General features: G+C 53.3%; 50 protein-coding genes and 1 pseudogene (2 of these 51 cut by a window edge). 32 read left to right on the forward strand and 19 right to left on the reverse strand.

The window, feature by feature from the left end; all coding sequences use genetic code 11:
* The 4 genes in view from M2374_RS09025 to M2374_RS09040 are tightly spaced (at most 22 nt apart) and all read left to right on the forward strand, a layout consistent with a single transcriptional unit that may run on beyond the window.
* A protein-coding gene (locus M2374_RS09025; protein ID WP_117342700.1) for a heme-binding protein crosses the window boundary here: on the forward strand, positions 1–126 show its 3' end. 303 nt of this gene lie to the left of the window's left edge; 126 of the gene's 429 nt are visible here — the last part of the coding sequence; its start codon lies beyond the left edge, outside the window; it ends in the stop codon at positions 124–126.
* 22 nt (positions 127–148) lie between these two features.
* Positions 149–1,312: a 1,3-propanediol dehydrogenase gene (dhaT, locus tag M2374_RS09030; RefSeq protein WP_096755608.1), complete on the forward strand. Its 1,164-nt coding sequence runs from the start codon at positions 149–151 to the stop codon at positions 1,310–1,312.
* Between the two features lie 16 nt (positions 1,313–1,328).
* Positions 1,329–1,682: a glycerol dehydratase reactivase beta/small subunit family protein gene (locus M2374_RS09035; protein ID WP_181596214.1), complete on the forward strand. Its 354-nt coding sequence runs from the start codon at positions 1,329–1,331 to the stop codon at positions 1,680–1,682.
* The gene (locus M2374_RS09040) at positions 1,683–2,213 is read left to right on the forward strand and encodes a cob(I)yrinic acid a,c-diamide adenosyltransferase (protein WP_181688722.1); all 531 of its coding nucleotides are present in this window, start codon (positions 1,683–1,685) and stop codon (positions 2,211–2,213) included.
* Here the strand turns inward: M2374_RS09040 and dhaR are convergent.
* Complete coding sequence (dhaR, locus tag M2374_RS09045) at positions 2,191–4,116, reverse strand: dihydroxyacetone kinase operon transcriptional regulator DhaR (protein WP_117342703.1); 1,926 nt, start codon at positions 4,114–4,116, stop codon at positions 2,191–2,193. The two genes, M2374_RS09040 and dhaR, sit on opposite strands and share 23 nt — an antisense overlap.
* Positions 4,117–4,207: 91 nt before the next feature.
* Complete coding sequence (locus M2374_RS09050) at positions 4,208–5,305, reverse strand: glycerol dehydrogenase (RefSeq protein WP_181688721.1); 1,098 nt, start codon at positions 5,303–5,305, stop codon at positions 4,208–4,210.
* A gap of 564 nt (positions 5,306–5,869) precedes the next feature.
* On the opposite strand from M2374_RS09050, the gene M2374_RS09055 reads away from it, so the two are divergent.
* A complete protein-coding gene (locus M2374_RS09055) occupies positions 5,870–7,528 on the forward strand; it encodes a glycerone kinase (RefSeq protein WP_181688720.1) in 1,659 nt (552 codons plus the stop codon).
* A gap of 111 nt (positions 7,529–7,639) precedes the next feature.
* Here M2374_RS09055 and cfa read toward each other — a convergent pair whose 3' ends face one another.
* A complete protein-coding gene (gene cfa / locus M2374_RS09060; protein ID WP_096755602.1) occupies positions 7,640–8,794 on the reverse strand; it encodes a cyclopropane fatty acyl phospholipid synthase in 1,155 nt (384 codons plus the stop codon).
* Positions 8,795–8,861: 67 nt separating this feature from the next.
* Here cfa and M2374_RS09065 point away from each other — a divergent pair.
* Positions 8,862–9,709 (forward strand): annotated as a pseudogene (locus M2374_RS09065) (helix-turn-helix domain-containing protein).
* Here the strand turns inward: M2374_RS09065 and M2374_RS09070 are convergent.
* Positions 9,706–10,488, reverse strand: a complete 783-nt coding sequence (locus M2374_RS09070) for a siderophore-interacting protein (RefSeq protein ID WP_117342705.1) — start codon at positions 10,486–10,488, stop codon at positions 9,706–9,708. The pseudogene M2374_RS09065 and the gene M2374_RS09070 overlap by 4 nt on opposite strands.
* A gap of 238 nt (positions 10,489–10,726) precedes the next feature.
* On the opposite strand from M2374_RS09070, the gene M2374_RS09075 reads away from it, so the two are divergent.
* Entirely contained in the window at positions 10,727–11,350 is a 624-nt protein-coding gene (locus M2374_RS09075) for a PadR family transcriptional regulator (RefSeq protein ID WP_181630161.1), read from the forward strand.
* Between the two features lie 44 nt (positions 11,351–11,394).
* Here the strand turns inward: M2374_RS09075 and M2374_RS09080 are convergent, their stop codons facing one another.
* On the reverse strand, positions 11,395–12,915 hold the full coding sequence (locus M2374_RS09080; RefSeq protein ID WP_096755599.1) for a PAS domain-containing methyl-accepting chemotaxis protein: 1,521 nt from the start codon (positions 12,913–12,915) through the stop codon (positions 11,395–11,397).
* Between the two features lie 430 nt (positions 12,916–13,345).
* Between M2374_RS09080 and ygjG the strand changes: the two genes are divergently transcribed.
* A complete protein-coding gene (gene ygjG, locus M2374_RS09085; protein WP_167456048.1) occupies positions 13,346–14,725 on the forward strand; it encodes a putrescine aminotransferase in 1,380 nt (459 codons plus the stop codon).
* Between the two features lie 89 nt (positions 14,726–14,814).
* Here the strand turns inward: ygjG and M2374_RS09090 are convergent, their stop codons facing one another.
* Positions 14,815–15,147, reverse strand: a complete 333-nt coding sequence (locus M2374_RS09090; RefSeq protein WP_115257439.1) for a tRNA-binding protein — start codon at positions 15,145–15,147, stop codon at positions 14,815–14,817.
* A 209-nt stretch (positions 15,148–15,356) separates the two neighbouring features.
* On the opposite strand from M2374_RS09090, the gene ebgR reads away from it, so the two are divergent.
* The 7 genes from ebgR to M2374_RS09125 all read left to right on the forward strand — a co-directional run bounded on the left by ebgR (position 15,357) and on the right by M2374_RS09125 (position 27,292).
* Complete coding sequence (gene ebgR, locus M2374_RS09095) at positions 15,357–16,340, forward strand: transcriptional regulator EbgR (RefSeq protein ID WP_096755596.1); 984 nt, start codon at positions 15,357–15,359, stop codon at positions 16,338–16,340.
* 208 nt (positions 16,341–16,548) lie between these two features.
* Positions 16,549–19,641, forward strand: coding sequence for a beta-galactosidase subunit alpha (gene ebgA / locus M2374_RS09100; RefSeq protein WP_181688719.1), 3,093 nt, complete (start codon positions 16,549–16,551; stop codon positions 19,639–19,641).
* Positions 19,638–20,087, forward strand: coding sequence for a beta-galactosidase subunit beta (locus tag M2374_RS09105; RefSeq protein ID WP_115257437.1), 450 nt, complete (start codon positions 19,638–19,640; stop codon positions 20,085–20,087). The genes ebgA and M2374_RS09105 overlap by 4 nt, the downstream gene beginning before the upstream one ends.
* 65 nt (positions 20,088–20,152) lie before the next feature.
* Positions 20,153–21,586, forward strand: a complete 1,434-nt coding sequence (locus M2374_RS09110; protein WP_096755593.1) for an amino acid permease — start codon at positions 20,153–20,155, stop codon at positions 21,584–21,586.
* Between the two features lie 76 nt (positions 21,587–21,662).
* Positions 21,663–22,724 carry a protein YgjJ gene (gene ygjJ / locus M2374_RS09115; protein ID WP_115257434.1) on the forward strand — a complete coding sequence of 354 codons (1,062 nt, stop codon included), beginning with the start codon at positions 21,663–21,665 and terminating at the stop codon, positions 22,722–22,724.
* 16 nt (positions 22,725–22,740) lie between these two features.
* Positions 22,741–25,092 carry an alpha-glucosidase gene (gene ygjK / locus M2374_RS09120; RefSeq protein ID WP_181688718.1) on the forward strand — a complete coding sequence of 784 codons (2,352 nt, stop codon included), beginning with the start codon at positions 22,741–22,743 and terminating at the stop codon, positions 25,090–25,092.
* A 181-nt stretch (positions 25,093–25,273) separates the two neighbouring features.
* The gene (locus M2374_RS09125) at positions 25,274–27,292 is read left to right on the forward strand and encodes an NADPH-dependent 2,4-dienoyl-CoA reductase (protein WP_181688717.1); all 2,019 of its coding nucleotides are present in this window, start codon (positions 25,274–25,276) and stop codon (positions 27,290–27,292) included.
* A 129-nt stretch (positions 27,293–27,421) separates the two neighbouring features.
* Here the strand turns inward: M2374_RS09125 and rlmG are convergent, their stop codons facing one another.
* Entirely contained in the window at positions 27,422–28,558 is a 1,137-nt protein-coding gene (rlmG, locus tag M2374_RS09130; protein WP_115257432.1) for a 23S rRNA (guanine(1835)-N(2))-methyltransferase RlmG, read from the reverse strand.
* Between the two features lie 84 nt (positions 28,559–28,642).
* Here rlmG and M2374_RS09135 point away from each other — a divergent pair, with 84 nt between their 5' ends.
* The 4 genes from M2374_RS09135 to sstT all read left to right on the forward strand — a co-directional run bounded on the left by M2374_RS09135 (position 28,643) and on the right by sstT (position 32,942).
* Positions 28,643–29,146 carry a M48 family metallopeptidase gene (locus tag M2374_RS09135; protein WP_117342711.1) on the forward strand — a complete coding sequence of 168 codons (504 nt, stop codon included), beginning with the start codon at positions 28,643–28,645 and terminating at the stop codon, positions 29,144–29,146.
* 69 nt (positions 29,147–29,215) lie between these two features.
* Positions 29,216–30,214, forward strand: a complete 999-nt coding sequence (locus M2374_RS09140) for a Gfo/Idh/MocA family protein (protein ID WP_096755587.1) — start codon at positions 29,216–29,218, stop codon at positions 30,212–30,214.
* A 270-nt stretch (positions 30,215–30,484) separates the two neighbouring features.
* Positions 30,485–31,453: a TerC family protein gene (locus M2374_RS09145; RefSeq protein WP_137400186.1), complete on the forward strand. Its 969-nt coding sequence runs from the start codon at positions 30,485–30,487 to the stop codon at positions 31,451–31,453.
* Between the two features lie 244 nt (positions 31,454–31,697).
* Positions 31,698–32,942 carry a serine/threonine transporter SstT gene (gene sstT, locus M2374_RS09150; RefSeq protein WP_096755585.1) on the forward strand — a complete coding sequence of 415 codons (1,245 nt, stop codon included), beginning with the start codon at positions 31,698–31,700 and terminating at the stop codon, positions 32,940–32,942.
* Between the two features lie 16 nt (positions 32,943–32,958).
* On the opposite strand, the gene M2374_RS09155 is transcribed toward sstT, so the two are convergent.
* The 3 genes from M2374_RS09155 to uxaC all read right to left on the reverse strand — a co-directional run bounded on the left by M2374_RS09155 (position 32,959) and on the right by uxaC (position 36,647).
* Positions 32,959–33,513: a YgjV family protein gene (locus tag M2374_RS09155; RefSeq protein WP_115257430.1), complete on the reverse strand. Its 555-nt coding sequence runs from the start codon at positions 33,511–33,513 to the stop codon at positions 32,959–32,961.
* Positions 33,514–33,733: 220 nt separating this feature from the next.
* Complete coding sequence (locus M2374_RS09160; protein WP_174361199.1) at positions 33,734–35,221, reverse strand: UxaA family hydrolase; 1,488 nt, start codon at positions 35,219–35,221, stop codon at positions 33,734–33,736.
* Between the two features lie 13 nt (positions 35,222–35,234).
* A complete protein-coding gene (uxaC, locus tag M2374_RS09165; protein ID WP_096755582.1) occupies positions 35,235–36,647 on the reverse strand; it encodes a glucuronate isomerase in 1,413 nt (470 codons plus the stop codon).
* 473 nt (positions 36,648–37,120) lie between these two features.
* Here uxaC and M2374_RS09170 point away from each other — a divergent pair, with 473 nt between their 5' ends.
* From M2374_RS09170 to M2374_RS09220, 11 genes are all read left to right on the forward strand, one after another.
* On the forward strand, positions 37,121–38,422 hold the full coding sequence (locus M2374_RS09170; protein WP_096759328.1) for an MFS transporter: 1,302 nt from the start codon (positions 37,121–37,123) through the stop codon (positions 38,420–38,422).
* Positions 38,423–38,554: 132 nt separating this feature from the next.
* The gene (gene exuR, locus M2374_RS09175) at positions 38,555–39,331 is read left to right on the forward strand and encodes a transcriptional regulator ExuR (protein ID WP_096755581.1); all 777 of its coding nucleotides are present in this window, start codon (positions 38,555–38,557) and stop codon (positions 39,329–39,331) included.
* Positions 39,332–39,681: 350 nt separating this feature from the next.
* Positions 39,682–40,344, forward strand: a complete 663-nt coding sequence (gene yqjA, locus M2374_RS09180; RefSeq protein WP_045447871.1) for a DedA family general envelope maintenance protein YqjA — start codon at positions 39,682–39,684, stop codon at positions 40,342–40,344.
* Positions 40,345–40,347: 3 nt separating this feature from the next.
* Positions 40,348–40,731, forward strand: coding sequence for an EnvZ/OmpR regulon moderator MzrA (gene mzrA / locus M2374_RS09185; RefSeq protein WP_096755580.1), 384 nt, complete (start codon positions 40,348–40,350; stop codon positions 40,729–40,731).
* Between the two features lie 147 nt (positions 40,732–40,878).
* Positions 40,879–41,247, forward strand: coding sequence for a DUF1090 domain-containing protein (locus M2374_RS09190; RefSeq protein WP_096759327.1), 369 nt, complete (start codon positions 40,879–40,881; stop codon positions 41,245–41,247).
* A 33-nt stretch (positions 41,248–41,280) separates the two neighbouring features.
* Complete coding sequence (locus M2374_RS09195) at positions 41,281–41,586, forward strand: YqjD family protein (RefSeq protein WP_096755579.1); 306 nt, start codon at positions 41,281–41,283, stop codon at positions 41,584–41,586.
* A gap of 2 nt (positions 41,587–41,588) precedes the next feature.
* Positions 41,589–41,984: a phage holin family protein gene (locus M2374_RS09200; protein ID WP_096755578.1), complete on the forward strand. Its 396-nt coding sequence runs from the start codon at positions 41,589–41,591 to the stop codon at positions 41,982–41,984.
* Positions 41,984–42,283 (forward strand): YqjK-like family protein, encoded by a 300-nt coding sequence (locus tag M2374_RS09205; RefSeq protein WP_096755577.1) that lies wholly within the window; start codon positions 41,984–41,986, stop codon positions 42,281–42,283. Before M2374_RS09200 ends, M2374_RS09205 begins: the two co-directional genes overlap by 1 nt.
* Before the next feature lie 218 nt (positions 42,284–42,501).
* On the forward strand, positions 42,502–42,894 hold the full coding sequence (locus M2374_RS09210) for a DoxX family protein (RefSeq protein ID WP_135324236.1): 393 nt from the start codon (positions 42,502–42,504) through the stop codon (positions 42,892–42,894).
* Between the two features lie 71 nt (positions 42,895–42,965).
* On the forward strand, positions 42,966–43,952 hold the full coding sequence (yqjG, locus tag M2374_RS09215; RefSeq protein ID WP_096755575.1) for a glutathionyl-hydroquinone reductase YqjG: 987 nt from the start codon (positions 42,966–42,968) through the stop codon (positions 43,950–43,952).
* Between the two features lie 863 nt (positions 43,953–44,815).
* Positions 44,816–45,181 (forward strand): DUF805 domain-containing protein, encoded by a 366-nt coding sequence (locus tag M2374_RS09220; protein WP_115257427.1) that lies wholly within the window; start codon positions 44,816–44,818, stop codon positions 45,179–45,181.
* Between the two features lie 106 nt (positions 45,182–45,287).
* Here M2374_RS09220 and yhaJ read toward each other — a convergent pair whose 3' ends face one another.
* Positions 45,288–46,184: a DNA-binding transcriptional regulator YhaJ gene (gene yhaJ / locus M2374_RS09225; protein WP_181688716.1), complete on the reverse strand. Its 897-nt coding sequence runs from the start codon at positions 46,182–46,184 to the stop codon at positions 45,288–45,290.
* A gap of 104 nt (positions 46,185–46,288) precedes the next feature.
* Here yhaJ and M2374_RS09230 point away from each other — a divergent pair, with 104 nt between their 5' ends.
* The gene (locus M2374_RS09230; protein WP_137363373.1) at positions 46,289–46,990 is read left to right on the forward strand and encodes a pirin family protein; all 702 of its coding nucleotides are present in this window, start codon (positions 46,289–46,291) and stop codon (positions 46,988–46,990) included.
* A gap of 25 nt (positions 46,991–47,015) precedes the next feature.
* Complete coding sequence (locus tag M2374_RS09235) at positions 47,016–47,177, forward strand: hypothetical protein (protein ID WP_096755571.1); 162 nt, start codon at positions 47,016–47,018, stop codon at positions 47,175–47,177.
* Between the two features lie 54 nt (positions 47,178–47,231).
* On the opposite strand, the gene M2374_RS09240 is transcribed toward M2374_RS09235, so the two are convergent.
* The 8 genes from M2374_RS09240 to tdcB form a co-directional block, all read right to left on the reverse strand.
* Positions 47,232–48,542, reverse strand: coding sequence for a serine dehydratase subunit alpha family protein (locus M2374_RS09240; protein WP_117342714.1), 1,311 nt, complete (start codon positions 48,540–48,542; stop codon positions 47,232–47,234).
* Between the two features lie 24 nt (positions 48,543–48,566).
* Positions 48,567–49,898: an amino acid permease gene (locus tag M2374_RS09245; protein ID WP_096755569.1), complete on the reverse strand. Its 1,332-nt coding sequence runs from the start codon at positions 49,896–49,898 to the stop codon at positions 48,567–48,569.
* A 281-nt stretch (positions 49,899–50,179) separates the two neighbouring features.
* On the reverse strand, positions 50,180–51,544 hold the full coding sequence (gene tdcG / locus M2374_RS09250) for an L-serine ammonia-lyase (RefSeq protein WP_181688715.1): 1,365 nt from the start codon (positions 51,542–51,544) through the stop codon (positions 50,180–50,182).
* Between the two features lie 90 nt (positions 51,545–51,634).
* Positions 51,635–52,030 (reverse strand): enamine/imine deaminase, encoded by a 396-nt coding sequence (locus M2374_RS09255; protein ID WP_096755567.1) that lies wholly within the window; start codon positions 52,028–52,030, stop codon positions 51,635–51,637.
* A gap of 13 nt (positions 52,031–52,043) precedes the next feature.
* A complete protein-coding gene (gene tdcE, locus M2374_RS09260; protein WP_096755566.1) occupies positions 52,044–54,338 on the reverse strand; it encodes a 2-ketobutyrate formate-lyase/pyruvate formate-lyase in 2,295 nt (764 codons plus the stop codon).
* Positions 54,339–54,366: 28 nt separating this feature from the next.
* Positions 54,367–55,575: a propionate kinase gene (tdcD, locus tag M2374_RS09265; protein WP_181688714.1), complete on the reverse strand. Its 1,209-nt coding sequence runs from the start codon at positions 55,573–55,575 to the stop codon at positions 54,367–54,369.
* Positions 55,576–55,606: 31 nt separating this feature from the next.
* On the reverse strand, positions 55,607–56,938 hold the full coding sequence (tdcC, locus tag M2374_RS09270) for a threonine/serine transporter TdcC (RefSeq protein WP_115257422.1): 1,332 nt from the start codon (positions 56,936–56,938) through the stop codon (positions 55,607–55,609).
* A 22-nt stretch (positions 56,939–56,960) separates the two neighbouring features.
* On the reverse strand, positions 56,961–57,671 hold the 3' portion of the coding sequence (tdcB, locus tag M2374_RS09275; protein WP_096755563.1) for a bifunctional threonine ammonia-lyase/L-serine ammonia-lyase TdcB. 279 nt of this gene lie beyond the right edge of the window; 711 of the gene's 990 nt are visible here — the last part of the coding sequence; the start codon falls outside the window, past its right edge; it ends in the stop codon at positions 56,961–56,963.

Genomic DNA, 57,671 nt, shown 5'->3' on the forward strand with positions numbered 1-57,671 from the left:
TTCGGCGGAGGGCTTCCAGTTATATTAAATGGAAAAATAATTGGCGCCGTCGGCGTGAGTGGTGGCACCGTCGAACAGGACCAGCTATTAGCTGAAACCGCACTATATTGCTTCTCTGAATTATAAAATAAACGTAAGAAGGTATATTATGAGCTATCGTATGTTTGATTATCTGGTGCCAAATGTGAACTTTTTTGGCCCCAATGCTGTTTCCGTAGTGGGTGAACGCTGCAAACTACTGGGTGGGAAAAAAGCCCTGCTGGTGACCGATAAAGGCCTGCGGGCAATTAAAGACGGTGCGGTAGATAAAACGCTCGCGCATTTGCGTGAAGCCGGTATTGAAGTAGCAATCTTTGACGGCGTCGAGCCAAACCCCAAAGACACCAACGTACGCGATGGCCTGGCGGTTTTTCGTCAGGAGCAATGCGATATTATTGTCACCGTCGGCGGCGGTAGCCCACATGACTGCGGTAAAGGTATTGGTATCGCGGCCACTCACGAAGGCGATCTCTACAGCTATGCCGGAATTGAAACCCTGACCCACCCGCTACCGCCTATCATTGCGGTCAACACCACCGCCGGTACCGCCAGTGAAGTGACCCGTCACTGCGTACTGACCAACACCAAAACAAAAGTGAAATTTGTCATTGTCAGCTGGCGCAACCTGCCGTCAGTATCGATTAACGATCCGCTGCTGATGCTTGGCAAACCTGCGCCTCTGACCGCGGCCACCGGGATGGATGCCTTGACCCACGCCGTGGAAGCCTACATTTCCAAAGATGCAAATCCGGTCACCGATGCCGCCGCTATTCAGGCAATCCGCCTGATCGCCCGTAACTTACGCCAGGCCGTAGCGCTGGGCAGCAACCTGAAAGCTCGCGAGAACATGGCCTACGCTTCACTGCTGGCGGGGATGGCCTTTAACAACGCCAACCTCGGCTACGTACACGCCATGGCGCACCAGCTTGGCGGCCTGTATGACATGCCGCACGGCGTGGCGAATGCCGTACTGCTACCGCACGTGGCACGTTATAACCTGATCGCTAATCCGGAAAAATTTGCCGACATCGCCGAGTTTATGGGCGAGAACACCGACGGCCTGTCTACCATGGACGCCGCCGAGTTGGCGATTCACGCTATTGCCCGCCTGTCTGCTGATATCGGCATTCCACAGCATCTGCGCGAACTGGGCGTAAAAGAGGCCGATTTCCCGTATATGGCAGAGATGGCCCTGAAGGACGGCAACGCGTTCTCGAACCCACGTAAAGGTAACGAGAAAGAAATTGCCGCGCTCTTCCATCAGGCTTTCTGACAACAAAGGGGACGCGATGCCACTTTCATCACCGAGCGTAAACCTGTTTTATCATCCACGCTGGCAGGATTCCCGCGTGCTTGATGAACTATGCTGGGGGCTGGAAGAGCAAGGCGTCCCGTGCCGGGCCATCAGCTGCGACGACAGCACCAGCGCGCTGGCGCTCAGCAGACGGGCAGCAAAAAGCTCGGCGCTGCGCGTAGGTCTCGGCCTCAGCGTGAGCGGCGAGATTGCCTTAACGCATGCCCAGTTGCCCGAGGATCGGGCGCTGATCTGCGGGCATATCGCCGCCGGGATCGAGCAGATCCGCACGCTCGGCGCCAACGCAGGCCAACTGGTCAACGTGCTTCCCTTCAGTGAGATAACATAAATGTATCGCATCTATACCCGAACCGGCGATAAAGGCACCACCGCGCTATTTGGCGGCAACCGCATCGACAAAGACGACATCCGCGTTAACGCCTATGGCACGGTAGATGAACTGATTTCCCAACTGGGCGTGTGCTATGCCACAACCCACCAGACCGAGCTACGCGAGGATTTGCATACCGTCCAGAAGACGCTGTTTGTGCTGGGTGCGGAACTCGCCAGCGACGATAAAGGGATCATTCGCCTGAAGCAGACGATTAGCGATGAAGATATTCAGAGACTGGAGCGGCTGATCGACCGCAATATGGCGCACAGCGGCCCGCTGAAAGAGTTTGTCATTCCGGGGAAAAACCTCGCTTCTGCACAACTACACGTAGCGCGCACGCTGGCACGTCGACTGGAGCGTATTCTCACGGCGATGGACAGAACGCTCGCCGTGCGCGACGAACTAAAGCGGTACATCAATCGCTTGTCCGACGCGCTCTTTTCGATGGCTAGAATCGAAGAAACTACTCCAGATGTTTGCGCTTAAACTGGCTGGCGTCGATGTCGTACTGCTTCATCTTGCGCCACAGCGTGGTGCGCCCAATGTTCAGCAGCTGCGACATCTCCTGCACGCGCCCGCTGGTGACGCGGGCGGCGTGGATAATCGCCTCTTTTTCGATGGCGGTAAACGTCAGGCTGGCAGGCAGCAGCGAAGATGTCGTATCCATACCCGGTCGTTCGGCAAACAGATAATCTGGCAGGTTGCTCAGGCGAATATGGCCATTCTCGCTGCTGATGGCGATGTTCTCGATAATGCTGTTCAGCTCGAAATCATTACCCGGCCACGAATAAGCCACCAGCTGCGCCAGCGCGTCATCATCCACCTTCAGGCTGGATGAAAAGCGTTTTTTCAGGCTGTTCAGGCGAGTATAAATCAGCGCCGGAATGCTGTTGCGCCGCGCGCGCAGCGGCGGAATAACGATTTCAAACGAGTGCAGCGCGTAATACAGCTGACGACTAAAGCGGTTTTGTTCCACCAGATTGGCAAGATCGACCGTGGTGGTGGCGATCACTTTCACATCCACCGGGATCAGGCGTCGAGCGTCGAGACGGGTCAGCACCCCCTGCTTGATCACCTGCAATAATGCAGACTGTAACTCCGGTGCCAAATATTCGATTTTTTCCAGAAACAGCGTGCCGCCGTTCGCCAGTTCAAGGCGGCTCAGTCGGCCGTTTTCATCATCGGTTGGCGCGCTGCCCATAAAATCCTGTCCCAGCACGCTGTTGGCATACAGCTGACAGTTTACGGCGATATACGGGCCGCTGGCCCGTTCACTTTCATTGTGGATCGCCTGACTGAGCAGCTCTTTACCGACGCCCTCTTCGCCGCACAGCAGGATCGGAAAACTTCCCCTCGCCGCCTGGCGACCAAAATGGATCAGCCGTCGGGTTTCCGGATCGTCCGCCGACATCTGCTCAAAAGTATGGCTTACTTTGCCCAACTGACTGGTCATCAGCTGGCGCATTTGCTCGACCGGATGCAGCAGCAGAATAAAGCTGTTGCCCTGCTCTTCCACAATCGGCTTTAAAGTGATCACCGCATCAACAAACTGGTGCTGGCTCTCAAAGGTGACTTCGACGTGATTGAGGCCACGAGCATGTTTGATTGCCCGGCGCAACAGCATCGGCATATTCACCAGGTCATGAAGATTTTTCCCCTGACTGGCCTGCACGTCCAGATGCAACAGCATGGCGGCACGCGCATTGAGGAACTGCAGCACGCCCTGTTCATTCCATGCCATCACGCCATCATCCATGCTCTCCAGCAGCCCGTACATCTGATTCAGATGGCGATTAGATTCAGCCAACAGGCTGTCGGTCAGCAACGAATTGCCTACCTCTCTGGCAATCGCCAGCGTCAGGGAGAGATCGGAAACGGACTCATGTTCCACCAGGCAGCACAGCGAGATGGAGCCAAACAGTCGCCCGTGGTTATCAAATACCGGCGTTGAGCAGAACGACCACGGATGTAGCGCTTTTTTAAAGTGCTGATCGCCTGAAGTTTTTGTTGGCTGCCCCGGCATAGTCGCCAGCGACAGCGCACAGCTACCAATAATACTCTCCGCACAGTAGCTGCCGTCGAGAAAACCCAGCTCCGCCAGCTGTTCCACCGTCTGTGGATCGCCGCAGCGGCTGAGAATACAGGCGGACTCATCGAGGATAAACAGCGCACAGGGACGACCATCCATAAACTCCCAGGCGTCTTCCAGTGCGGCCTGAGCAATCGTCACCAGCGCAGTCTTGCGGCGGCAAATCGAGGCAAACGTCAGCCCTTGCGCCTGATGCGGCGCCTGCCAGGTTTCCCGCTGCATAAACTTACTGCAACGGTGCCATGACTGGGCAATAACCGAAGAGACGTCCTTTCCAATGTTCTGAGTGTGCGCCGTCATATCCCTTTCCGCTGTTTTACCCTGGACACCCCCTCCGACAGAGACGGTCAGAGGGGAGAAAATGCCGGCGCAGAGCGTTACTGATGACTGATTAACGCGCCAGCCACTGCTGTCCCAACAGATCTGCCGTCAGAATAGCGGCATGCACGCTTTCAGGCGTCACCGGGAACGGCATGTTGTGAATGGTTTCACCTTCTGCGCAGGTGGCTTTGGCAACAGCATGAATTTTGTCGTCAATGCCATCTTTCACGCCCATTTGCGCCAGGGTGACCGGCAGACCGACTTTCTGACAGAATGCCAGCACGGTTTCGATCTCTTCCATCGGGCTGTTCTGCAACACCAGCTGCGCCAGCGTACCAAACGCGACTTTTTCGCCATGGTACAAATGGTGGCACTCTTCCAGAATCGTGAAGCCGTTATGAATCGCATGCGCCCCCGCGAGGCCGCTGCTTTCAAAACCAATACCGCTAAGATAGGTGTTCGCTTCCACAATGCGCTCCAGCGCATCAGTTACGACGCCTGCCTGCGCCGCGCAGCGGGCTTTTTCACCTTCTGCCAACAACGTATCATAACACAGGCGCGCCAGGCTCAATGCTGCCACGGTGGACTGTCCACCCGCCATGCTGGTCGCGCGGGCGTCATAACAGGCCTTCGCTTCAAACCAGGTAGAGAGCGCATCGCCCATCCCGGCAACCAACAAACGCACCGGCGCTTTAGCGATAATCGCGGTATCCATCACCACCATATCCGGGTTTTTCGGGTAGACCAGATACTCTTCAAACTCACCGGCTTCGGTATAAATGACCGACAGCGCGCTGGTTGGCGCATCGGTCGAGGCGATGGTCGGGATCACCACCACCGGCAGCTTCTGGTAATAGCCAATCGCTTTGGCGGTATCCAGCGTTTTGCCGCCGCCGATCCCGACCACGCCACGGCAACCGTGTTGCTTCAGAATGGCAATCAAACGATTAATTTCCACATGGCTGCATTCGCCGTTAAAGCGTTCCGCATGGCAGCTAATATCGTGATTATGCAGGCCATTGAGCACTTTCTCTCCCGCCAGGTTCATCACGAAATCATCCGCAATCACAAAAAAGCTGTCCGCCAGATTTTTAGCATATTGACCAAATAAGATAGATGCATCAGGGCCCTGGAGATATTTGGCTGGAGATTGAATAACGTTTAGCATTCCTTTCATCCTCAAATAAGTACATGTTTTGACATGATGAGCCCTGGCATTGACCTGTTTAGCCTGATGCTAACGGCGAAAACAAAGCGCTACCGGAGCGATGCAATCACTGTATGGCGAGGCGGGCACAAAAAAATCATTCGTCTTTTTGTTCTGATATGAAACGGATAAAAGGAACATACGTTCCACATTGAAACAATTAACCCTAAAAAAGATAAGGTTTGCGATCCCGATCCGTTCCTTTAGCCCATATTTCTGTCACGCAAAGAGGCCCGGTTTCGCCTTTTCGTTATCTACCGCCGGAATAACCGGCAAAAAAAAGCGCACTGTCCCGAACACCCTGCCCTGACGGCCGGTGAAAAAAGCCGCGTGGGTTCGCATTTAGCCATTTCCACTCGTCATTACGTTCCATTTAGGAACAAAAAATAGTTTTTACGTTCCGAAATGAAACTTATTTTACTTGAATTTTTTTCCGCGCTGACTCGGCCAGAATCTCTCCATCGCCTCCGCTACCATGACCATGCATTCGGGGGTTTGTTTAATACTCAACCTGCCGGAGCCGTTATGTCTCAATTCTTTTTTAACCAGCGTACCCATCTCGTTAACGATGTCATCGACGGTACGATTATCGCCAGTCCGTGGAATAACCTGGCACGCCTGGAGAGCGATCCGGCCATCCGCATCGTGGTGCGTCGCGATCTCAACAAAGAGAACGTCGCGGTGATCTCCGGCGGTGGCTCAGGTCACGAACCCGCCCACGTTGGATTTATCGGTAAAGGCATGTTAACCGCCGCGGTTTGCGGTGACGTGTTTGCCTCCCCGAGCGTCGATGCGGTACTGACCGCCATTCAGGCGGTGACCGGTGAGGCAGGCTGCCTGCTGATCGTGAAGAACTACACCGGCGATCGCCTAAATTTTGGTCTGGCCGCCGAGAAAGCGCGTCGGCTCGGTTATAACGTCGAAATGCTGATCGTCGGCGACGACATTTCGCTACCGGATAACAAGCACCCACGCGGGATCGCTGGCACCATCCTGGTGCACAAAGTTGCCGGCTATTTCGCCGAACGTGGCTACAACCTCGCTACCGTGCTGCGTGAAGCGCAGTATGCGGCGAACAACACCTTCAGCCTGGGTGTCGCACTCTCCAGCTGTCATTTGCCACAGGAGACCGACGAGGCTCCGCGTCACCATCTGGGCCATGCAGAGCTGGGCATGGGCATTCACGGCGAGCCGGGTGCGTCGGTGATTGACACGCAAAACAGCGCGCAGGTGGTTAATCTGATGGTAGAGAAGCTGATGGCCGCCCTGCCGGAAACCGGCCGTCTGGCAGTGATGATCAATAACCTCGGCAGCGTCTCCGTTGCCGAAATGGCCATCATTACCCGCGAACTGGCCAACAGCCCGCTACACGCACGTATCGACTGGCTGATTGGCCCGGCCTCGCTGGTCACCGCGCTGGATATGAAAGGCTTCTCACTGACCGCCATGGTGCTGGAAGAAAGCATCGAAAAAGCGCTGTTGACCGAAGTGGAAACCAGTAACTGGTCAACGCCCGTGCCGCCACGTGACATCACGACCGTGCCGTCATCTCAGCGCAGTGCACGTGTGGAATTTCAGCCTTCGGCTAACGAACAGGTTGCCGGGATTATTGAGCAAGTCACCGCAACGCTCGCCAATCTTGAAGCACACCTCAATGCGCTGGATGCGAAAGTCGGCGACGGCGATACCGGGTCAACCTTTGCCGCAGGCGCGCGTGAAATTGCCGACCTGCTACATCACCAGCAGCTTCCGCTGGCTAACCTTGCCACGTTGTTTGCACTGATTGGCGAGCGCCTGACCGTGGTCATGGGTGGCTCCAGCGGCGTATTGATGTCAATTTTCTTTACCGCCGCCGGACAAAAGCTGGAGCAGGGTGCCGAGGTCGCCGATGCGCTAAATACGGGGCTCGCCCAGATGAAGTTCTACGGTGGTGCAGATGAAGGCGATCGTACGATGATTGATGCGCTGCAGCCCGCGCTAACATCGCTACTGGCACAACCACATAACCTGCAAGCCGCCTATGACGCTGCGCTGGCAGGCGCAGAACGGACCTGCCTGTCGAGCAAAGCCAACGCCGGGCGCGCGTCGTATCTCAGCAGTGAGAGCCTGCTTGGTAATATGGACCCCGGCGCACACGCGGTAGCAATGGTGTTTAAAGCGCTGGCAGAGAGTGAGTTGGGCTAAGTTCTTCGTTCTACGGGTTATCAATGCCTGATGGCGCTACGCTTATCAGGCCTGCGGTTTGCTCGCTTTTGTAGGCCGGATAAGGCGCTTGCGCTGATATCCGGCAAAACATTAACGATAAACGCGAAGTCCTCCCTCTACGCCCCGGCTAAACAGCACCTGCCAAAGCTCGATATCTCTGGCACGGAATGCCCCAGCACACGCGCATAAATAGTAATTAAACATCCTTTTGAAGGTCGCGGAATAACGCGACGACAGAGTCGGCCATGCCTGGTTAAACCGTTCATGCCAGGCCATCAGCGTTTTATCGTAGTCGCTGCCGAAGTTATGCCAGTCCTCCATCACAAACCGCGATTCGCTGGCCTCGGCAATGTGGGAAATCGCCGGTAAACAGCCGTTTGGGAAGATGTATTTATTGATCCACGGATCCACACTCATCCCTTTTTTATTGCTGCCAATGGTATGCAGCAGGAACAGTCCATCGGGTTTTAAGCAGCGGTCGGCAATACTGAAATAGGTGTCGTAGTTTTTCGGGCCCACGTGTTCAAACATCCCCACGGAGACAATACGATCATAGTGTTTATCGAGGTCGCGATAATCCTGCAGCAGAATAGTGACATCCAGCCCGTCACAGCGCTGCTGCGCCATTTTCTGCTGTTCTTTCGAGATGGTAACCCCGTCTACCGCTACGCCATAATGGCGTGCGGCATATTCAGCCAGCCCGCCCCAGCCACAACCGATATCCAGCAAACGCATGCCCGGTTGCAATTGCAGCTTCTCACAAATCATTTTTAATTTGGCATTCTGCGCGTCGTCTAATGTTGTCGCGTCTTTCCAGTAGCCGCAGGAATATTGCATGTGGGGATCAAGCATCAGGGCGAAAAGATCGTTACCTATATCGTAGTGTTCTTTGCCGACAATCCAGGCACGGCTGCGTGATTGCAGATTAAACAAACGCGCGCTGGCAATGCGTAAAATATCTTTCAGATTGCCCGGCATTTTTTGGTCGAGTTTTGCTTTAAGGATTTTGCAGAACAGAATATCGAGCCGCTCGCAATCCCACCAGCCTTCCATATAGCTTTCACCCAGCCCTAACGAGCCTTGTTGCAGCACCCGTTTAAAGAAACCGGCATGGTGAAGTTGAATGTCCCAGGCGCGCGAACCATTAATCTGGATATCAGCCTGCTGGAGCAGGTCTTTCCCCATTCGGGTCCAGTTATCATTTGTTTCATTGACGATGACAGCATCAGAACACAGCGAATTCATGGTATTTACCAAAGGTGGACGAATAATTCTTACGCAAGATTATTATGGAAAACAGGGTGTATGTATTATGATTTGCGGACAAGATCTATCGAACAGAAGCCACATCACCGGAAGTATCAGGTATTTTTTATGGACACCCTCAGGCAAAAACAGTGGAGTTCTTTCCCGGATGATTCAATGGCGGAACTGCCGCAGGACGTGTACTTTCGTTCTTATGTCCTTGAAGCGAATAACCATGTTCCACCGCATTCACACGCATTTACCCAGTTTCATTTCGCCCGTAAGGGCAGCATGCGCATTGATGTCGCCGGTAAATGCTGGATAATTCCCGCACATTACGGTATCTGGATCCCGAATAATATTGAGCATGCGGTATGGGCGCTGGATGACGTGTATTTAGAGAATCTGGATATTAAGCCAGGCTTTCTTGAGAAGCGCATCGACGAGTGTAAAGTGGTGGCGATCAGTGATTTCGCCAGAGAGTTTATTCATTACGCCACCAACGTCATTTCAGGCCATTATGATAGCCAGTCAAAAGAAGGAAAACTGGTGAGCGTGCTGGTCGATATTATTTTGCAATTACCGGAAGTCGCCTTTGTATTACCCTGGCCGCAGGATGCAGAATTAACAAAAGTGTGTCGGACAATACAGGAATCTCCCGCACGGGAACACTCGGTGGAGTACTGGGCTAATCATCTTGGTATGTCCGCCCGGACTTTCTCGCGTCATTTCAAAAAAGAAACCGGGTTACCGTTCAGCGTCTGGAAGCAAAAGATGCGTATTCTGGAATCGGTGTTAATGCTGAAGAAAAATAAAAGCGTTACCGCCGTGGCGCTCGACGTGGGGTATTCGAGCACCGCGGCGTTTAGCTACGCGTTCCGCCAGGCATTTGGCGTTCCGCCGTCAAATTATTAATCAGCCGCTTTCCGCTGATGCCAGTAGGCTGCCGCACGCACCCGCTGCGGGTCAAACGCCTCGGTTTCAAAGCGGGCGCTCAAATTTTTTACCACTTTCCCTTCGCCGGTTACCCAGATGAAATAATCGTCTGCAGGCACCGTCAGCCGAGCCAGCGCGTCATCCACCGCCTGTTCGTCATGCCCGACAAACCACTGGATAGCAAACCCATCCAGATGGGCAAGGTAGTCCTGATACGCCGCATCCTGCACGCTCACCAGCGCCGTGACGTTCGGGCGTCGCGCTAAACGACTGAGCGCTTCCAGGCGACGGCGCAATGCGGGCATTCCCGATTCATCGCACACATAAACCTGATACGCATACTCTTCCGGTACCACCAGCGAGCCGCGCGGTCCGCCAATCGTCAGTGTATCCCCTGCACGGGCATGCATCGCCCACGTACTCGCCACGCCACCGTCGTGAATATAAAAATCCAGCGCCAGTTCATGACGCGCATCATCGTATAGCGGCGTGTAATCCCGGGACGCGGGTCGCACACCGTCAGCCCAGACGATGCCCTCATCGGTAACCACCGGCGGCACAAAATGGCTGCCTGGCTCAGGAAAGAAAACTTTGGCGTGGTCATCAAAGCCGCGTGAGCTGAAGCCGTCCAGCGCCTCCCCGCCCAGCACGATGCGCTGAAAACCTGCGCTGATACGCTCAACGCGCAGGACGGTAAGTTCACGGAAGCGCAGTTCATTACGAACGCGCTGGGGGTAGCGTGAGGTGTTTTTTGTCATTTTTCGCCTTCGTGAGGATAATACGATATATCTAAATTAACATTCAAATGATAATGATTGCTAATAACAAAGATTGCAAGCATTTTTTTGATACACGCCACGGCGTAAATCCCCTTCTCACTATTGATAATAATTGACATAAAAATCAATCAATTAAAACACCAGCCTATCACGCACTTGCAAAATCATAACTTTTAGATATAAATTAGATATATCGAAATAACATCTGGAGACTACCATGCAAAACCACCATGACGGTTGCTGCAAACATGCAGATCACCCACACGAAGGTTGCTGCAAAGGCGAAGAACATCGCCACGAAGGCTGCAACAGTGAAGGACATCACCACGATCACGGCTGCGGGCATCGCCATGGTCGGGGTGGCGGCGGCGGGCGTCGTCAGCGTTTCTTCGGTCACGGCGAATTACGCCTGGTGATTCTGGATATTTTGACCCGCGATGCCAGCCACGGCTATGAGCTGATCAAAGCCATCGAAACGCTGACCCAGGGCCACTACACGCCGAGTCCAGGGGTGATTTATCCGACGCTGGATTTCTTGCAGGATCAAGAGCTGATTGTCATCAGCGAAGAGGAAGGTGGGCGTAAACAGATCACGATCACGGCGCAAGGCCTGCAGTGGCTGGAGGAAAATCGCGAGCATCTGGCGCTTATTCATGAACGCGTTAAAGCACGCTGCGTTGGCTTTGAATTACGTAAAAATCCGCAGATGAAACGCGCGCTGGAAAACTTTAAAGCCGTGCTGGATCTGCGGGTCAATCACGGTGACACCAGCGATGCGCAGATCAAAAAAATCATCGGTATTATCGATCGCGCAGCGCTGGATATCGCTCAGCTGGATTAATCGGGTCATCGGGCGGAACCCGTTGTTCCGCCCGAATAGCGGTGCTAATGCAGCACCGTCACCGCATCTTCCAGGCGCCCGGCGCGATGTTTCACCCGCACTGAAATTTGCGCGCTCTCTTCAACCAGTTCGGCATTTTTCTGCGTAATGTTGCTCAACTCATTCACCGCGCGAGTCAGGCTGGTCAGCCCGTCTGCCTGTTCCAGCGTCGAATGGCTGATTTGTGCAATCAGTTGGGTGACGTTCTGTACCTGCGCCACAATGTCGTCCATCGTGCGGCCAGCGGCGTGAACCTGGCTGGATCCGGACTGCACCTTGTCGGCACTGGCATCAATCAGCTTGCGGATGTCATTCGCCGCACTGGCGCTCCGGCTGGCAAGATGGCGTACTTCCCCCGCCACGACGGCAAACCCTTTCCCCTGCTCGCCCGCTCGCGCCGCTTCAACCGCCGCATTCAATGCCAGGATATTGGTCTGGAAAGCAATATCGTTAATCAGCGTGGTGATGGTGCCGATACGCTGGGTGCTGCTGGCGATATCGTCCATCGTTTTGATCACCGTCTCCATCGCCTCGCCTCCCTGCGTTGCCGCACTGCTGGCGGCAATCGAGAGTTTGTCAGCCGCAGATGCTGTCGCCGAGTTTTGCTTCACCGACGCCGCCATCTGGTTCATCGTCGTCACCGTTTCCTGCACGTTTTCAACCGTTTGCTGGGTGTGCTTGTTTAAATCATCGCTACCTTTTGCCAGCGTATCGCTGTCGTTACGCACGCAGGAAACCTGGCTTGAAACGTCGTGAATAAGCCAGCGGCACATTAATCCCAGTTGCCCCACCGCCCGCAGCATCAGGCCCAACTCATCGCTGCGGTTCAGGTGCGTCACGCTGTTGCGCTCGCCGGTCGCCACTTTCAGCGCCTGGCGGGCGACATTTTCTATCGGGCGTACAATTTGCCATTCGAAAATCGCCGTACCCGCCAGCATCACCAGCGCACTCACCAGCAGCAGCGGCCACGCCGCGCCCATTTGCTGCAACGCTGCCGCCAGCACGGCAAACATCAGTGTCATCACGCTGCGCACCCGCCAGCGAACCGGCAGCGCCGGCAGCTTTCCCAGCCAACTTTTACGCACCACGAGTCCCTTATGGATGCGTTTGTTGCAACGTCCTTCATTTAGCGCCTGATACAACGGCTCGACCGCCGCAATCTCCTCCTGCGTCGCCCGGGTTCGAATCGACATATACCCGGTCATTCGCCCTTCACGTACCATCGGCACCGCATTAGCTCGCACCCAGTAGTGATCGCCGTTTTTACAGCGATTTTTTACAATGCCGCTCCATGGCTCCCCCTGTTGCAGCGTGTACCACATATCAGCAAATGCCGCCTTGGGCATGTCCGGGTGACGAACCTGATTATGCGGCTTGCCGAGCAGCTCGCTCAGCTGATAGCCGCTAACCTGGACAAACGTGTCATTCGCATGAGTGATGTAGCTTTGTAAATCGGTAGTCGACATGAGGGTAATATCATCATCCAGCGGAGTATGCTGCTGACTAACGTAGGGATCAGAAGACATGGTTGCGTCCTATGCAGGTTATCTGGCTGTTAACTTTTTCGGCATATGTTATTTCGGCGATAATTTTTTTATCTTTAGTTGTTAAATTTGATTTAGATCGCAATTTGCGATTAAACCTCAGAATTTGTATGTTTTCTAATTCATTGATTTAAAATACTTTCATCCTGTAACTATTCAATCAGGCTTCACTCTGCGCACCGTCACAGTGCAACTTCTGCCTGTTTTTGGCGCAGAAGATCGCGTATCTCACCTGTTTTCAGAGAGTCAACCTGGGCAAAATACCGCCAAATGTTAACTTTTGGCATTAAATGTTTCACAAATGAAATGTATCCTGGTGTTTATCCCGATTTTCGTTAAGCGCGCCGGGATGGCGTAATCCCTGCAATACTTAATTCAGTATCATGTGATACGCGAACTCCGGGAGCATATTTTGAACAGGTTACCTTCCAGCGCATCGGCCCTGGCCTGCAGCGCACACGCACTGAACCTCATCGAAAAGCGAACGCTTGATCATGAGGAAATGAAAGCACTTAACCGAGAGGTCATTGAATACTTCAAAGAGCATGTCAATCCGGGGTTCTTAGAGTATCGAAAATCTGTAACTGCCGGCGGGGATTACGGAGCCGTAGAGTGGCAAGCGGGAAGCCTGAATACGCTTGTCGACACCCAGGGACAGGAATTTGTTGACTGCCTGGGCGGTTTTGGAATTTTCAACGTGGGGCACCGTAATCCAGTAGTGGTCTCCGCCGTACAGAATCAACTCGCTAAACAACCTCTGCACAGCCAGGAATTACTTGACCCCTTGCGGGCTATGTTGGCGAAAACGCTCGCCGCACTGGCGCCCGGCAAGCTGAAATACAGCTTCTTTTGCAACAGCGGAACCGAGTCGGTTGAAGCGGCGCTGAAGCTGGCGAAAGCCTATCAATCGCCACGCGGCAAATTTACGTTTATTGCCACCAGCGGCGCGTTCCACGGTAAATCGCTGGGCGCACTGTCCGCGACGGCCAAATCCACGTTCCGTAAACCGTTTATGCCATTGCTGCCGGGCTTCCGTCATGTTCCGTTTGGTGACATTGACGCGATGCGTACCGTGCTCAGCGAGTGTAAAAAGACCGGTGATGATGTCGCTGCCGTGATCCTCGAGCCGATTCAGGGTGAAGGTGGCGTGATCCTGCCACCGCAGGGATACCTGACCGCCGTGCGCAAACTGTGCGACGAGTTTGGCGCGCTGATGATCCTTGATGAAGTGCAAACCGGCATGGGTCGTACTGGCAAGATGTTCGCCTGCGAGCACGAAAACGTGCAGCCCGACATTATGTGTCTGGCGAAAGCGCTAGGCGGCGGCGTAATGCCTATCGGTGCGACCATCGCTACCGAAGAGGTGTTCTCCGTACTGTTCGATAACCCATTCCTGCACACCACCACCTTTGGCGGCAACCCGCTTTCCTGTGCGGCGGCACTCGCAACCATCAATGTCCTGCTGGAGCAGAATTTACCGGCTCAGGCAGAACAAAAAGGCGATATGTTGCTGGATGGCTTCCGACATCTGGCGCGGGAATACCCGGATCTGGTGCAGGACGTACGCGGTAAAGGCATGCTGATGGCGATCGAATTTGTTGATAATGAGATCGGCTACAACTTTGCCAGCGAGATGTTCCGCCAGAGGGTGTTGGTTGCCGGAACGCTGAACAACGCGAAGACGATCCGCATCGAACCGCCGCTCACGTTAACCATCGAACAATGTGAGTTGGTATTACGCTCAACGCGTAAAGCGCTGGCCGCATTACGCGTCAGCGTGGAGCAAGTGTGACAGACGCCGGATGGCGCTGCACTTATCCGGCCTACGGGATCACATGTAGGCCGGATAGGGCGTAGCAGCCATCCGGCAGCATCACACGCTTACACAATCCGCACGCCTGCGGGCATCACGCGCTCTGGCGTCAACAGCACGCTTTCACTGCCATCGTCCGTTTCCGCACACAACAGCATGCATTCTGACGTTTCGCCGCGCATTTTCGCTTTTTGCAGATTACACAGCACCACCACCGTTTTCCCCATCAGCTCATCTTCGCGGTAGTAAGGCACCAGGCTGGTCACGGTTTGCAGCGTTCGTTCGCCGACATCAACCTGAACGATGTAGAGTTTATCGGCATTGTCATGACGCTTTACCTGGGTAATTGTTCCCACGCGAATTTCCATTCGGGCGAAATCCGTAAATGCGATCGTGTCCATTCTTTTCTCCTTTGGTAAAATTTTACTAAATGTTAGCAAAAAACCGTCCTGGCATTGTTCTCAAAAGCCGTAAAATGATGCGCCCATCACACTCTGAAAGCGGGGTTTTACCGTGATTATGTCAATTAGAGGTACTTTTTTTACTGAAAACAGGTGAATAGATAAGCACTTCATTTACAATGCGGGGGTAACTCAGGGAAAAGGTAAACATGGCAACACTTAAAGACATCGCAATCGAAGCTCGTGTATCCCTGGCGACAGTGTCCCGGGTGTTAAATGATGACCCGACGCTAAACGTAAAAGAAGAAACCAAGCGTCGCATTCTGGAGATCGCGGAAAAGCTGGAGTACAAAACCAGCAGCGCGCGTAAACACCAGACCAGTACGGTCGGCCCCCAGCATATTCTGGCGCTCTACAGCTACCAGCAGGATTTGGAAATCAACGATCCTTACTATCTCGCTATACGACACGGGATTGAAACGCAATGTGAAAAGCTGGGGATCGAACTGACCAACTGCTATGAACACAGCGGGTTGCCCGACCATAAAAATATTACCGGCATTCTCATCGTTGGTAAGCCATCTCCTGCCCAGCGCGCTGCAGCAACCGCGCTGACCGACAACATCTGCTTTATCGACTTTCATGAACCCGGCAGCGACTATGATGCCGTCGATATCGATCTGACCCGCATCAGCAAAGAGAGTATCGATTTTTTCATCGCCCAGGGCGTGACCCGCATTGGCTTCATCGGCGGTGAAGACGAGCCGGGCAAAGCGGATATCCGCGAGGCCGCGTTTGTCGAATACGGTCGCCTGCAGCAGGTGGTCTCGGAACACGATATCTATCGTGGCGGATTCTCCAGCTCGTCAGGTTATGAGTTGGCGAAAAAAATGCTGGCCAAAGAAGATTATCCCAGCGCCCTGTTTGTCGCCTCAGACTCAATCGCCATTGGCGTTCTGCGCGCAATTCACGAACGTGGCCTGGCGATTCCACAGGATATTTCGCTGATTAGCGTCAATGACATTCCGACGGCACGATTCACCTTCCCTCCGCTGTCCACCGTGCGCATCCATTCAGAAATGATGGGCAGTCAGGGCGTTAACCTGCTGTTTGAAAAAGCCCGTGACGGACGCGCGCTGCCGCTGCTGGTTTTCGTGCCCAGCAAGCTGAAACTGCGCGGCACCACCCGCTAACCTCCCTTTTTTTCGCGCCCGGTTTCTTCTGATACCGGGCATGCTTTGACATGCCTTGTTTTTCTCTGCACGGGTTATTTTCGTGATCAAGTTAAAGTAAATCATCTTACCCGCTATATTTTAGTAAAACTTTTACTAAAATCACCTGCAATGACACTTACTCACCATCACTTTGAATGGTTCCGATTTCTCTCCACCGGGAGGCCTTATGAATCGCTGGGAAAACATTCAGCTCACCCACGAAAATCGACTGGCGCCACGCGCATACTTTTTCTCTTATGACTCGGTTGCGCAGGCTCGCTCGTTTGCCCGTGAAACCAGCAGCCTTTTTCAACTGCTGAGCGGTCAGTGGAATTTTCAGTTCTTTGAGCATCCGCTGCAGGTGCCAGAAGCCTTTACGTCGCAGTATATGCACGACTGGGGCAGCATCACCGTCCCCGGCATGTGGCAGATGGAAGGACACGGCAAGCTGCAATATACTGACGAAGGTTTCCCGTTCCCGATTGATGTGCCCTACGTCCCCACAGATAACCCGACCGGTGCATATCAGCGGATGTTTACCCTCAGCGAAGGCTGGCAGGGAAAACAAACGCTGATTAAGTTCGACGGCGTTGAAACCTACTTCGAAGTGTACGTCAACGGCCAGTACGTGGGCTTCAGCAAGGGCAGTCGTCTGACGGCCGAATTTGATATCAGCGCAATGGTGCACACCGGTGACAACCTGCTGTGTGTGCGCGTGATGCAGTGGGCAGACTCTACCTACGTTGAAGACCAGGATATGTGGTGGTCTGCGGGGATCTTCCGCGACGTCTATCTGGTGGGCAAGCAGGCGACCCATATTCAGGATTTTACCGTTCGTACCGAGTTCGATGATAACTACCGTGATGCCACTCTCTCCTGCGACATTGTGCTGGAAAACCTTGCCGATTCACCGGCACAGACCTCGCTGGAATACACCTTATTTGACGGCGAGCGGGTGCTGCACAGCGGTGTTATCAGTCATCTGACTCTCGATAAGCTCACCCGTACTGCCTTTGATTTCGAGGTTAGTGCGCCACAGCAGTGGTCGGCTGAGTCGCCGTATCTTTATCATTTAGTGATGACGTTAAAAGATGCCAGCGGCAATATTATTGAGGTGGTTCCGCAGCGCGTCGGATTCCGCGACATTACGATCCGCGACGGGCTGTTTTACATCAACAACCACTACGTAATGCTGCACGGTGTTAACCGCCACGATAACGATCATCTGAAAGGCCGCGCGGTCGGAATGGATCGGGTCGAAAAAGATCTGCTGCTGATGAAGCAGCACAACATTAACTCGGTGCGTACCGCGCATTACCCGAACGATCCGCGCTTCTATGAGCTGTGCGATATCTACGGCCTGTTTGTGATGGCCGAGACCGACGTCGAATCCCACGGCTTCGCCAACGTCGGCGATATCAGTCGCATCACCGACGATCCGACCTGGGAACCGGTATACGTTGAGCGCATCGTGCGCCACATCCACGCACAGAAAAACCATCCGTCGATAGTCATCTGGTCACTGGGCAACGAATCCGGGTACGGCTGTAATATTCGTGCCATGTACCACGCTGCGAAAGCGCTGGATAACACGCGTCTGGTGCATTACGAAGAAGATCGCGACGCCGAAGTGGTGGACATTATTTCCACCATGTATACCCGTGTGCCGCTGATGAATGAGTTTGGTGAATATCCGCATCCGAAACCACGCATCATCTGCGAATACGCCCACGCCATGGGTAATGGCCCCGGCGGGCTGACGGAATATCAAAACGTTTTTTACCAGCACGATTGCATTCAAGGACACTATGTCTGGGAATGGTGCGACCATGGCATTCAGGCAAAAGATGATAACGGCAACGTCTGGTATAAATTTGGCGGTGACTACGGCGACTACCCGAATAACTACAACTTCTGCCTCGACGGCCTGATTTACCCCGATCAAACACCGGGACCGGGTCTGAAAGAGTATAAGCAGGTGATCGCCCCAGTGAAGGTCTACGCGAAGGACCTGACGCACGGTGAACTGCGTGTCGCAAATAAGCTGTGGTTCACCACGCTTGACGACTACACCCTGCAAATTGAAGTGCGGGCCGAAGGAGAAACGCTCTCCACGCAGCGGATTAAACTTCACGACGTGGCCCCCAACAGCGACGCACTGCTGCACTGCATGCTGCCGACGCTGGATGAGAGGGAAGCCTTTCTCAATGTCATCGTCAGCAAAGACTCCCGCACGTCCTACAGCGACGCCGGGCACCATATTGCCACTTACCAGTTCCCGCTAAAGGCCAGAACCGCTACGCCAGTGCCGTTTAGTCAGCAAAACGCCAGCGCCCTGACGCTGGAAGACGATCGCCTGCGCTGCACCGTTCGCGGCTATAACTTCGCGATAACCTTCTCAAAGCTGAACGGGAAGCCGATCAGCTGGAACGTGAATGGCGAAGAGCTCATTACCCGCGAGCCGAAGATTAATTTCTTCAAGCCGACGATTGATAACCACAAACAGGAGTTCGAAGGTCTCTGGCAGCCAAATCATTTACAGATTATGCAGGAGCATCTGCGGGATTTTGCCCTCGAACACACTGACAATGCGGTGGTGATTACCAGCCAGACGATCATCGCCCCGCCGGTATTTGATTTCGGTATGCGTTGCACCTACCGCTGGCGGGTAACGGTCGACGGTCAGCTGAATGTTGAGCTTTCCGGTCAGCCTTACGGCGAGTATCCGCACATTATTCCGTGCATTGGCTTCACCATGGGCATCAACGGTGATTTGGGGCAAGTCGCGTATTACGGACGTGGTCCGGGCGAGAATTACGCCGACAGCCAGCAGGCCAACATTATCGATATCTGGCGTTCGACCGTGGATGCGATGTTCGAGAACTACCCGTTCCCCCAAAACAACGGCAATCGCCAGGATGTGCGCTGGGCAGCGCTGACCAACCGCCATGGCAACGGTCTGCTGGTCGTCCCACAACGTCCTGTCAATTTAAGTGCCTGGCGCTATACGCCCGAAAATCTCTTTGCCGCACAGCACTGTAATGAACTCCAGCGCAGCGATGACATTACTCTGAATCTGGATCATCAGCTACTGGGCCTGGGTTCCAACTCCTGGGGAAGCGAGGTGCTCGACTCCTGGCGCGTCTGGTTCCGCGAGTTCAACTACGGCTTTACGTTGCTGCCCATTTCCGGCACCGAGGCCACCGTTCAGACCACTGCTAATCGCGCCTTTGGCACGGAGTTCTTTTCCACGAATTTGCACAGCGAGAATACAAAATGAGGATCATCGATAACTTAGAGCAGTTCCGACAACTCTACGCTTCAGGTCGGAAGTGGCAGCGCTGCGTTGAGGCGATTGAAAATATCGACAACATTCAGCCCGGCGTCGCCCATTCCATCGGTGATTCGCTCACTTACCGCGTGGAGACCGACTCCGCTACCGATGCGCTGTTTACCGGTCATCGCCGTTACTTTGAGGTGCATTACTACCTGCAAGGGCAGCAAAAAATTGAGTATGCCGCCAAAGAGGATTTACAGGTGGTTGAATACTATCGCGATGAAACCGATCGCGAATACCTGAAGGGATGCGGAAAAACGGTAGAAGTACACGAAGGGCAGCTGGTTATTTGCGACAACCACGAAGCCTACCGCTTTATCTGTAATAGCGCGGTGAAGAAAGTCGTACTCAAAGTCACCATCGAAGATGGTTATTTTCATAATAAATAAAAAGACAGGCGGCACAGAAGTTGTGCCGCCAGTACCCTACAATAATCAGGAATCGGAGATGTGCTATGTCTGATACCAAGCGTAATACCATCGGCAAGTTCGGCTTACTGTCGCTGACCTTTGCCGCCGTTTATAGTTTTAACAACGTAATCAATAATAATATTGAGCTTGGTCTGGCATCTGCACCGATGTTTTTCCTCGCCACGATTTTCTACTTTATTCCGTTCTGCTTAATCATTGCCGAATTTGTTTCACTGAACAAAAACTCCGAAGCCGGTGTTTACGCATGGGTAAAAAGCTCACTGGGCGGGCGCTGGGCATTTATTACCGCCTACACCTACTGGTTCGTTAACCTGTTCTTTTTTACCTCGTTACTTCCGCGCGTAATCGCTTATGCCTCCTATGCATTTTTAGGCTACGAATACATTTTGACGCCGTTCGCTACCACCGTGTTAAGTATGGTGCTGTTTGCCTTCTCAACCTGGGTTTCGACCAACGGCGCAAAAATGCTCGGGCCGATTACCTCCGTCACTTCCACGCTGATGCTGCTGTTGACGCTGTCTTATATTTTACTGGCGGGGACTGCGTTGGTTGGCGGTGTACAGCCTGCCGATCCCATCACCGTGGATGCCATGATCCCGAATTTTAACTGGGCCTTCCTCGGTATTACGACCTGGATTTTTATGGCGGCAGGCGGCGCGGAGTCCGTGGCGGTGTACGTCAACGACGTGAAGGGTGGCTCAAAATCATTTGTGAAAGTGATTATTATCGCCGGGATTTTTATCGGTGTGCTTTACTCAATCTCCTCAGTACTGATCAACGTTTTTGTCAGCAGCAAAGAGCTGAAGTTTACCGGTGGCTCGGTGCAGGTATTCCACGGTCTGGCCGCATACTTCGGCTTACCTGAGTTGGTGGTTAACCGCTTTGTCGGTCTGGTGTCCTTTACCGCAATGTTTGGGTCACTGCTGATGTGGACCGCAACGCCGGTTAAAATTTTCTTCTCCGAAATCCCGGAAGGTATTTTTGGCAAGAAAACCGTCGAACTGAATGAAAACGGCGTTCCCGCTCGCGCAGCCTGGATCCAGTTTTTGATCGTGATCCCGCTGATGATTATCCCCACGCTCGGTTCGAATACCGTGCAGGATTTAATGAATACCATCATTAACATGACCGCTGCGGCATCCATGCTGCCTCCGCTGTTTATTATGCTGGCCTATTTGAATCTGCGCGCCAAGCTGGACCACTTACCGCGCGACTTCCGCATGGGATCGCAAAAAACCGGGATTATCGTGGTATCGATGCTGATTGCCCTGTTCACCATTGGATTTATCGCTTCAACGTTCCCAACTGGCGGCAACATTATCACCATTATTTTCTATAACGTCGGCGGTATTGTTATTTTCCTCGGTTTTGCCTGGTGGAAATACAGTAAATACATCAAAGGACTAACCAAAGAAGAAAAAGCCATTGAAGCCGCACCAGCTTCAGACAGTCATTAATTCATAAAACATAATAACAATATTCGCCAAGGCTATAACAATAAAAACATTATTTTATTTTGCTTAGGATAGAAGCATGAAAATCAATAGCCATTGTTGCAGGGTATTTATTGCCCTGCCCTTTTTCTGTGTCTCCTCTCTGGGTGCAGAAGAAGTGCGACCGGCAGAACACGACGACACAAAAACGCCCGCAATATCCTCTCCCTCATTTCGTTTTTATGGCGAACTGGGAATGGGGGGATATATGGATTTAGAGGGACAGGATAAACATAAATACAGTGACGGAACCTATATCGAAGGGGGCCTGGAAATTAAACACGGCTCGTGGTTTGGTCTGATCTATGGTGAAGGCTGGACCGTACAGGCGGATCACCAGGGAAACGCCTGGGTGCCCGATCATAGCTGGGGCGGGTTTGAAGGTGGAATTAACCGATTTTACGGCGGTTACCGCACCGATGACGGCACGGAGCTAATGCTCAGCCTGCGCCAGGACTCATCGCTTGATGACCTGCAATGGTGGGGAGACTTCACGCCGGATCTGGGCTACGTCATCCCCAACACGCGCGACATCATGACCGCCATTAAGGTGCAAAACCTGACCGGCCCGCTGCGTTATAGCGTGACCGCCACGCCTGCCGGACATCATGATGAAAGCAAGGCCTGGCTGCACTTCGGCAAATACGATCGCTACGACGATAAGTATACCTATCCGGCCATGATGAATGGCTACATCCAGTACGACCTGACCGAAGGCGTAACCTGGATGAACGGTCTGGAGATCACCGACGGCACCGGACAACTGTTCCTGACCGGCCTTCTCTCGCCTAACTTTGCTGCGCGCGCCTGGCATCACACCGGACGCGCCGACGGCCTGGATGAATGGGGTACAGAGACCGGCTATATGGTCAGTGCCATGTATGAAGCGCTCAAAGGCGTCTACCTCTCCACCGCCTACAGCTATGCCAAACATCGGCCAGACAACGCCGAGGATGAAACCACCTCTTTTATGCAGTTCGGTATCTGGTATGAATACGGCAGCGGTCGTTTCGCCACCGCCTTCGACAGCCGGTTCTATATGCAAAATGCATCTGGCGACCCGAGCGACCAGATCTTCCTGATGCAATATTTCTATTGGTAACAAGGACCGGAATACCATGAACATGACACCTATTCTTACGCCGCTGGCGTGTGGGCTGCTGATGAGTTTTTCCGCACTGGCAGCTAACGTAGACAGCGTTAAAAACGTCATCAATCGCACCGGCGCGCCAGGTTATATGCACGACTACGATTATGACGACCATCAGCGTTTTAATCCCTTTTTCGACCTCGGCGCATGGCACGGACACCTGTTGCCGGATGGCCCTGCAACAATGGGCGGCTTCCCTGGCGTGGCGCTACTGACGGAAGAGTACATCAACTTTATGGCCACAAATTTTGACCGGCTGACGGTGTACCAGAACGGTAAAAAGGTCGATTTCACTCTCGAGGCTTACAGCCTGCCCGGCGCACTGGTACAGAAACTGTCATCCACTGCGGTGCAGATCGAGATGACGCTGCGCTTTGCCAGTTCACATACCTCACTACTGGAAACCAAAATCACCAGCAATACGCCGCTGGATCTGGTGTGGGACGGAGAGTTACTGGAAAAGCTGGAAGCGAAAGAGGGAAAACCCCTCTCCGATAAAACCATTGATGGCGAGTATCCGGACTACCAGCGAAAAATCATCGCTACGCGCGACGGCCTGAAGGTCACCTTCGGTAAAGTGCGATCAACCTGGGATCTGCTGACCTCCGGCGAGTCGGAGTATCAGGTACACAAATCACTTGCCATGAACACCACTGTTGATGACCACCGATTTACCAGTAAAGCGCATATCAATGGCTCTACCACGCTTTACACCACCTATTCACATCTGTTGACCGCGCAGGAGGTCAGCAAAGAACAGGCGCAGATCCGCGATATTCTGGCGCGCCCGTCTTCTTACATGCTCGCCTCACAGCAGCGCTGGGAATCCTATCTCAAAAAAGGTTTAAACAACCCGGATGCCACCCCAGAACAAACCCGCGTGGCGGTGAAGGCTATCGAAACGCTGAACGGTAACTGGCGCTCACCGGGCGGCGCAGTTAACTACAATACCGTGACGCCGTCGGTAACGGGCCGCTGGTTCTCTGGCAACCAGACCTGGCCGTGGGACACCTGGAAGCAGGCGTTTGCAATGGCGCACTTTAACCCGGATATCGCGAAAGAAAATATTCGCGCTGTTTTCTCGTGGCAGGTTAAACCCGGCGATCCGGTGCGCCCACAGGATGCGGGATTTATTCCCGATCTGATTGCCTGGAACCTCAGCCCGGAACGCGGTGGTGATGGCGGTAACTGGAACGAGCGCAACACCAAGCCCAGCCTGGCGGCATGGTCGGTGATGGAAGTCTACAACGTCACCAAAGACAAATCCTGGCTCGAAGAAATGTACCCGAAACTGGTGGCATACCACGACTGGTGGCTGCGTAACCGCGATCATAACGGCAACGGCGTTCCAGAGTACGGCGCCACTCGCGATAAAGCGCACAACACCGCCAGCGGCGAGATGCTGTTCACGGTGAAAAAGGGTGACAAAGAAGAAACCCTGTCAGGGCTGCAAAACTATGCCGCTGTTACCCGCAACGGCCAGTATGACAGTCTGGAGATCCCGGCGCAGGTCGCCGCCTCGTGGGAATCCGGACGTGACGACGCCGCGGTGTTTGGTTTCATCGACAAAGAACAACTGGATAAGTACGTCGCTAACGGTGGCAAACGCAGCGACTGGGTGGTGAAATTCGCCGAAAATCGCAGCCACGACGGCAAATTACTGGGCTATTCGCTACTCCAGGAGTCGGTCGATCAGGCCAGCTACATGGTCAGCGATAACCATTACCTGGCGGAAATGGCGACCCTGCTCGGGAAAACGCAGGAGGCGAAACGCTATCAGGCGCTGGCGACGAAACTGACGGATTACATCAATACCTGTATGTTCGATGCGAATACGCAGTATTTCTATGACGTTCGCATTGAAGATAAGCCGCTGGCAAACGGTTGTGCCGGAAAACCGATTGTCGAACGTGGGAAAGGGCCGGAAGGCTGGTCACCTCTGTTTAACGGCGCGGCCACGCAGTCTCATGCTGACGCGGTGGTGAAGGTGATGCTCGACCCGAAAGAGTTCAACACCTTTGTGCCGCTGGGCACCGCGGCGCTCACCAACCCGGCTTTCGGCCCGGATATTTACTGGCGCGGGCGCGTGTGGGTGGATCAGTTCTGGTTTGGCTTAAAAGGCATGGCGCGCTACGGCTACCGCGATGAAGCGCTGAAAATGGCGGATACGTTCTTCAACCATGCCAAAGGACTCACCGCGGACGGCCCAATTCAGGAAAACTATAACCCGCTGACCGGCGCGCAACAGGGTGCCCCCAACTTCTCCTGGAGCGCGGCGCATCTGTACATGTTGTATAATGATTTTCTTAAAAAACAGTAAGCTGTGACCTATTGCCGGATAAAGTGCTTGCACCGACATCCGGCAAATTCTTTCTCTGGCCCCACTCCTTTTTTGAATCCCATCACAATCACGGCATTCCCCTTTTCCCTTTTGCGCCGCGACGGCTAAATTAGTAACTCATCCGACCACATAACAATAATTTTACATACTGGACACCATTATGAGCTATCCGTCGCTGTTCGCCCCGCTCGATCTGGGATTCACCACGCTTAAAAACCGCGTGTTGATGGGTTCAATGCATACCGGTCTGGAAGAGTATCCCGATGGCGCAGAACGGCTGGCCGCGTTCTACGCCGAGCGCGCCCGTCACGGCGTCGCTCTGATTGTGAGCGGCGGTATTGCCCCTGCGCTTTCCGGCGTGGGTATGGAAGGCGGCGCGATGTTAAACGATGCCAGCCAGTTACCACATCACCGCGTAATTACCGACGCGGTGCATGACGAAGGCGGCAAAATCGCGCTGCAAATTCTGCATACCGGACGCTATAGCTATCAGCCGCACCTCGTCGCGCCCTCCGCTATTCAGGCGCCGATCAACCGCTTTACCCCGCATGAGCTGACCCACAATGAAGTCCTGCAACTGATTGAGGATTTTGCCCATTGCGCACAGCTGGCGCGGGAAGCAGGCTACGACGGCGTAGAGGTCATGGGCTCGGAAGGCTATCTGATCAACGAATTTCTCACCCTGCGCACCAACCAGCGGACTGACCAATGGGGCGGCGATTACGCCAACCGCATGCGATTTGCCGTCGAGGTGGTACGGGCCGTTCGTCAACGTGCCGGTAACGACTTTATTATTATCTTTCGTCTGTCGATGCTCGACTTGGTGGAAAATGGCGGCACGTTTGACGAAACTGTCCAACTGGCGAAAGCCATTGAGGCGGCAGGTGCTACGATCATCAACACCGGGATCGGCTGGCACGAAGCACGGATCCCGACCATCGCCACGCCGGTGCCGCGCGGGGCGTTTAGCTGGGTGACGCGCAAGCTGAAAGGTCACGTAACGGTTCCACTGGTCACCACTAACCGCATTAACGATCCGGGCGTTGCCGACGATATTCTGGCCCGTGGCGATGCTGATATGGTGTCGATGGCACGCCCGTTCCTCGCCGATGCCGAGCTGCTGTCAAAAGCGCAAAGCGGGCGAGCGGATGAGATCAACACCTGCATAGGCTGTAATCAGGCCTGTCTGGATCAGATCTTCGTCGGCAAAGTGACGTCCTGCCTGGTGAACCCCCGCGCCTGTCATGAAACCAAAATGCCGATCGTAGCGGCGACACATCTAAAGAATCTGGCGGTAGTCGGTGCCGGTCCTGCGGGGCTCGCCTTTGCCATCAACGCCGCTTCACGCGGTCATCAGGTCACGTTGTTTGATGCCAACGCGGAGATCGGCGGACAGTTCAATATCGCCAAACAGATCCCCGGCAAAGAAGAATTTTACGAAACGTTGCGCTATTACCGCCGGATGATCGACGTCACCGGCGTGACGCTGAAGCTGAATCATTTTGTCACCGCAGACGATCTGCTCTCGTTTGATGAAGTGATCCTCGCCAGCGGGATTGAACCACGCACGCCGCCGATCGACGGCATCGATCATCCTAAGGTACTGACCTATCTTGATGTCTTACGTGATAAAACGCCGGTAGGTCAACGCGTGGCGATTATCGGCAGCGGCGGGATCGGCTTTGATACCGCCATGTATCTGAGCCAGCCCGGCGAGCCCACCAGCCAAAACATTGCAGAATTCTGCGTGGAATGGGGAATCGATACCAGCCTCCAGCAAGCAGGTGGTTTACGCCCGGAAGGGCCACAGTTATCCCGTAGCCCGCGCCAGATAGTCATGTTGCAGCGTAAAGCCAGTAAACCGGGACAAGGGTTAGGTAAAACCACGGGCTGGATCCATCGCGCCACCCTGCTGTCTCGTGGAGTGAAAATGATCCCGGCGGTGAGCTATCAGAAGATCGATGATGATGGACTGCACGTGTTGATCAACGGCGAGCCTCAGCTCCTGAACGTGGATCATGTGGTAATTTGTGCAGGTCAGGAACCTCGTCGTGGACTGGTCGATCCGCTGCATGCGGCCGGTAAAACAGTACATCTGATCGGCGGGTGTGATGTGGCGTTAGAACTGGATGCCCGACGCGCCATCGCGCAAGGCACCCGACTGGCGCTGGAAATTTAACGTTATGTCTTTCGTTGGCCGGATAAGGTAATTACACACATCATTGCCTGATGGCGCTACGCTTATCAGGCCTACGAGGCAGTTCGTTGTAGGCCTGATAAGGTGTTAACCGCCATCCGGCATCAGCGATTAGCGGCGACGCCCTAATTTCACCGCTTTCAGCACCACAAATTTGTTGTTGGTGGCGATGGTTTCGCAGTTGCCGAAAATCTTCTTCAGCTTGTGGAAGTAGTCGAGATGACGGTTCGCCACAATATACAGCTCGCCGTTAATCTTCAGGCAACGGCGGGCGTGGTGGAACATCTCCCACGCGATGTTATCGGTCAGCGCGTGCTTCTGATGGAACGGCGGGTTACACAGCACAGCGTTATAGCGGAACGGTTCCACGCCAGACAGCGCGTTGTTGATCATAAACTCGCAGCGGTCCAGCGCGTCTGGCATGTTGGTTTCCACGTTCAGGCGGCTGGACGCCACCGCCATCGGCGATTCATCCACAAACACCACGCTCGCTTGCGGGTTCTTCTCCAGCAACGTCAGACCCACTACGCCATTACCGCAACCGAGATCGACAATCTCACCTTCCAGATTGTCCGGCAGATGTTCGATAAAGAAACGTGCGCCAATATCCAGCCCGGTACGGGAGAAGACGTTAGCGTGATTGTGGATCGTCCAGTCGGTGCCTTCCAGCTTCCAGCTCAGCGTTTGTGAGGCGTCAGCCAGCTCAGGATTGCTGAACGTGCAGTTGATCAGACGGGCTTTTTTCCATGCCAGCGTGGTGGTGGTTGGGCCCAGCACCTTTTCAAACAGCTCAAGCGTCGAGGTATGCACATCGCGCGCCTTCGCCCCGGCGATAATACGCGTTTGCGGCGTGACGACCAGGCGTAACGCACGCAACTGCTGTTCCAGCAGCGCCATGGTTTTTGGCAGCTTAATCAGTACCACGCCCGGCGCCTGTGGGTAATCGACCGTGCTGTCGAGGAACTGGACGCTGGATTCGGCAATGTCGTTATGACGCAGGTTTTCACGCGTCGCCAGTTCGCTTAAATAGGAGTCGCCAATGCTGTACGGCGAATGTTCCGCCAGCGCACAGCCCAGCGCACCGAAGGTATCATTCAGGAGCAGCACCGGGCCGCAAATCTCGGTATCGTCCAGCTGTTGCAGCAGATATTCATCTGCAGCTTCCCACGCCAGCAGCGGGTTAACGTCATCCGTTTCCGGGAAACGTTTAAGTGACAGCGAACGGAAACCGTTGTCTATGTGGCTCATCGGCCCTCCTGAATGGTAAAATTTCGGCGTATCCCTGAAAAGGGTGCGTGAGTATACACTTTTTATACTTTATATGGGGCACAAATGAGTCAGTTGACCTATCTGCAGGGCTACCCGGAGCATTTACTTGATCAGGTTCGAACCTTGATCAGCGAACAACGTCTGGGCGCGGTCCTGGAAAAGCGTTATCCGGGTACGCATGACTTCGCGACCGATAAGGCGCTCTGGCAATATACCCAGGATCTGAAAAGTCAGTTTCTGCGCAATGCCCCACCGCTCAATAAAGTGATGTATGACAGTAAGATCCACGTGTTGAAGAATGCGCTTGGACTGCATACTGCCGTCTCTCGCGTGCAGGGCGGCAAGCTGAAAGCAAAAGCGGAAATTCGCGTCGCCACCGTATTTCGCAACGCCCCGGAACCTTTTTTACGCATGATCGTGGTTCATGAACTGGCGCATCTGAAAGAAAAAGAACACGACAAAGCGTTTTACCAGCTGTGCTGCCATATGGAACCTCAGTATCACCAACTGGAGTTCGACACCCGCCTGTGGTTAACGCAACAATCGCTAAAGCAAACTGCGCAGTAGCGCACTGGCTTTGTCAGCAAGGCATGCTAAATTGGCGCAAGGATCCCTTTTCGCAGCCTGAAGGCCTTTATGATACGTTTCGCAGTGATTGGCACAAACTGGATCACCCGCCAGTTTGTGGATGCCGCCCATGAAACCGGCAAATATAAGTTAACCGCAGTCTATTCCCGCAGCCTTGAACAGGCGCAAAGCTTCGCTAACGATTATCTCGTCGAGCATTTGTTTACTTCGCTGGATGCAATGGCGCAGAGTGACGCTATTGATGCAGTGTATATCGCCAGCCCAAACTCTCTGCACTTCCCGCAGACCGAGCTGTTCTTACGCCATAAAAAGCACGTCATTTGTGAGAAACCGCTGGCATCAAACCTGGCAGAAGTCGATGCCGCTATCGCCTGCGCTCGGGAAAATCAGGTGGTGCTGTTTGAGGCGTTTAAAACCGCCTGCCTGCCCAATTTCCTGCTGCTGCAGCAATCTCTGCCCAAGGTAGGAAATGTCAGAAAGGCGTTTATCAATTACTGCCAGTACTCTTCACGCTACCAGCGTTATCTGAACGGTGAAAACCCGAATACCTTTAATCCAGCGTTCTCAAATGGCTCGATTATGGATATCGGCTTTTACTGCCTGGCTTCGGCGGTTGCGCTGTGGGGCGAACCGCAGAGCGTACAGGCCAGCGCCAGCCTGCTGGCAAGCGGTGTTGATGCCCACGGCGTTGTGGTGCTGAACTACGGTGATTTCAGCGTCACGTTACAGCATTCCAAAGTGAGCGACTCGGTGCTGGCCAGCGAGATTCAGGGCGAATCAGGGTCACTGGTCATTGAGAAAATCTCCGAATGCCAGAAAGTCTGTTTTGTTCCGCGTGGTGGAAAAACGCAGGATCTGACGGTGCCTCAGCACATCAATACTATGCTGTATGAGGCAGAGCGCTTTGCTCATCTGGTTGAATCCGGCGAAGTGGATCACCCGGCACTGGCTGTCAGTCGCATTACCGCTAAGCTGCAAACGGAAATTCGCCGCCAGACCGGCGTCGTTTTCCCAGCAGATAGCGCGAATACGTCGCTGATTGCGTAAAACTGTGTAAAACAAATGTTGCAGGCCATTGACTGAAAGCGTGGCCTGTAATACTTTGTTACCCGCAAAGGGGAGTAACTTCGTTGTCGGTTGATCGTCATTACGATGTGTGAAAAACCACATCCGGTCGCCGGGCGATAACAAAGGAATACGTCAACGTATTCCTTTGTTGTTGTAAGTGAGACCTTGCCGAATGGCAAGGTCTATGCATGAAAAGCAGCGGCTAACGTCATTCGGCGTTGGCCGTTTTTTTATGCATGGGGAAATATAATGAATACTGTCGGCACACCGTTGTTATGGGGTGGCTTCGCTGTTGTAGTGGTGATTATGCTGGCCATCGACCTGCTGTTGCAGGGTCGTCGCGGCGCGCATACGATGTCAATGAAGCAGGCGGCTGCCTGGTCAATCGTCTGGGTCACCTTGTCGTTACTGTTTAACGCCGTATTCTGGTGGTATCTGGCTGAAACCCAGGGGCGTGCGGTCGCAGACCCGCAGGCGTTGGCGTTCCTCACCGGCTATTTGATCGAGAAATCATTGGCGGTGGATAACGTCTTTGTCTGGCTGATGCTGTTTAGCTACTTCTCGGTGCCGCCAGCGTTGCAGCGTCGAGTGCTGGTGTATGGCGTGCTGGGGGCGATTGTTCTGCGTACCATCATGATCTTCGCGGGCAGCTGGCTTATCACCCAGTTCGAATGGCTGCTGTACGTGTTCGGCGCGTTCCTGCTGTTTACCGGCGTGAAGATGGCGCTGGCAAAAGATGATGCTTCCGGCATTGGCGACAGGCCGTTAGTGCGCTGGCTGCGCGGTCATCTGCGTATGACCGACACCATCGAGAACGAGCATTTCTTCGTGCGTAAAAACGGTCTGCTGTTCGTTACGCCGCTGATGCTGGTGCTGATTCTGGTTGAGTTGAGCGATGTTATCTTTGCCGTCGACAGCATTCCGGCAATCTTTGCCGTGACCACCGACCCGTTCATCGTACTGACCTCTAACCTGTTTGCCATCCTTGGTCTGCGTGCGATGTACTTCCTGCTGGCCGGCGTGGCGGAGCGTTTCTCGATGCTGAAGTACGGCCTGTCGATCATTCTGGTGTTTATCGGCATCAAGATGCTGATTGTCGACTTCTACCATATCCCTATCGCTATCTCGTTAGGCGTGGTGTTCGGGATCCTGTTTGTGACGCTGATTGTGAATGCGTGGGTCAACCACCAGCACGATAAAAAGCAGCAAACGCAGTAACACTCATCCACTAGCCTACAAAGCCCGACGCCCACTGTGTGTGCGTCGGGCTTTTTGTTTAACATGTCATCACAATGTTAATTCAAAGTTATAAAATATGATCTCAGCGTAAAATCCAGGATATTTCGCTTCCCGAAGCGTGTTCTTTCCTTATACTCAGCCATGCAAACATTTGCCTCACTCTGAAAGATGCGTCTATAGAACGCACAAGGGTCAGGCGACAACACAATAAAAGGATTACGAAATGACTACGCAACGTTCGTCGGGGCTGATCTCGCGTTTGGCGCAAGGGAGCCTTGTTAAGCAAATTTTGATAGGTTTAGTACTGGGGATTGCGCTGGCACTGATCTCAAAACCGGCTGCAGAAGCCGCTGGTTTGCTGGGCACCCTGTTCGTCGGCGCATTAAAAGCCGTCGCTCCCATCCTGGTTCTGATGCTGGTAATGGCCTCTATTGCGAACCATCAGCATGGGCAAAAAACTAATATCCGTCCGATTCTGTTCCTCTACCTGCTCGGTACCTTCTCCGCGGCATTAGCGGCAGTGGTGTTCAGCTTTGCCTTCCCCTCGACACTGCATCTTGCCAGCAGCGCTAACGATATTGTGCCACCATCAGGCATTGTCGAAGTGATGCGTGGGCTGTTGATGAGTATGGTGTCGAACCCGATTGATGCCCTGCTTAACGCGAACTATATCGGCATTCTGGTATGGGCCGTCGGCCTGGGCTTTGCCCTGCGCCACGGGAATGAAACGACCAAGAATCTGGTCAACGATATGTCCAACGCCGTCACCTTTATGGTGAAACTGGTGATTCGTTTCGCCCCTATCGGTATTTTCGGCCTGGTCTCCTCCACGCTTGCCACCACGGGTTTTGCTACATTGTGGGGCTATGCGCAGCTGTTGGCAGTGCTGGTAGGTTGTATGCTGCTGGTGGCGTTCGTGGTCAACCCGCTGCTGGTGTTCTGGAAAATTCGTCGCAACCCGTATCCGCTGGTGCTGGCTTGCCTGCGTGAAAGCGGCGTGTATGCCTTCTTTACCCGCAGCTCTGCCGCCAACATTCCGGTGAATATGGCGCTGTGTGAGAAGCTGAATCTGGACCGCGATACCTACTCGGTTTCTATCCCACTGGGTGCAACCATCAACATGGCTGGCGCGGCGATCACCATTACCGTGCTGACGCTGGCAGCGGTGAATACACTGGGGATCCCGGTTGATTTACCGACTGCGCTGCTGTTGAGCGTCGTGGCATCGCTTTGTGCCTGTGGCGCATCTGGCGTGGCGGGTGGCTCTCTGCTGCTGATCCCACTGGCGTGTAATATGTTCGGTATCCCGAATGATATCGCCATGCAGGTAGTTGCCGTCGGCTTTATTATCGGCGTGTTGCAGGACTCCTGTGAAACCGCACTGAACTCCTCAACCGACGTATTGTTTACCGCTGCAGCCTGCCAGGCTGAAGACGAACGTCTGGCAAACAACGCCCTGCGCGGCTAATCACTTTTCCCCTCCGTCATGGTGCGGAGGGGTTTTCTTTCTGTACGCTTTTTTCAATTTTGAAGGGATCTATCCCCCGTTTTTGCATGCGTCTGAAACGAATAATATTCAGGCCGTTCATCACCAGAAAACTGCCTTCAATCATCGTGCCGCCAATCGATCCCAACCAGAAATTATGCACCACCCAGCAGGCGGTCGCGCACCACATCACACAGCGGACGGTTAATCCTTTACAGCGAAACAGCGCCCAAGTGCTGGCCAGCGTGCCAATAATGGGGAGTAACTCCATCGCATGCTGTAGTTTCGCCAACCCAAGAACCAGCGTGAGAACGATAAAAACGGTCATCACCCACAGTTTGCGGGTGCGCATCGAGACCAGGGTTCGGATGGTGTTTAGCTCCGCACTCATCCCCGCGGGCCAGGCCCCCATCAAAAAGAAGTGTACCCCGATAGTGGCACTATAGACGGCAAGCTGCAGCCGGAAGCGGCGCTCATCGCGGTTGAAAAAGGTGGTAATCCCGATCAGAAAGGCGATGACACCTACGCCCTGGGCCAGCCAATACGCGGTCATGAAAAATCCTTGTGAGGAAATGCAAAAACAAACGGCGCCTCATATTATGAAACGCCGTTTTTAAAATCTACTCTATTTCGATTACCCAATAGATTTCGTGCGACAGCAAGGCGGCAAGCATGTAGGCCGGATAAGGCGTTTACGCCGCCATCCGGCAACGGTTTATGCCTGATGGCGCTACGCTTATCAGGCCTACTGATCGCGTAGGCCTGTACAATTATTACAACGTTACGCCACTTTTGAAAATAGCCAGCTCGCGGAAGTCATTACGTTCGTTACAGGTCGGCTTACCATTAGCAAACTCGACGATGGTATCGACAAACTCATTCAGCAGTTGAGGCATGGCTTTACCGTGGATCAGCTGTCCCGCATCAAAATCGATCCAGTGCTTTTTCTTCGCTGCCAGCTCGCTGTTCGTGGCGATTTTCACCGTCGGTACAAAGCCGCCGTAAGGCGTGCCGCGACCGGTACTGAATAGCACCATATGGCAGCCAGCACCCGCCAGCGCGCTGGTGGCAACGGCGTCGTTCCCCGGTGCGCTTAACAGATTCAGACCGTGCGTTTTTAGCCGTTCGCCGTAACGCAATACATCGACAACCTGGCTGGAACCCGCTTTCTGCGTGCAGCCCAGTGATTTATCTTCCAGCGTGGTGATGCCCCCCGCCTTGTTACCCGGTGACGGGTTCTCATAAATCGGCTGGTCGTGGGCAATGAAGTACTGCTTGAAGTCATTGACCATCGTCACCAGCTTGCCAAACGTCTCTTCGTCACGGCAATGGCTCATCAGCAGTTGCTCAGCGCCAAACATTTCCGGAACTTCGGTCAGCACGGTGGTGCCACCGTTGGCAATCACATAGTCGGAGAAACGTCCCAGCATCGGGTTAGCCGTGATGCCGGACAGGCCGTCAGACCCGCCGCATTCCAGACCAAACTTCAACTCGCCCAGTTTACCCGGCTCACGCTTATCGTGGCGCATCACGTTGTACAACTGATGGAGATGTTCGATCCCCGCCTCCACTTCGTCTTCCTGATGTTGGCAGACCATGAAGTGCACGCGTTCAGGATCGAACTCGCCCAACGTTTCGCGGAAGGCATCCACCTGGTTGTTTTCACAACCAAGCCCCACCACCAGCACCGCCCCCGCGTTCGGGTGACGCACCATGTTTTGCAGCATAGTGCGGGTGTTGATGTGATCGTCACCCAGCTGCGAGCAGCCGTAGGTGTGGCTGAAAAGATGAACGCCATCGATGCCTTCAGCATCGTTGGTCTCTTTCAGGAAGCGGGTCTGCATCTGACGCGCCATGGCGTTAACGCAGCCGACGGTCGGCAGGATCCACAGTTCGTTACGCACCCCGACATCACCGTTGGCACGACGGTAGATCTGCACATCGCGATCTGCCGGTTGTACCTCAGGTTCCTGAAAGTCGGGTTGATAGCTATATTCATCCAGATCGCTCAGATTGGTGCGCGTATTGTGAGCATGGATATGTTCACCCGCCGCAATATCCGCCAGAGCATGGCCAATCGGCAGGCCATATTTAATGACGTTCTCACCCTGAGCAATATCGCTCAAGGCAAATTTGTGTCCACGTACAACGTCCTGTCGTAGCGTTACGGTATGGTTATCTACACTAACCTGCGTGCCTTGCGCCAGATCGGCCAGCGCAACCGCAACGTTATCCAGCGTATGGATCTTGATGTATTGCATATCAACCCGGACCTTAGTTCAGTTCAATGGCAAAATAATCGCGCGCATTGTTGAAGCAGATATTTCTCACCATTTCACCCAGCAACTGGATATCTGCCGGGGCTTCACCCGCGGCAACCCAGCGGCCAATCATCTGGCACAGAATGCGGCGGAAATATTCATGGCGCGTATATGACAGGAAGCTACGGCTGTCGGTCAGCATGCCGACAAAACGGCTCAGCAGACCGAGCTGCGCCAACTGCGTCATTTGGCGTTCCATTCCGTCTTTCTGATCGTTGAACCACCAGCCGGACCCGAACTGCATTTTTCCCGGCATACCTTCGCCCTGGAAGTTGCCGATCATGGTGCCCAGCACTTCGTTGTCGCGCGGGTTCAGGCAGTACAGGATAGTTTTTGGCAGCAGGTTTTCTTCGTTCTGCTTGCTCAGCAGTTTGGAGAGTTCTTCCGCAACCGGACGATCGTTGATCGAGTCAAAGCCCACGTCCGGCCCCAACAGTTTGAACTGACGCAGGTTGTTATTACGCAGTGCGCCAATATGGTACTGCTGGACCCAACCACGACGGGCATATTCCGCACCAAGGAACACCAGCACGGCCGTTTTAAACTGCGCCACTTCATGCTCGCTCAGCGTTTCACCGGCCAGACGACGCGTCAGGATGTTGTCGAGTTCAGATTCATTAGATTCAGCAAACAGCACCACATCCAGCGCATGGTCAGACACTTTACAGCCGTGTGCAGCGAAGTGATCCAGGCGTTTGGTCAGCGCGGTTTGCAGATCGGTGAAGCGACGGATATCGGTGTCGGACACCTCACCCAGCTTCGTCATGTAGTCGTTAAAGGTCGCCTGCTCAATATTAAAGGCTTTGTCCGGGCGCCAGCTCGGCAGCACTTTGACGGCAAAGGTGCTGTCCTTGGCGACCGAGGCGTGATGTTCCAGTGAATCAATCGGATCGTCAGTGGTACCGACCATTTTCACGTTCATCTGCTGCATGATGCCGCGCGCGGAAAATTGTTCCTGCGCCAGCAGTTCATTGCACTGATTCCAGATTTCATCCGCCGTCGCAGGCGACAGCAGCTTACCTGTAATACCAAACGGGCGACGCAGTTCAAGATGCGTCCAGTGGTAAAGCGGGTTGCCAATAGTGTGCGGAACCGTCGCGGCCCAGGCGTCAAACTTCTCACGATCGGACGCATCGCCGGTACACAGGCGCTCAGCAACACCGTTAGTACGCATAGCGCGCCATTTGTAGTGATCGCCTTTCAGCCAGATGTCATACAGGTTGTTAAAACGGTAGTTGTCCGCGATTTGCTGCGGCGGCAGATGGCAGTGGTAATCGAAGATTGGCTGATCTTTGGCGTAATCATGATACAGACGGCGGGCAAATTCGGTATCCAGCAGAAAATCTTCAGTCATAAACGGGGTCATTATCGTCTTCCTCTCAGCGAGTGCGTCAGATTGCTTATGTTTTGATGCTGACAAAGTTATCACACCAATTTCCACAAACTGAAGATATTTTCGTGAGTTAGATCAACAAATGGCGACAAAAAAATTACTCTCAAAGAGGTAAATCTTACGCCAGCCCGCGCCAGTACTGGCTTTGCTGAATCGAAATAATGACCACACGAAGATTCACACTTTTGTGATGGCACTCACCTTTTAAAGCTGTATGACAAGTTATCTTTTTGCCGTCGCAATACATAAGCCGACGGAATGCAAATTACCGATGGTCCACCATCGGATTGACCGGTACGGAAACCGAATTAGCACGATTCTTTAAATGGCAAAGTTCGGGGAGTACCGGTTTTTTTCGGTCACCCCTTTCGTAAAAAGAACATCCTCCGCCCTACACAGGAAGATGACCGCTCGTTCGCGGAAATAACAAAACGATGAGGTTTTACATGCGTAAAATTAAAGGGTTACGTTGGTATATGATCGCACTGGTGACGCTTGGCACCGTGCTGGGTTACCTGACGCGTAACACTGTGGCGGCAGCTGCGCCAACGCTGATGGAAGAGTTACACATCTCCACTCAACAGTATTCCTATATCATCGCAGCGTACTCTGCTGCTTACACCGTTATGCAACCCGTTGCTGGCTACGTTCTGGACGTGCTGGGAACAAAAATAGGTTACGCGATGTTCGCCGTTCTGTGGGCCGTCTTCTGTGGCGCGACTGCACTGGCTGGAAGCTGGGGTGGACTGGCGCTGGCGCGAGGCGCGGTCGGTGCTGCTGAAGCGGCGATGATCCCAGCGGGTCTGAAAGCCAGCTCGGAGTGGTTCCCGGCCAAAGAGCGCTCCATTGCCGTCGGTTACTTTAACGTCGGTTCCTCTATTGGCGCGATGATTGCGCCGCCGCTGGTAGTCTGGGCCATCGTGATGCACAGCTGGCAGATGGCGTTCATTATCTCTGGTGTCCTGAGCTTCATCTGGGCCATGTGCTGGCTTGTGTTTTACAAACACCCACGCGATCAGAAAAAACTGTCCGACGAAGAACGTGATTACATTCTCAACGGCCAGGAATCACAGCATAAAAACGGCACGGCGAAGAAAATGTCCGTCGCGCAGATCCTGCGTAACCGCCAGTTCTGGGGCATTGCACTGCCGCGTTTCCTGGCTGAGCCGGCCTGGGGTACCTTTAACGCCTGGATCCCGCTGTTCATGTTTAAAGTTTACGGCTTTAACCTGAAAGAAATTGCCATGTTCGCCTGGATGCCCATGCTGTTTGCTGACCTCGGCTGTATCGTTGGTGGGTATCTGCCGCCGCTGTTCCAGCGCTGGTTCGGCGTCAACCTGATTGTGTCACGTAAAATGGTCGTCACCATGGGCGCATTCCTGATGATTGGCCCGGGCATGATTGGTCTGTTTACCAGCCCGTATATTGCCATCGCGCTGCTGTGCGTCGGGGGCTTTGCTCACCAGGCCCTGTCCGGTGCGCTGATCACCCTCTCTTCTGACGTCTTTGGTCGTAATGAAGTGGCTACAGCGAACGGTCTGACCGGGATGTCTGCCTGGCTGGCAAGCACCCTGTTTGCGCTGGTCGTGGGCGCCCTGGCTGACACCATCGGCTTTAGCCCACTGTTTGCGGTACTGGCAGTATTCGACCTGCTCGGTGCGTTAGTCATCTGGACGGTGCTGCAAAACAAACCGGCCAGCGAGGTCGACTCGGGACCGCAAACCGGCGATCCCGCACCACAAAGTTGACCTGACTCAATCACCAACGAAATACGTTCAAAGCCGCCAGCGTTCTGGCGGCTTTTTTATCGTCACAAGTGGAGCCAAATTCGCAAAAGTGGTATAACAAATAGAGTCTGCCGTATCATGCCTGGAGCGCATATGGAAATCACCGAACCACGACGTTTGTACCAACAACTTGCTGCCGATCTGAAGGCGCGCATTGAGCAGGGTGTTTACCTGGTGGGTGAAAAACTTCCCGCCGAGCGCTTTATCGCCGATGAAAAGAACGTCAGCCGTACCGTGGTCCGTGAAGCCATTATCATGCTCGAGGTTGAGGGCTACGTTGAGGTGCGTAAAGGATCCGGGATCCACGTCATCTCTAACCAGCCAAAACACTACGTCGCGCCAGATGCCAATCTTGAGTTTGCCAGCTACGGTCCATTTGAACTGCTGCAGGCACGCCAGCTTATAGAGAGCAATATTGCCGAGTTTGCCGCCACCCAGGTGACCAAACAGGACATCATGAAACTGATGGAAATCCAGGAGAAGTCGCGCAACGAAAAAAGCTTCCGTGACTCCGAGTGGGATCTCCAGTTCCATGTGCAAGTGGCGCTGGCAACGCAAAATACCGCACTGGCGGCGATTGTTGAAAAAATGTGGACTCAGCGTGTTCACAACCCGTACTGGAAGAAATTGCACGATCACATCGACCTGCGCACGGTAGATAACTGGTGCGATGACCATGACCAGATCCTACGGGCATTAATCCGTAAAGATCCTCATGCTGCCAAACTGGCGATGTGGCAGCACCTTGAGAACACCAAACAGATGCTGTTTAACGAAACCAGCGATGATTTTGAGTTCAACGCCGACCGTTATCTTTTTACCGATAATCCGGTGGTTCATCTGGATACGGCCGCTAACGGGGCAAAATAAGCGTTCTCATATTCACAGGCGCGCCAGGGCGCCTGTTTCTGACGCTCGGTAAGCATTAGGTATAAAGTGTCAGCCTGTGTAAATCCTCTCGCCACCCTCCTTTGCGATAAGCAAAATCACGGTTCAGCGACCGTAATTTCTATAACGGACTACGTTGACCTTTGTTACAATTACATGCGTTTTGAATTTTTGTGTATCAGTGCTTGCTTACTTTGCAACTTAACAGGGAACAGTTCAGGCCGTGAATTTGTGTCAGACCGCGATACATGCAAAAAAAGATCAATAATATTGCGGCGTTACAAACTCCAGAAAACCGGCATGACGACAACCGATTTCTCCAGGAATACTGAATGGAACTACTGACTCAATTACTGAATGCCTTGTGGGCTCAGGATTTTGAAACTCTGGCCAATCCGTCGATGATTGGCATGCTGTATTTTGTCCTGTTTACCATTTTGTTTCTGGAAAACGGGCTGCTTCCTGCGGCCTTTTTACCTGGTGACAGCTTACTGGTGCTGGTCGGCGTGCTTATTGCTAAAGGCGCAATGGGCTTTCCACAAACGGTGCTGCTCCTCACCACCGCGGCCAGCCTCGGCTGTTGGGTCAGCTACATCCAGGGACGATGGCTGGGGAATACCCGCATCGTGCAAAACTGGCTTTCTCATCTTCCCGCGCATTATCATCAGCGCGCGCACCATCTGTTCCATAAACATGGCCTGTCTGCGTTGCTGGTCGGGCGATTCATTGCCTTCGTCAGAACGCTGCTGCCGACCATTGCAGGACTCTCCGGCCTGAACAATGCGCGCTTTCAGTTCTTCAACTGGATGAGCGGACTGCTGTGGGTCTTGATCCTGACGTCACTCGGTTATCTGCTGGGCAAAACGCCGGTGTTCCTCAAGTACGAAGATCAGTTAATGTCGTGCCTGATGCTGCTTCCCGTTGTTTTACTGGTGTTTGGCCTCGCCGGTTCACTGGTTGTTTTATGGAAAAAGAAATACGGGAACCGGGGATAAATTATGCTGCTACCACGCATAACGCTCCGACGATTGGCCTGGACAACCACCTTTATCCTGTTTTTAGGCGCGCTTATCCTGACCTGGTCTGCCATTCGTCAGCAGGAGTCGACGCTAGCCATTCGCGCCGTTAATCAGGGCGCCAGCATGCCAGACGGTTTTTCTATCTGGCATCATCTGGATGCCAACGGCATTCGCTTTAAAAGCATTACCCCGCAAAATGATGCGCTGCTGATCACCTTTGATTCCAGCGCGCAAAGCGCAGCCGCGAAGGTCGTTCTCGACAGAACGTTGCCGCATGGCTTCGTCATCGCCCAACAGGATGATGATAATCAGGCAGTGCAGTGGTTATCACGTTTGCGTGATAACCCACACCGTTTTGGTTAACTTCCAGGAATCTGAATTATTTCACCCACTTTGGTGATTTCGCCGTTTAGTGCCTATGATTAATAAGCTGGGTTTATGGCCCACGCTTTTTTATCTGGAGCAACGACCCTCGCGTTACCGGGTCGAATCACAATGGAAGGTTCAAGTATGAAATACCGCATCGCTTTGGCTGTTACCCTTTTCGCTCTCAGTGCCAGCAGCTACGCCAACACCCTCTGTCAGGAAAAAGAACACGATATTCAGCGGGAGATTAGCTATGCCGAAAAGCACAACAATCAGAGTCGTATCAACGGCCTGAACAAGGCCCTGAGCGAAGTCCGGGCCAATTGTTCTGACAGCAAGCTACGTGCCGAGCATCAGAAAAAAATTGCAGAACAGAAAGATGAGATCGCCGAGCGTAAACGTGATCTCGCCGAGGCGAAACAAAAAGGCGATACAGATAAAATCACCAAACGCGAGCGCAAGCTTGCCGAAGCTCAGACTGAACTGAAAGAACTCGAGTCACGCGATTACTAAGTACGGTAACGACCCACTCACCTGGAGAAAACTATGTCAAAAGATAATGCTACGGAACACCTGCGCGCTGAGCTGAAATCCCTTGCGGATACGCTTGAAGAGGTACTGAGCTCCTCTGGCGATAAGTCGAAAGAAGAGTTGAGTAAAATTCGCAGTAAAGCAGAACGCGCGCTGAAAGAGAGCCGCAATCGCCTGGGTGAAACCAGCGATGTGATTGCTAAGCAAACTCGCGAAGCCGCGGCAAAAGCCGACAACTACGTACGCGAAAATCCATGGACAGGCGTCGGTATTGGCGCTGCGGTCGGTGTGGTGCTTGGCGTACTGCTGTCGCGCCGCTAACAATGGCGGACTCCGATCACGCACAAGGTCCAGGCAAAAACGTACTGGGTATCGGACAACGGATCATCACGATCCTCGTCGAGATAGTTGAGACCCGGTTACGTCTGGCCGTTGTTGAACTGGAAGAGGAAAAAGCCAACCTCTTTCAGCTACTGCTGATGCTGGGGCTAACTATGCTGTTCGCAGCATTTGGCCTGATGAGCCTGATGGTGCTTATCATCTGGGCCATTGACCCTCAGTACCGTCTCAACGCGATGATAGCCACCACCGTTGTGCTGTTGCTTCTGGCGCTCATTGGCGGGATATGGACGCTACGTAAAGCCCGTAAGTCAACGCTGTTACGTCATACCCGCCATGAACTTGCTAACGACAGGCAGGCCCTGGAGGATGATGCATAATGAGCAGTAAAGTCGAACGCGAAAAACGTAAGGCGCTGCTGCTTAGTCAGATCCAGCAGCAACGGCTGGATCTGACCGCCACCCGCCGCGACTGGCTGGAGGTCACTGCTGCATACGATCGCGGCTGGAACACGCTGTTGAACCTGCGCTCGTGGATACTGGTTGGCAGCAGCATCATAGCCGTTCGTACTATTCGCCACCCAAATATGCTCGTCCGTTGGGCCAAACGCGGCTTTAGCGTCTGGAGCGCCTGGCGACTGGTCAAAGCGACCATCAGACAGCAGCAACTGCGCGGTTAATCTCTTCTGTTCTCCCCACGTAGGCCTGATAGCAAGGCCTACTTCATTCTCTCTCCCCCCTTCACTCAAAATTTTTGAAAAATACTGACAGTTTTCCTTGCTAACAATTGTCATTCGTCACGTTTATGATTCTCTCCATCGACAGCAACAACGCCCTATACAGCGTTAATGCAACAAAAAACAAAATCAGCCGCCTGAGTGGTTTCCTGGAGAGTACGATGAAAAAATTAGAAGATGTTGGTGTACTGGTAGCGCGCATTCTGATGCCAATCCTGTTTATTTCTGCAGGCTGGGGAAAAATCAGCGGATATGCGGGTACCCAACAATATATGGAAGCCATGGGCGTTCCGGGGTTCATGTTACCGCTGGTTATTCTGCTTGAGTTCGGCGGCGGCCTGGCCATTCTGTTCGGCTTCCTGACCCGTACTACCGCGCTGTTTACCGCAGGCTTCACGGTGCTGACCGCGTTCATCTTCCACAGCAACTTTGCGGAAGGGATGAACTCGCTGATGTTCATGAAAAACTTAACCATCGCAGGCGGTTTCCTGCTGCTGGCTATCACCGGTCCAGGCGCATTCAGCATTGACCGCGTACTGAATAAAAAGTGGTAAGCAAGCTATACTAAACGCATCAAAAAGCGAGGAGACATCTCCTCGCTTTTGCTATCTGAGGAGGCAAAACCATGGGACAACTTATTGACGGCGTCTGGCATGACACCTGGTATGACACAAAATCTACCGGGGGAAAATTTCAACGTTCTGCATCGGCTTTCCGTAACTGGCTCACCGCGGATGGCGAGCCTGGCCCGACCGGCACAGGCGGTTTTGCCGCCGAAAAAGACCGCTACCACCTGTACGTTTCCCTCGCCTGTCCGTGGGCGCATCGCACGCTGATTCTACGCACGCTCAAAGGTCTGGAGCCATTTATCTCCGTTTCCGTTGTGCATCCGCTGATGCTAGAGAACGGCTGGACGTTTGATGATAATTTCCCGGCCGCCACGGGAGATACGCTCTACCAGCACGAGTTTCTCTATCAGCTCTATTTGCACGCCGACCCGCAGTACAGCGGCCGCGTCACTGTACCGGTGCTGTGGGATAAAAAGAATCACACCATCGTCAGTAATGAATCGGCGGAGATCATCCGCATGTTTAACACGGCGTTTGATGCACTGGGCGCCAAAGCCGGTGATTACTACCCGCCGGCCCTGCAAAGTAAAATTGACGAGCTGAACAGCTGGATTTATGACAACGTCAATAATGGCGTCTATAAAGCCGGTTTTGCCACCAGTCAGGAGGCATATGATGAGGCGGTTGATAAAGTGTTTCACTCACTGGCGCGACTGGAGCAGATTCTGGGTCAGCATCGCTATCTGACCGGCGACCAGTTGACCGAGGCAGATATTCGCCTGTGGACCACGCTGGTACGCTTTGATCCGGTGTATGTTACCCACTTCAAGTGCGATAAGCACCGCATCAGTGACTACCTGAATCTGTACGGTTTCCTGCGCGATATTTACCAGATGCCGGGCATTGCGGAGACCGTCAATTTTGACCATATCCGTCATCACTACTTCCGTAGCCACAAAACCATCAATCCGACCGGTATTATTTCAATCGGGCCATGGCAGGATCTCAGCGAGCCACATGGACGAGACAGCCGTTTCGCATGATTTACACAGGTCCCTTTGGGGTAATGCCGATTCGTTAAGCATGAATGGCGAACATGTGATTTTTGCTCAGGGTTCCGTTCACCTCAGCTGTGTCATTTCTCTGAAACGCCGTTACCCGTGAACGTGCAAGGGAGGCTCACCGCCGCCTCCCTTGCAACCCAGGCTCCCGGCGGGAAAATCGTCGCTACGCGATTCATTCGTCTTATGCCGTCTGCCTGTCGGGTCGGGGCCGAGCCTGCATCCTTGCAGGCCGTCCCCTCTGCCCGCATCCCTGCGGGCAGACCCGGTCAGCCGTCAACGACTCATCGATTTTCAGCCGGACATGGGTCATCGCTTCAACTCTCTGACTTTCAGTTAAATCTCTTATGCTGTTCAGATATATTCAAATAAAAATACCGGTAGTCAGGCGTGGCTGGTCCGGTTGAAAATTGCCGACGTGTTTCCGTAAGGCCGGGAGAACCCGCAGGGATGCGGGTTCAGGGCGCGCTTTACAGGGACGTTACATCGCGCCCGGCCCGAAAGCCTGAAGGAAAAAGCGGAGGGAACCACGAAGTGGCAATTTTCCCGCCGGGAGCCGGGATTGTAAAGGGCGTGGCGGAGAACGCCCTTTACACGTTCACATGAACCAATACTTAAGAGAAGCGATGAACATAAGGTGAACGGAACCCTTTCTCTGAGAGCGTATATTCATTACTTCCGCCAACACAGGTTGATACTTTCTGAAACTGAAGCGTTCACTGATAAGTATTACCCATCAGGGGACCAAATAATTAATACGACAAATATTTACCACCATTTCATTCGCAGCTATTCTTAATTTGATTACTTTAAAAACAAGTGATTGAACGCAAAATGAGGCGCAAATGGATTGGTATCTAAACGTTCTTAAGAACTATTTTGGTTTTGGCGGCCGGGCTCGGCGCAAAGAGTACTGGATGTTTGTTCTGGTCAACATCATCTTTTCTTTCGTACTCAGCATCCTGGACAACATGCTTGGCTGGCAACGCGCCGGGGGAGAAGGCGTATTAACGACGATTTATGGTGTACTGGTATTTATACCATGGTGGGCAGTGCAGTTCCGTCGTTTGCATGACACCGACCGTTCTGCATGGTGGCTGCTGATCTTGTTGATCCCCATTATTGGCTGGTTGGTTATCATTATTTTCAACTGTCAGAACGGCACGCCGGGTAGCAACCGCTTCGGTGCAGACCCTAAACAACTGTCCTGACGTAGCACGTAGAGATGCCTGATGGCGCTGCGCTTATCAGGCCTACAGCATACTCCGTCCTGTAGGCCGGATAAGGTGCTTGCACCGCATCCGGCTTAACCCCACCTTATTTGCCCGCAAACAGCTTCGGAATTTCCCGCAGACACCAGGATTTGGCCTCACCCATACTGTCCCGTCGCCAGGCCATGATGATATCAATTTCGTTGGTGGACTCCGGGCTTACCACGCGCAAACGACCTGCGACAATATCCTCCTCCACCAGCGGATACGGCATGGTCGCCACACCCAGCCCGGCCAACAGCGCCTGGCGCTTATCTTCGATTGAACTCACCGTCAGGCGCGGCTGTTTATCCAGTAACTGGACGGTCAGCACCGGGCGCTCACGGGCGGTATCCGCCACCGCAATTCCCCGGTACTTCACTCGGGTCACTTCCGACAACGGCTCCGGCTCCTGATGAATAGGATGATCCGGCGCGGCCACATAGACGTTCATCAGCGTGTACAGCTTGCGGGAATTAATTTCTGACGATGAACGAAAATGCATATCCGGGGCGATCACGATATCCGCCCTTCCCTGCTCCAGGCGTTCCCATGCCCCAGCCAGCACCTCAGTGATCACCGAAAGCTGGGTATTGGCCTTCACGGCAAGCCGGTCGATGAGCGGAAAGAACGCTGCCGTGGGTACCAGCGCTTCGGTGACGATCGTCAGATGCGTTTCCCAGCCGCGGGCCAGCGCTTCGGCATCGGTGGTCAGCTTATCAGCCGCCTCGAGCAGCACGCGCCCACGTTCCAGTAGCATGCGTCCAACGTTAGTAAATTTTGTGCGATGGCCTGAGCGGTCAAACAACACCACATCCAGCTCTTCTTCCAGCTTTTGCATGGTATAGCTGAGAGCGGAAGGAACGCGCCCCAGTTCGTCCGCCGCAGCGGCAAAGCTGCCACGTCTGTCGATTGCATCCATTACGCGTAACGCTTCAAGCGTTAATGCCCTTTCTTTGGCCATGTCGTTCTCATTCAGGAAATTTGAACATACCGGGCAGAATATCTGGCTAACAATACAGCGTCCAGCCATTTAACATAAAAGGAAGTAAAGAGAGGTCAAGAAAGATGATTACTACCCGAACAGCAAAACAGTGCGGACAGGCAGACTACGGCTGGCTGCAAGCCCGTTATACCTTCTCCTTTGGACACTATTTTGATCCTAAGCTGCTGGGTTACGCCTCGCTGCGTGTTCTGAACCAGGAAGTTCTGGCACCGGGGGCCTCTTTCCAGCCGCGTACCTATCCGAAGGTGGATATTGTCAACCTGATCCTTGAAGGGGAAGCGGAATATCGCGACAGCGAAGGCAACCATGTCCGGGCAAAAGCCGGTGAGGTTTTACTGCTCGCCACGCAGCCTGGGATTAGCTACAGCGAGCACAACCTTAACAAGGATAAGCCATTAACCCGCATGCAATTATGGCTGGACGCCTGCCCGCAGCGGGAAAATGCCTGTGTACAGAAAGCCACGCTGGCGACCGGCAAGTATCAACTGATCGCCTCCCCGGACGGAGAACAAGGCAGCCTGCATCTTCGCCAGCAGGTGTGGATACACCATGTCGAATTGAAGCAAGGTGAATCACTGAGTTTTCAGTTACATGGCCCACGCGCCTATCTGCAGTCGATCCACGGCACGTTCCATGCGCTAACGGCTGGAGCAGAAAAAGAAGCGCTGACCTGTGGTGATGGCGCATTTATTCGTGACGAAGCTAACATAACATTAGTTGCCGATACGCCTTTGCGCGCTTTGCTGATAGATTTGCCCGTATAGTCAGGAAAAACAAGGGAGTACGACTATGAGCAAGAAAGCGTCAAAAAAGCGTAAGCCGGCGGTCAAAGCCAAAATTCAGGACACGGTCGTCCAGACCAAAACCTTTGGCTATGAAGATATGCTGACGGAACTGGAAGCGATTGTTGCCGATGCCGAGCAAAGGCAGGAAGAAGAAGACGCCGCCTGATAAGGCGGCTCAGACTGACGCCGGGTGGCGGTTACGCCTTACCCGGCCTACAGATTAATGCGCTTTGCTGGCCATGATCTCAATGATCTGCTTGTCGGTTTCCTGCATCGAACGACATGCCAGCGCACACAGATTCGCAATAGATTGCTCGACATTATGCGCCACAATCCCTTCGTTACCGGTCACTGCCGTATCGTCCAGCGCCATGAGTACCGCCTTCCATGCCGCCGACGCGCTGGTAGACACTTTCATCGCACAGCTGTTTGACGCACCATCGCAAATCATCCCACTCACATCGCCAATCATGCTGCTGATCGCCATGGCGATGGTGTTATAGCGCCCATCCACCAGCCATGCCATCCCCGCCGCCGCGCCCATCGCCGCCGTCGTTGCCGCACACAGAGCCGACAAGCGAGGAAGCTGATGATGGATATAGATTGCACTCAGGTGTGACAACATCAGCGCACGCGCCAGTTTTTCATCATCCGCACCAAAGTGCTCGGCCACCACCATCACCGGAACCGTGGCAGTGATCCCCTGGTTCCCGGAACCGGAGTTACTCATCGCCGGCAGCGTCGCGCCGCCCATTCTCGCATCCGACGCCGCACTGGTACGGATCAGAATAGCGGTTGAAAGATCGTTTGCCAGCAGGCCACGGGCACACTGCTTCTCCAGCGTAGCACCGATATGTAATCCCCATGTCCCGCGTAACCCTTCCTGAGACAGCGCCCCGTTTAGTTTTGCCGCCTGCAGAATAAAGCGGATGGACTCAAACGGCACCGCATTCACAAACGCCAGAATCTCTTCCAGCGAGGTGTGGGATAACACCGCCAGCGGCGAATCCAGCTCTTCATCCTGCGTCTGTTCTTCTTTACTGAACACCACACCATTATGGGTTTCGATGTGCACAATGTTGGTATGACCGCCAACAATCGTGACGCACGCCCACCCGTCACGGCTGTACACCTTAGCGCGTGAGAAGAGAATATCTTCGCAAGGTTGCTGCAGCATCACCGCCACGTTTCCGGCAGCCAGCATGGCTTTGGCGTCGGCTATGGCCTCTGCGGACGCATCCTTCAGCACTTCTAAACCCGCGTGGGCATTGCCACCCAGCGCACCCAGCGCAGCGGCGACGGGCAACCCTACCATTCCGGTGCCCGGTACGGTCACGCCCATGCCGTTTTTCATCAGGTTGGGTGATACCCACGCATCAATGCGTTCAACCGCGCCGTTCAGCTCAGCGGATGCGACTGCCGCCGCCAAAGCCAGAGAGATAGGTTCGGTGCAGCCCAGGGCAGGTTTGACTTCTTCCTGCACCGCGCGGATAAAACAGTCCCATAATGGATTCAATGTAGTCTCAAACATAGCAACGACCTTCACTCAGATAACTCAAGAAAATGCCAGGAACGGAGAAACGCACAACAGCAGGCCTGTGATGATGATCAGGTACAGGGAAGCGCCTTTATATTTGTGCAGTGCAGGAACTTTGTAGACCAGCCAGGCCGGGATCAAACAGCCCACCATGCCGAAGATTGGGCTACAAATAGAGGTGAAGCTCAGTACCGGCGCATTGAGCACAATTGCACTCCAGGCCAGTAAAATAGCGAAGACCATGATGCCGCGCTGAACGAAGATTTCGTTGATCTTCTCAGCAGGCATGTAGCGACGCAGCACATTCATCACAATGCCTTGAGTCGCTTCACGGAAGCCTAAGTACACACCGAAGAACGCGGTCATCACGGCAAAGATGTTCAGAATAACGCTGACGATTTTCACCCAACCCGCACCGTCACCGCTAATAAACTGTGCGGCAATCGCCAGGGCGGAAATGTTCTGCTCGTAGGCTTTCACCGCTTCATCATGGCCCATTGCCAGGGTGAAAGAGACGGCGTAGAAGAAGACGGTGACAAACAGTATGCCAAACGCGATGTTCATGGCGCGCAGCGCTTTATGACGCGCGACCTCAATGGATTTTGCGCGAGAACGGTACGAGATAACCATCGGGCTTAAGGTTTGAATAAACAGAATCGAGGTCAGCGTAAAGGGCAGCGTAATAATCGCATTCTTGATCAGCAGCCCCATCGGCGGCAGCGAGCCAGCGTTATGTAAATGCCACATCCCGACCATCGACACGCCAAGGGCGGCAACGACCAGCAGCTTGGTCAACACCATGCCGGTGGAGATTTTAAACAGTAATTTTTCACCGCGTGACGAGATAGCCACCAGGATGCAAATCAGCACCAGGCCATAGAACGGGCTGTCGGACAGTAACCCTTCGGTCACGCCAAATGTATGCAGATACGAAGCGCTGTCGTTAGTGATGGCGGTGGAATAAACAAACATCCAGATAACCAACATCACAAAATACAACGCCCCTAACAGGATGCCCCAGTTTTTGCCTAAATAACCGCTAATGACGCTTGGGTAATCTTTGCACTCAGGAGACTCAGCCAGCGTGTTGATGAACAGACGCTGGAACAAATACATCGCGGGATAGCCGATAATCGAGGACAGCAGGAATACCCACAACCCCATCAGACCCACCTGGACGGGAAGAAAAACAATCCCCGCGCCAATCGCCATACCGATACTCATAATGACCCAACCGGTGTCCATGCTGTCGAATTTAATGGCTTCCTGCCATTCACTTTCGGTCATTCCCGCCCGGCGCGCCGGAGCGGATGCGTCGAGTATTACGCTGTTATTCGTAGCCGTTTCCATAATTTCCCGCTTAATGTGTAGGTAGAGGTTTTTTTATTTTTTTCGTATTGCGTCAAGGCGATACGCAATTCATAAGATGCAGGCGAGCTCTTAGAATGAAGAAAATCATACGCTCAGGGTCAGAGAAAAACTTCACAAACAAAACCCTATAATCCCTACAGGTAAAGAAAGATTTTCTCTTGAAAACATCAAAGGTGGGATCGATTTCTGTTTTTGAAGCAGATCACAACAAAAAAAGGTGCACTTCTGTGCACCTTTTTGGTCATGCTATTTTGATTAACTCACATACACACTACTTTGATCGCCAGACCGCCGCGTGAGGTTTCGCGGTATTTATCGTTCATGTCTTTGCCAGTTTCATACATCGTCTCGATAACTTTATCGAGCGACACCCGAGGTTCTGACGTGCGGCGCAGCGCCATACGCGCGGCGTTAACCGCTTTTACTGCGTTGATCGCATTACGTTCAATGCACGGAATTTGCACCTGTCCGGCGACCGGATCGCAGGTTAACCCCAGGTTATGCTCCATGGCGATTTCAGCGGCAATACAGACCTGCGCAGGGCTCCCGCCAAGCAGTTCTGTCAGTCCGGCGGCTGCCATGGAACAGGCCACACCAATCTCACCCTGGCAGCCCACTTCGGCCCCAGAGATAGACGCATTCATCTTATACAGCGCGCCTATCGCCCCCGCAGCCAGTAAATAACGGGCGATGGAGTTCGCATTCACCGGGCGGCGGAACTTGTCGTAATAGGCCAGCACGGCGGGGATAATGCCACACGCACCGTTTGTCGGGGCGGTAACAACCCGGCACCCGGCGGCGTTCTCTTCGCTCACGGCCAGTGCGAACATGTTAATCCAGTCGATGACGTTCATTGGGTCACTGGACAGATTGTCGCTGGAAACCAGCAACCGACGTAATGCCACGGCGCGACGCGGAACGTTAAGCGGACCGGGCAGGACGCCTTCGGTGTTCATGCCGCGCTCGATACCGGCGTGCATGACATCCCAGATTGCCGCAAAACCCGCGTCAATCTCATCTTTACTGCGCATCGCCAGCTCGTTTTGCATCATCAGGCCGGAAACGGAAAGTCCGTTTCGCTCGCACAGTTTCAGCAGCTCGCTGGCAGAATGGAAATTGTACGGCACATGCGTTTCAACATCGTGCGCCTGACCAAAGTGATCCTCCTCAACGATAAAACCACCGCCAACGGAGTAATAGGTTTTGCTTAATAGCGTCTCGTTGCTGTTCCACGCGGTGATGCGCATACCATTTTCATGGCGCGGGAGCGTTTCGCTATGGAAGAGAATGTTCTCAGCAGGAGGGAAATCAACGATATGCGTGCCCTCTGCCACCGGGAGACGTCCGGTACGGGCCACGTCCTGGGTAAAACCCGCAATGGTATCAATCTGCACGTTTTGCGGACTGTTACCTGCGAGGCCCATCATGATGGCGACATCGGTCGCATGACCTTTTCCGGTCAGGGAGAGTGAACCATAAAGATCGACCACAATGCGCGTGGTCTGGTGCAATTCTCCGCTACTGACCAGTTGGTCGATAAAGCTTTTACCTGCGTTCATTGGCCCCACGGTATGGGAGCTGGAAGGTCCAATGCCAATCTTAAAAATATCGAATGCGCTAATCATATCCACACCCTCGGATTGCCGTTCAGTGAAGACCAGGTTTCACACTCATTAACGGGATCGGGGCGATCCTGACGATCGCCCCGCGGGGAGTTACACCGTGTCGCCGCGTACGGCGATGGCTTCAATCTCCAGCTTCACATCCTTCGGCAAGCGAGCAACCTGCACACAGCTGCGTGCCGGATAGATAGCCTCGTGCTCATCAAAGAACTGCTGATACACCTGATTAATGGTGGCGAAGTCGTTCAGATCGGCCACGAAAACGGTGGTCTTCACGATATCGTTCACTTTCAAACCGGCGGACTCAACGATCGCTTTCACGTTTTCCAGACTCTGACGCGCCTGATCGGTCACGTGTTCGGCAACTTCACCGGTCTGCGGACATACCGGGATTTGACCTGAGGTCAACACCATGCTGCCCAGATCCACGCCCTGTACGTAAGGCCCAATCGCCCCTGGCGCACAGTCGGTTGCAATAACTTTTCTCATAAACCCTCCGGCGTTAAAGCGCCTGGGTGAAAGTACGTGAAATAACGTCCTGCTGCTGTTCGCGGGTCAGCGCGTTAAAGCGCACCGCATAGCCAGACACGCGGATCGTCAGGTTCGGATAGTTTTCCGGGTGCTCAATAGCATCCATCAGCATTTCGCGGTTCATGACGTTGACGTTCAGGTGCTGACCGCCTTCGACATGCGCTTCATGATGGAAATAACCGTCCAGCAGACCGACCAGGTTGGTTTTACGCACGCTATCTTCTTTGCCCAGCGCAGCCGGCACAATCGAGAAGGTGTACGAGATACCATCTTTGGCATAGGTAAACGGCAGTTTAGCCACCGAGGTCAACGAGGCGACGGCACCTTTGCGATCGCGGCCGTGCATCGGGTTCGCCCCTGGCGCAAACGGCGTACCTGCGCGACGCCCGTCCGGGGTATTCCCGGTTTTCTGGCCGTACACCACGTTAGAGGTGATGGTCAGAATGGACTGCGTCGGCACCGCGTTGCGATAGGTTGGCAACACTTTAATTTTCTTCATAAAGCGTTCAACCAGGTCGCAGGCAATGCTGTCTACGCGCTCATCGTTGTTACCGTACTGCGGATAGTCACCTTCAATTTCGAAGTCGACCGCCAGGCCGTTTTCATCACGGATCGGTTTGACGCGAGCGTACTTGATAGCCGACAGGGAGTCCGCAGCAACGGACAGACCCGCCATACCGCATGCCATGGTGCGATAAACATCACGATCGTGCAGCGCCATCAGCGAGGCTTCGTAGCTGTACTTGTCGTGCATATAGTGAATGATGTTCAGCGCACTGATGTACTGCACGGCCAGCCAGTCCATAAAGTGGTCCAGGCTCTCCATCACCGTGTCGTAATCCAGCACGTCATCCATCAGCGGCGCAGTTTTCGGCCCGACCTGGATTTTCAGCTTCTCATCCACACCGCCGTTGATTGCGTACAGCAATGTTTTGGCGAGGTTGGCACGCGCACCAAAGAACTGCATTTGTTTGCCGATGACCATCGGGCTGACGCAGCAGGCAATGGCATAGTCATCGCTTTCAAAGTCAGCGCGCATCAGATCGTCATTTTCATACTGTAAGGACGACGTGACGATAGACACCTGTGCGGCATATTTTTTGAAGGCAATCGGTAAGCCTTCAGACCACAGCACCGTCAGGTTCGGCTCAGGTGCCGGTCCCATGGTGTGCAGCGTATGCAGGTAGCGGAACGAGTTTTTGGTGACCAGCGTGCGGCCGTCCAGCCCCATCCCACCAATAACTTCGGTCGCCCAGATAGGATCGCCGGAGAACAGGGTGTCGAATTCCGGGGTACGCAGGAAGCGCACCATGCGGATCTTCATGATGAAGTGGTCGATCAACTCCTGCGCCTGCTGCTCGTTTAAGATACCGGCTTTGAAGTCGCGCTCAATGTAAATGTCGAGGAACGATGCAGTACGGCCCAGCGACATCGCGCCGCCGTTCTGCGATTTCACCGCGGCCAGATAAGCAAAATACACCCACTGCACGGCTTCCTGTGCGTTACGCGCCGGACGGGAAATATCGCAACCGTACTTCGCCGCCATCTCCTGCATTTGCAGCAGCGCACGACGGTGCTCAGACAGCTCTTCACGCAGGCGAATCGTCGCCTCCAGATTCTGCCCCCATTCCAGATTCGACTGGAGATCGGCAAACTGCTGCTCGCGTTCACGCACCAGGTAGCGAATACCGTACAACGCAACACGGCGGTAATCGCCAATGATACGACCACGGCCATAGCCATCCGGCAGACCGGTTAATACGCCGGACTTACGGCAGCGCAGCATATCCGGGGAATACGCGTCGAACACGCCCTGGTTATGGGTTTTACGCAGTTCGGTATACTGGTACTCAAAATCAGCATCCATTTCACGACCGTAAGCATCAAAAGAGCTTTTGATCATGTTGATGCCGCCAAACGGATGCAGCGCACGCTTCAGCGGCTTATCCGTTTGCAGACCGACGATCTTTTCCAGTTCTTGTTCAATATAACCGGCATCGTGCGCGGTGATCGTAGTGGCAATATTGGTATCAAAATCTACCGGCGCATGCGTCGAGTTTTCAATACGGATGCCCGCCATGACTTTTTCCCACAATGCGGTGGTTGCCGGCGTCGCTTCGGCGAGGAAAGATTCATCCCCTTCATAAGGCGTGTAGTTATGCTGAATAAAATCACGGACATTAATTTCTTCTTTCCAGTCCGTACCTTTAAAGCCAAGCCACGCGTCGGCATACAGCATATCGCTGGTATCGATATTTACCTTCATGAAAAATAATCTCTCTACAGAAAATTAATTATGCAAATTCTACTGGTGTGTTAATTCTGCCTAAATGAATGGCATCACGAGCAATCATTTTCTCTTCATTCGTCGGAATAACTGCACAAATAACTCGAGCATCATTAGCAGAGATAATTCTCTCGCCATGAGAATTTGGCAGACTATTCATTTCGCTGTCGATATTCACACCTAATACGGCCAGATGTTCAATCACCAGACGGCGAATTAAGACTGAGTTTTCACCAATGCCGCCGGTGAAAATAATCCCATCAAGACGATGTAACGATGCAGCATGTCCGGCGATATGGCGTGCAATACGATGCACAAAGGTTTTAATCGCCAGCTGCGCACGCTCGTGTCCTTCGTGCCAGGCTTTTTCCAGCGTACGTAAGTCAGAGGACAAACCGGAAATACCCAGCAGGCCAGACTCTTTATTAACGACACACTCAAGGTCGCTCAGCGTCTGATTGGTTTCACTGGCGATCCACGCCATTGCGCCAAAGTCCACATCACCGCTACGCGTGCCCATCATCAGTCCTTCCAGCGGCGTCATACCCATTGAGGTATCCACGCTTTGTCCGTTACGGACCGCACAGATGGACGCGCCGTTACCCAGGTGCGCGACAACCAGGCCAGAATCATCATCCTGGAGGTCGAGAAGCTCGTGCGCTCGCTGAGAAACATAGCGGTGCGACGTGCCGTGGAAGCCATAACGACGAACACCCAGCTCCTCGTAATATTTCCACGGTAAACCGTACAGATAGGCTTCAGGTGCCATCGTCTGGTGGAAGCTGGTATCAAATACCGCCACCTGCTGTACGCCAGGGAAAAGATGCTGTGCGGATTCAATCCCGCTCAGGTTCGCATAATTATGTAATGGTGCTAAAGGAGATACCCGACGAATATTGTCGATAACGTCATCTGTAATTATCGCTGATTCCGTAAAGATACTTCCACCGTGGGCAATGCGGTGGCCAATTAAGGCCACGCTGTCCATTAAATTACGTTGTTCCAGTTCAGCGGCAATAGCCTTTAATGCGTCTTCGTAGCTGTGGTGAGCCAGCTTAGCCGGCTCCCCACCATTAATTGCTATGAACGCATTTTCAGAGTTAATACCGTCTGCAATTCCCGCCATTAAAACATCACAGTTGGCTGCATCCAGCACTGAGAATTTAATGGAAGATGAACCACAATTAATAACCAGTACTACCGGAAACTCATTCATTTCACTACTCCGCTCATCCTGAGCTTAAGGATTAAAACAGTTTGTAGACGATGTTCAGAATAGTCAGCAGACCAATCGCAGTAACAAACACGTTATCCAGACGGCCACGGTATTTCGCCAGAGACGGCGCTTTACGGATGGCATACATCGGCAGCAAGCAGAGCAGTGAGGCGATAATTGGCGCGCCCATCGCTTCAATCAGGTCCAGGATGTTCGGGTTGGCGTAAGCCACAACCCAGGTGGAACCCATGATGAAGATCATGCTGATGGTGTTAAGTTTGCCAACAGAGACTTTGTTCTTATCACCTTTATAACCAAACTTCAGGACCAGACCGTTCAGACCTTCCAGCGTGCCCAGATAGTGGCCGAAGAAAGATTTGAAGATAGCGACCAGTGCGATGATAGAAGCACCGTATTCCAGAACGGTCGCGAAGGTCGACTTGGTGCCGGACAGTGAAGCAAAGTGGTTCGCCAGGTATGACAGTACCGGAATGTTCTGCGCTTTGGCTTCGGCCATATTTGCCGGAGACAGCGTGAACAGGCAGCTAAAGGCGAAGAACATGACCACTGCAACCATCAGCATACTGGCGCGGGAGATGATCTTGGAACATTTCTGCTCGGTAAATTCGCGGCCATAATCTTTTTCATACTCTTCGCGTTTAGACACCACGAAAGAGGAAACAATTGGCGAGAAGTTAAAGGAGAACACCATGATGGAAATACCCAGCCATACGGTGACCAGAATACCGTCATGCCCGGTCAACGCTATATTGCTGAGATCCACCTGCTGGATAACCGCTGAGTTCCAGTAAGGGATCAGGGACAGAGAGATAAGTACCAGGCTGGCAATGAACGGCCATACCAAGAAGCTCATCACTTTAACCATCAGATCTTTACCGAAGTAGATGACGAATGCCATCAACAGCAGCAGGAACAGCGCGACGAAGCCACGATTAAGCGCTGGCATCTGCAACTGGTTTTCCCAGAAGGTCATAAAGGTGTTGGTAATGGTGACGCCATAAATCCACAGCAGTGGGCAAATCGCAAAGAAGTAGAGGAACGTGATGACCACGCCGCCCGTTTTACCAAAATGCTCTTCAACCGTTTCTGTGATGTTGCCGGAAGGGTTAGAACCGGAAAGACACAGGCGTGCCAGCGCACGGTGGCAATAGAACGCGATGGGGTACGCTAACACCAGCATTAACAGAATGGGGATCAGCCCGCCAAAGCCTGCGCGGATAGGGAAGAACAACACCCCGGCGCCGATGGCTGTACCAAATAAACCCAGTGTCCAGGTGGTGTCCGATTTGCGCCAGGACGATTGTTTTGTCTGGCTGGATACAATGCTATCAGTAGTACTCATATCCTATCCTCAACGAAATATATTAAGCGTCAACTAAACCAGTAATTTGGGATACACGAGAAAGGTCGATATTACCGCCAGAAATAATGCTGACTGTTTTTCTATTCTGGATATAGCTATCTAATTTCCCGCTTAATAATGCAGCACAGGCCAGCGCGCCAGCGCCTTCTGTCACAACTTTATTTCGCTGAATTAATGCCACCATACTGTTGCGAATTTCATCTTCGCTGACCAGGACAATGTCATCCACTAACTCACGAACGATTTCATAGGTCAAAGTACCCGGGCGGGAGACGTCACAACCATCCGCCAGGGTGCCGGTCGTTCGGTGCGTGGTTATTTCTCCAGCGTGGAAAGAAGCCGCCATGCCGTGAACGTTTTCAGACTGTACGCCAATAATTTTAATGGTCGGGTTGATGGATTTAATGGCTATCGCAATACCAGCAATCAGTCCGCCGCCACCAATTGGCACAATCACGTTATCGACATCATACAGATCTTCCAGAATTTCCAGACCGATAGTCCCCTGGCCGGCAATCACTTTCGGATCATCATAAGGCGGAATAAAGATGCGGCCTTCAGTTTCAACAATCTCGCTCACTTTAGCGATCGTGTCGTTGAAGTTGTCACCGTGCAGCACAACTTCTGCGGAGTAGTCGCAGGTAGCAGCCACTTTAGACTTCGGTGCGCCTTTTGGCATCACCACTTTGCCGTCAATACCGAGCATCGCACA

Source organism: Citrobacter sp. JUb117 (genome assembly GCF_024809055.1).
In the GTDB taxonomy this organism is placed as follows: domain Bacteria; phylum Pseudomonadota; class Gammaproteobacteria; order Enterobacterales; family Enterobacteriaceae; genus Citrobacter; species Citrobacter gillenii.

Coding starts and splice junctions, on each gene's coding strand:
- M2374_RS09255 (WP_096755567.1), bottom strand. CDS start 52,030: ATGAGAAAAGTTATTGCAACCGACTGTGCGCCAGGGGCGATTGGGCCT.
- M2374_RS09050 (WP_181688721.1), bottom strand. CDS start 5,305: ATGCTAAACGTTATTCAATCTCCAGCCAAATATCTCCAGGGCCCTGAT.
- tdcG (WP_181688715.1), bottom strand. CDS start 51,544: ATGATTAGCGCATTCGATATTTTTAAGATTGGCATTGGACCTTCCAGC.
- M2374_RS09075 (WP_181630161.1), top strand. CDS start 10,727: ATGCAAAACCACCATGACGGTTGCTGCAAACATGCAGATCACCCACAC.
- M2374_RS09220 (WP_115257427.1), top strand. CDS start 44,816: ATGGATTGGTATCTAAACGTTCTTAAGAACTATTTTGGTTTTGGCGGC.
- cfa (WP_096755602.1), bottom strand. CDS start 8,794: ATGAATTCGCTGTGTTCTGATGCTGTCATCGTCAATGAAACAAATGAT.
- mzrA (WP_096755580.1), top strand. CDS start 40,348: ATGCTGCTACCACGCATAACGCTCCGACGATTGGCCTGGACAACCACC.
- M2374_RS09035 (WP_181596214.1), top strand. CDS start 1,329: ATGCCACTTTCATCACCGAGCGTAAACCTGTTTTATCATCCACGCTGG.
- yhaJ (WP_181688716.1), bottom strand. CDS start 46,184: ATGGCCAAAGAAAGGGCATTAACGCTTGAAGCGTTACGCGTAATGGAT.
- M2374_RS09235 (WP_096755571.1), top strand. CDS start 47,016: ATGAGCAAGAAAGCGTCAAAAAAGCGTAAGCCGGCGGTCAAAGCCAAA.
- M2374_RS09070 (WP_117342705.1), bottom strand. CDS start 10,488: ATGACAAAAAACACCTCACGCTACCCCCAGCGCGTTCGTAATGAACTG.
- M2374_RS09055 (WP_181688720.1), top strand. CDS start 5,870: ATGTCTCAATTCTTTTTTAACCAGCGTACCCATCTCGTTAACGATGTC.
- M2374_RS09105 (WP_115257437.1), top strand. CDS start 19,638: ATGAGGATCATCGATAACTTAGAGCAGTTCCGACAACTCTACGCTTCA.
- tdcD (WP_181688714.1), bottom strand. CDS start 55,575: ATGAATGAGTTTCCGGTAGTACTGGTTATTAATTGTGGTTCATCTTCC.
- M2374_RS09135 (WP_117342711.1), top strand. CDS start 28,643: ATGAGTCAGTTGACCTATCTGCAGGGCTACCCGGAGCATTTACTTGAT.
- sstT (WP_096755585.1), top strand. CDS start 31,698: ATGACTACGCAACGTTCGTCGGGGCTGATCTCGCGTTTGGCGCAAGGG.
- M2374_RS09210 (WP_135324236.1), top strand. CDS start 42,502: ATGAAAAAATTAGAAGATGTTGGTGTACTGGTAGCGCGCATTCTGATG.
- tdcE (WP_096755566.1), bottom strand. CDS start 54,338: ATGAAGGTAAATATCGATACCAGCGATATGCTGTATGCCGACGCGTGG.
- M2374_RS09190 (WP_096759327.1), top strand. CDS start 40,879: ATGAAATACCGCATCGCTTTGGCTGTTACCCTTTTCGCTCTCAGTGCC.
- M2374_RS09125 (WP_181688717.1), top strand. CDS start 25,274: ATGAGCTATCCGTCGCTGTTCGCCCCGCTCGATCTGGGATTCACCACG.
- M2374_RS09140 (WP_096755587.1), top strand. CDS start 29,216: ATGATACGTTTCGCAGTGATTGGCACAAACTGGATCACCCGCCAGTTT.
- yqjA (WP_045447871.1), top strand. CDS start 39,682: ATGGAACTACTGACTCAATTACTGAATGCCTTGTGGGCTCAGGATTTT.
- M2374_RS09090 (WP_115257439.1), bottom strand. CDS start 15,147: ATGGACACGATCGCATTTACGGATTTCGCCCGAATGGAAATTCGCGTG.
- exuR (WP_096755581.1), top strand. CDS start 38,555: ATGGAAATCACCGAACCACGACGTTTGTACCAACAACTTGCTGCCGAT.
- ygjK (WP_181688718.1), top strand. CDS start 22,741: ATGAACATGACACCTATTCTTACGCCGCTGGCGTGTGGGCTGCTGATG.
- rlmG (WP_115257432.1), bottom strand. CDS start 28,558: ATGAGCCACATAGACAACGGTTTCCGTTCGCTGTCACTTAAACGTTTC.
- dhaT (WP_096755608.1), top strand. CDS start 149: ATGAGCTATCGTATGTTTGATTATCTGGTGCCAAATGTGAACTTTTTT.
- ebgA (WP_181688719.1), top strand. CDS start 16,549: ATGAATCGCTGGGAAAACATTCAGCTCACCCACGAAAATCGACTGGCG.
- yqjG (WP_096755575.1), top strand. CDS start 42,966: ATGGGACAACTTATTGACGGCGTCTGGCATGACACCTGGTATGACACA.
- M2374_RS09205 (WP_096755577.1), top strand. CDS start 41,984: ATGAGCAGTAAAGTCGAACGCGAAAAACGTAAGGCGCTGCTGCTTAGT.
- M2374_RS09170 (WP_096759328.1), top strand. CDS start 37,121: ATGCGTAAAATTAAAGGGTTACGTTGGTATATGATCGCACTGGTGACG.
- ygjJ (WP_115257434.1), top strand. CDS start 21,663: ATGAAAATCAATAGCCATTGTTGCAGGGTATTTATTGCCCTGCCCTTT.
- M2374_RS09245 (WP_096755569.1), bottom strand. CDS start 49,898: ATGGAAACGGCTACGAATAACAGCGTAATACTCGACGCATCCGCTCCG.
- ebgR (WP_096755596.1), top strand. CDS start 15,357: ATGGCAACACTTAAAGACATCGCAATCGAAGCTCGTGTATCCCTGGCG.
- tdcC (WP_115257422.1), bottom strand. CDS start 56,938: ATGAGTACTACTGATAGCATTGTATCCAGCCAGACAAAACAATCGTCC.
- M2374_RS09240 (WP_117342714.1), bottom strand. CDS start 48,542: ATGTTTGAGACTACATTGAATCCATTATGGGACTGTTTTATCCGCGCG.
- M2374_RS09145 (WP_137400186.1), top strand. CDS start 30,485: ATGAATACTGTCGGCACACCGTTGTTATGGGGTGGCTTCGCTGTTGTA.
- M2374_RS09110 (WP_096755593.1), top strand. CDS start 20,153: ATGTCTGATACCAAGCGTAATACCATCGGCAAGTTCGGCTTACTGTCG.
- uxaC (WP_096755582.1), bottom strand. CDS start 36,647: ATGACCCCGTTTATGACTGAAGATTTTCTGCTGGATACCGAATTTGCC.
- M2374_RS09195 (WP_096755579.1), top strand. CDS start 41,281: ATGTCAAAAGATAATGCTACGGAACACCTGCGCGCTGAGCTGAAATCC.
- M2374_RS09155 (WP_115257430.1), bottom strand. CDS start 33,513: ATGACCGCGTATTGGCTGGCCCAGGGCGTAGGTGTCATCGCCTTTCTG.
- M2374_RS09230 (WP_137363373.1), top strand. CDS start 46,289: ATGATTACTACCCGAACAGCAAAACAGTGCGGACAGGCAGACTACGGC.
- M2374_RS09040 (WP_181688722.1), top strand. CDS start 1,683: ATGTATCGCATCTATACCCGAACCGGCGATAAAGGCACCACCGCGCTA.
- M2374_RS09160 (WP_174361199.1), bottom strand. CDS start 35,221: ATGCAATACATCAAGATCCATACGCTGGATAACGTTGCGGTTGCGCTG.
- dhaR (WP_117342703.1), bottom strand. CDS start 4,116: ATGACGGCGCACACTCAGAACATTGGAAAGGACGTCTCTTCGGTTATT.
- M2374_RS09200 (WP_096755578.1), top strand. CDS start 41,589: ATGGCGGACTCCGATCACGCACAAGGTCCAGGCAAAAACGTACTGGGT.
- M2374_RS09080 (WP_096755599.1), bottom strand. CDS start 12,915: ATGTCTTCTGATCCCTACGTTAGTCAGCAGCATACTCCGCTGGATGAT.